Genomic DNA, 54,480 nt, shown 5'->3' on the forward strand with positions numbered 1-54,480 from the left:
ACGCGCCGCTTCGGCCGACTGGAGAACCTCGACGGGCCGCTGCTGCTGCTGGCGAGCGACGCCGGCCGGCACATGACGGGATCGGTGCTGGCGGTCGACGGCGGGCATCTGGTGAGCTCGCTGTGAGCCGCGACAAGGAACCCTCCATGGCCAATGACAAGGACGATGTGGATGCGACGCAGGCTTCCGAGCCGCTCTATGGCTGGTGGCTCAACCTGATACCGACCCTGTTCGGCGCCGGCTCGCCCATGCCATCGCCGCCCGCCGACGAAACGGGCCCGCTGCCGTTTCCGCTGCCCCAGGTATCGCAGGCGCTGGCCATGATGCAGCAGTTGATGGGACCGATGTTCCAAGGCTATTTCCAGTCCCTGCTCGCGCACCCGAAGCCCGAAGAGGCCTTTATCGCCTTCCAGGCGCTGATGCAGGGTCAACTGCAGAAGCTCGCCGAAGGGTTGTCCAGCACCAGCCAGGCGCTGTCGTCGGGCGGCACGTCGGCGGCTGGCTGGAACTTGATGGGCCAGCCCATGGCGATGTTCGGGCAGGCGCTGCAACCGCTGTCGCTCAACCTCGAACGCGCCTATGGCGGCCTGGCCGACGCCTTCGGGCTCGCGCCCTCGCGCGAGCTGCAAGCCGCCGGGCGCGCCATGGCGACGGCGGCGCTCGCCAAGAAGCAGGCGCAGGCGGAGTACCTGAGCCTGATCGTCGCGGCGCTGGCCAAGGGCAGCGAGGGATTGATGTCGCGCCTCGCCGACATGGGCCAGAAGGGAGAAACCGTCGACTCGTTGCTGGGCCTGGTGCGGCTTTGGAGTCGCTCGGCCGACGAGGCCATGCACGCCGCCATGCAGTCGCCGAAGGCGCTGGAGGCGGCCGCCAAGCTGGTGCGCGCTTCGACGCAATCGCGCCAACAACAGCAACGCATCGTGGCGATTGCGAGCGAGGCGCTCAACGTGCCGACACGCGCCGAGGTCGACGACGCGTACCGCGAGATCCAGGAGCTCAAGCGCGAGATGCGGCGCCTGCGCAAGTCCATCGGCGCTGCGTCGGCGGATTCAATGCCGGAACCGTCCCCGTCGGCCCGGATCGCGGCTTCGTCCTCGCGTGCCGCCAAGCGCGCCCCCGCCGCAAAGCGCAAGACAAGCTCGAAGGCCACCGCATCATGAACGAACCCTCTGCAGCCCTGCCGATCCGCATCACCCCCGAGGCGCTGCTGCGCGAGATGCAGCAGGTGAGCGAGAAGCTCACGCGCGGCAGCCAGCGCCTCTCGGCCTACACCGAAGAGCAGTTGGCCATTGCCACCACGCCGAAGGACGAAGTGTGGCGGCAGGACATGGTGCGCCTCTACCGCTATCGACCCACCGTGGAGAAGCCCGCGCGCGTGCCGGTGCTGCTGGCCTACGCGCTGGTCGGGCGCTACCAGATGATCGACCTGGAGCCCGACCGCTCGTTCGTGCGCAAGCTGCTGGCCGAAGGGCTGGACGTGTTTGTCGTCGACTGGGGTTTGCCCACGCGCGCCCAGCGCTGGCTCACGATCGACGACTACGTCTCGGGTTATCTCGACGACTGCGTCGACCTGATCCGCGAGCGGCACGGCGTCGACAAGATCAACCTGCTCGGCGTCTGCCAGGGCGGCGTGTTCGCCACCTGCTATGCGGCGCTGTTCCCGCAGAAGATCAGGAACCTCGTGCTCACGGTGACGCCGCTCGATTTTCATGGCGACCTCGATCATCCAGAGGCGGGCGCCGGCTACATGAACCTGTGGGCCCGGTCGATGACGCCCGAGGACATCGACATGATGGTCGACACGATGGGCACCGCGCCCGGCGCGATGGTCGGCTTCTCGTTCCTGATGATGAACCCCGTGGGCAACGTCACCAAGTACACGACGGAGTTGGTGGACATGCTCGACGACGAATCGAAGATGCTCGGCTTCCTGCGCATGGAGCGCTGGATCGCCGATCGGCCCGGCCATCCAGGCGAGGTCATGCGCCAATGGTTCAAGGACCTCTACCAGGCCAACAAGCTGGTGAAGAGCGAACTGATGCTCGGCAACCGCCGCGTCGATCTCGACCAGATCCGCATGCCGGTGCTGAACGTGTATGCGACGGGGGACGTGATCATCCCGGTCTCCTGCTCGCAGGGCATGGAGGACCGGTTCGGCACCGACGACTACAGCGAGCTGTCGGTGCCCGGCGGACACATCGGCACCTTCGTCGGCGGCAAGGCGCAGAAGGTGCTTGCGCCGTCGATCGCCAAGTGGCTGAGGGAGCGCAATTAGATGAACCCGCCCAGCGGCAGCCATGTGCCGACCGAAAGAAGCCAGGACATCGCCGGGCGCGTGGAGGCGTTCGTCCGCGAGGTCGTGATTCCGTACGAGCGCGACCCGCGCCGCACGCGCCACGGGCCGGACGAAGCGCTCGTGCGCGAGCTGCGGGCCAAGGCGCGCGCAGCCGGCGTTCTCACGCCGCACATCCTGGCCGATGGCGGCCACCTGTCCCAACTCGAAACGGCGCTGGTGCTCCAGCGCAGCGGGCTCTCGCCACTGGGCCCGGTTGCGGTGAACACCGCGGCACCCGACGAGGGCAACATGTACCTGCTCGGCAAGATCGGCACGCCGGGCCAGAAGGAGCGCTTCCTCGCGCCGCTGGTGCGCGGCGAGGCGCGGTCCGCCTTCTTCATGACCGAGCCTGCGGAGGAAGGCGGCGCGGGCTCCGATCCGTCGATGCTGCAGACCGTGGCGAAGCGCCAGGGCGGCGGATGGCGCATCGACGGGCGCAAGGCCTTCATCACCGGTGCCGAGGGCGCCTCGGTCGGCATCGTCATGGCGCGCACCGGCAGCACCGAGACAACGCGCGCGACGATGTTCCTGTTCGACCTGCCGCATCCCGCGATCCGCATCGAACGGGTGCTGGACACCATCGACAGCTCGATGCCGGGCGGCCACGCGATCGTCGGCATCGAGGGCCTCGAAGTCGGCGACGACCAGGTGCTCGGCGAGGTGGATGAAGGCTTCCGCTATGCGCAGATCCGGCTCTCGCCGGCGCGCCTGTCGCACTGCATGCGCTGGCATGGCGCGGCCACCCGCGCCCAGGAGATCGCCACCGCCTACGCCACGCGGCGCAAGGCCTTCGGCAAGTTGCTGATCGACCACGAGGGCGTGGGCTTCATGCTGGCCGACAACCTCATCGACCTGAAGCAGGCAGAACTCATGATCGACTGGTGCGCCACCGTGCTCGACACCGGCTCCCTGGGCACGACCGAAAGCTCGATGACCAAGGTCGCGGTCGCCGACGCGCTCTTCAGGGTGGCCGACCGCTGCGTGCAGGTCATGGGCGGCGGCGGCGTGACGCAGGACACGATCGTCGAGCAGGTGTTTCGCGAAGTCCGCGCCTTCCGCATCTACGACGGGCCGACCGAGGTCCACAAGTGGTCCCTGGCCAAGAAGATCAAGCGTGACGCCCTCGGCGGGGGCAAGGCGTGAGCGGCGGCGACTGGGACGACGAGCGCCTCGGCGACTGGATGAAGGCCCACGTGCCCGGCTTTGCCGGACCGATCCAGGCCGAGCGCTTTGCCGGCGGGCAGTCGAATCCGACTTACCAGCTCAAGACGCCCGGGCGCTCCTACGTCCTGCGCCGCAAGCCATCGGGGGTGCTGCTCAAGGGTGCCCACGCGGTCGAGCGCGAGGCGCGCGTCATCGGCGCGCTGCGCAAGGTCGGGTTTCCGGTGCCGGAGCTCCACGGCCTGTGCATGGACGACGCGGTCATCGGCAGCTGGTTCTACGTGATGGAGATGGTGGAGGGGCGGATCTTCTGGGACTCCGCCTTTTCGGTGCTGCCCACCGCCGAGCGCGGCGCCTGCTTCGACGCGATGAACGCGACGCTCGCGCGCTTGCACCAGGTCGACTTTCGGGCGATCGGACTGGAAGACTACGGCCGCGTCGGCGGCTACGTGGCACGCCAGGTTCGCCGCTGGTCCACGCAGTACGTCGAGGACGAGGCCGCGGGTCGCAATGCCCATATGGACCGGCTCGTGGAATGGCTTGCGCAGAATGTGCCTGCGGACGATGAGACGTCGATCGTGCATGGCGACTACCGCGTCGACAACCTCATCTACCACCCGAACGAGCCGAAGGTTGTCGCGGTGCTGGACTGGGAGTTGTCCACGCTGGGCCATCCGCTGGCCGACTTCGCCTATCACGCGATGATGTTCCGGATGCCGCCAGAGATCATTGGCGGCATCCGGGGGGTGGACCTCGCCGCCGCCGGCTTGCCGGACGAAGCGGCCTACGTCGCGGCCTACTGCCGGCGCACCGGCCGGGCGGGCTTGCCCGCGCTGGACTACTACGTGGCGTTCAATATGTTCCGCTTCGCCGCGATCCTGCACGGCATCCGCGGGCGCCTCATCCGCGGGACGGCGGCCAGTGCCGAGGCGGCGGACCTGTCATCGCATTTCGAGCAGGTGGCCGAACTTGCCTGGCAGCAGGCCACGAAGACTGTGCCGGTGGTGTGACCGGGGGTGCGGTTCGGGCGGATCAGCGCCGACCCAGCATTGCATCCATTTCTTGCGAATAGATCACTGCGTTGCCAACAACGATTGCCAGAAGGCCGATGCAGGTCAGAGCGGTAAACATGGGGATTCCTTGGAGAAGCAAGCAAGGCTGATTATAGGGTTACTACCTATAGCCAACTGCACCAAGGGGCCACTCGCAGGCCAGCCTGCACTAGGCTTGCAGGAGCGTGCCGGGGACCGTATCGGAGTTCCAGCCGAATCGAGCGGCCGACGCCTGTCCAAGCCAAGGACTGCCTGCCCGCTGGTGTCCGACGAGGGCTGTCATGCCGGCATCCATCGCCGAACTGCGAGTTGGCAACGGGCCGCGCGAGTAATCGACGACGGAGTGATCCTCGCCACGCTCGCCCAGGTAGACGATCGTCCAGTAGAAGTGCCCTGCGCTGGGCTGGTCCACGATCAATTGCAGTTCCTTGGTCATCGCGACCGCTCCTGGGTAATGCGAAGGTAGGCATTGAACTCTCCAACAAGGGGAATGAGAAGTGACAAATTCACAGTCGGGCCAAACGTCACATTCTTTGACACTTGCGGGGCCGATCGGCCGGCACAAAAGCTGCGAGACGTTCCACCTTCGGCGTGGCAGACTCCGCCGACTGCGGCACCCCGACAGCGCCGGGGCTTCTTCCCAAGCATGAAAGCGACCCACCACCCATGGCCATTGCTCGATTCATCTTCGCGGCGCTTGGCGCTGCGTTCAGCCTGATTTCGGTCGCGCCGTCCTCGGCGCAGGACAGCTACCCCAGCCGTCCGGTCAAGGTCGTTGTCGCGCTGCCGGCCGGCGGCAGCGTGGACATGGTGGCACGGCTGGTCAGCCAGCAATTGGCGGCCGACCTGGGCCAGCCCTTCGTGGTCGACAACAAGGCCGGCGCTTCCGGCCAGATCGGCACGCCGCTGGTCTCGCGCGCGGCGCCGGACGGCTACACCATCATGGTGTCGCCCGCATCCTTCCTGACCACCAACAGGAGCATCTTCAAGACGCTGCCGTACAACCCGGAGACCGACTTCGCCCCTGTGACCAAGCTGGTCAACCAGGCCATGGTGCTGGTGGTGCGCGACAAGGCACGATTCGGGACCGCGGCCGACGTGCTGGCCGCGGCGAAGGCCAACCCCGGCAAGCTGACGTACGCTTCCTCGGGTGACGGGAGCCCGCAGCACCTGGCGGGACTCATGTTCGAGAGCCGCACCGGCGCCCGGCTGATGCACATCCCGTACAAGGGTGGCGCGCCGGCGATCACCGATCTGATGGGCGGCGTCGTGGACATGGTGTTCGCGCCGCTCCCGGAGGCTCTGCCGCATATCAAGGCGGGCAAGCTCCATCCGGTCGGCGTATTGAGCGAAAAGCGATCGGCTTCAGCGCCGGACATCCCGACGCTGAGCGAAGGCGGCGTCAACAACGTGGTGCTGTCGGCATGGATCGGGCTGCTGGCACCGGCCAAGACGCCCCAGCCGATCCTGGACCGGCTCGACAAGTCCGCGAAGGCGCTGCTTCGGGGCGACGCCAAGGCCAAGCTGCTGGAGGTGGGCATGGAGCCGGCGGCCGATGAAGCCAAACCTCTCGGACAGGTCATCGCGGAGGAGACCCGTCTCCATGCCGACTTGGTGAAAGCCGCCGGCCTGGTGCCGCAATAGGTCGGCAGAACGGCGCCCCGACATTTGGAACGCACTGCAAGGGCGGGTATCCGGAAGCAAGTTCGGCAACAACCACCTTGAGCCTCGATCTGGTCGGACTGCGCTCGCATAATGTCCTCGCCCAAACGTTGGGTCGACGAGGCGTTTTCATTCAATCTCCGTCAAGGAGGCCGCAATGAGCAAGTTTCTCGCAGTCACGATGGCCGGTCTGCTCGCGTCAGGCGCGTACGCCCAGAATCCTCCGGGCGCGTCGTCGCAGGAGCAGGTCATCACCAACACCAAGCCCCAGGATCGTGCCCAGGCAAAGGACAACGCACGGACGCAGGGGAAGGTCAAGCCGGTCGGCGGCGATGAGGTGACGTCGCCCCTGAACGACGATATCGGCTCGGGCAAAGCGGCGGCGGCGGGCCAGGCGGGCGTCAAGGCTCGCGAAGCCCGCGATCCGGGCAAGAACCCGGGCCAATACCCCACTCCACCCAACACGCCCGGCATGCCGGCGTCCAAGTAGGGCCAGAACATGGCCCGGCGCAGCGGTGCATTTGCATCCAGCGCATGGGTCACGCACTGAATATGCATTGGACTCGGTCCGCGTCCCTTGGAACAATCGCGGCAGCTCAGCGGCAATGCGGTGCATTGCCTTCGAGGCCGCGTCCCACCCTCGCCTGATGGTGCGACAGCCCAGGCTGTGCGGCTGACCCGTGCGCCAGCACCGCCATCAGGAGATTGGAAATGAACGCAGTCACGCTGCGGCCCGCCCGTGCACCCTCAGCCTTGTTGATGCTCGCCGAGTTCCGCGCCCTGTGGGAAGCCGGCGCCACGCTCGCCGTGTGGCCCGTGCTGAAGCTCGCACCGCGCGGCGATGGCCATCCGGTGCTGGTGCTGCCCGGCCTGACCTCCGGCGATTCGTCGACGCTCCTGTTGCGCCGCTATCTGAAGGGCCGCGGCTATGACGTGCACGGCTGGGGCCAGGGTCGCAACTTCGGTCCGCGCGCCGGCGTGGAGGAATCCATGGTCAGGAAGCTGGAGGAACTGCACGCGAAGGAAGGCCGAAAGGTGAGCCTGGTCGGCAAGAGCCTGGGCGGCGCGTATGCGCGCTTTCTGGCCCATCGCCATCCCAAGCTCGTACGCGGCGTCGTGACGCTCGGCAGCCCCTTCAAAGGCAGCCCGCGCTCGACCCGTGCTTGGCGCGTCTACGAAGGCTTGAGCGGCCGGAGCGCCGAGGATGAGCCGCGCCTGAAGCTTGTCGCTCGCACGCCGCGGGTGCCGACCACGTCGATCTTCAGCCGCAGCGACGGCATCGTAGCCTGGCGATGCAGCGTGGAGAGCACCGGGCGACGCTCGGAAAATATCGAAGTGCTCGGCAGCCACCTGGGCCTCGACACCCACCCTGCCGTGCTCTATGCGCTGGCCGACCGGCTCGCACAGCCCGAGGGCGAGTGGAAGCCGTTCAAGCGGGGCATGCTCGGGCCGCTGCTGTTTCCCAATCCGGCGCGCGGCATGCGCGCCGCCTGAGGATCGGGACAGCGCTTATTGCATCGGGACTTGGGTGGCGCGCTGGCCGAGCGAAGCATCGGCGAGCGACGGGTCGGCGTGGCCCAGGTAGAACTTGAACACCAGGCGCTGTACCAGATTGCCGTACGGCGGATAGAACAAGCCCATCGGGAACCAGGGCGCACGCTTGAAGGTGCCCTTGGCATGCGACAGCTCGCGAAAGCCTTCCTCGCCATGGTAGGAGCCCATTCCCGAGTTGCCGGTGCCGCCGAAAGGCAAGTCGTGGTTGAAGGCATGCCAGCCCCAGTCGTCGACGCACAGGCCGCCGGAATGCGTGAGCTTCGTCAGACGCTCCAGTTCCGCGCCCTTGCATCCGAACGCATAGAGCGCCAATGGCCGCGGCCTGGCTGCGATGTATTCGATGGCCTGGTCGAGCGTCTCGTAGCCCACCACCGGGAGGATCGGCCCGAACAGTTCCTCGTTGGCGATGCGCATGTCATCGCGCACGCCGGTGACGACGTGCAGCGGAATGCGCCGCCCCGCCCCGATGTCGCCGCAGGCGATCGCTTTGCCGCCCTTCGCGGTGGCGTCGACCAGCAGATCGCGGATGCGCTGAGCGTGCGGTTCGCAGGCCATGCTGGTGTAGTCGTGGTTGCCCTGCACCGTGGGGTACAGGCGCCGGAAGGATCGCTCCACCGCGCCGGCAAAGGCATCGAGCTGGTGGCGCGGCACCAATGCGTAATCGGGCGCAAGGCAGACCTGGCCACTGCTGAAGGCCTTGCCGTGCGCTACACGTTCGGCAGCCATTTCCACCGCGCTGTCGCTCGCCACGAGCGCCGGCGACTTGCCGCCGAGCTCCAGCGTCACCGGTGTCAGATGTTGCGCCGCCGCCCGCATGATGTGATGGCCCACCGCCGGCGAGCCGGTGAACACCAGATGGTTGAAGGGCAGATGCGAAAACGCCTGTGCCTCCGCGACCTCGCCGCCGAAGACCGCGACCTCCTCCTCGGCAAAGCACTCGGCCAGCATCTGCGCCAGCAGTTCGGTTGCGCGAGGAGACAGTTCCGACATCTTGATCATCACGCGATTACCCGCGGCCAGCGCGGCAACCAGCGGCCCCAGCGACAGGTACAGCGGAAAGTTCCACGGTGTGATCACGCCGACCACGCCCTTGGGCTGGTAGTTGACGAGCGCACTGTTGCTCAGGAAGAGCAGCTCGGTGGCGCGCCGCTGCGGCTCCATCCATTGACGCAGGCGGTGCAGCGCGTGGTTGATCTCGAGGATCGGCCCCAGCACCTCGATCAGCTTCGTCTCGGCCGGCGAACGGCCGCCGAAATCGGCGCTCACGGCTACGGCGATGCGATCCTGGTAGCGCTTGAGCAGGCCCTTCAATGCCTTCAGCTTGGCCTTGCGCTCGGACAGGGTGGGGTACGGTTTCGCCAGAAACGCCACGCGTTGCTGCTCGAAGGTGTCTTGCATGCGCTGAACGATGGTGTCCATGGATGCGCTCCTTAGGAAGGCGCCGCCATCGATTGCGCGTTGGCGGGCGTCGAGGACTGTCGCGGAAGGCCGCAGCGCTCGGCGATGAAGGCGCCGATCTCGTCGAGGGACTGCTTCGCCTGCGGCAGCATGCCGATCAACTGGAAGACGTGCGGCATACCGGGCCAGACCTTGACCCGGGCATCGACCCCGCAGGCGCGGGCGCGCTCGGCCGCGCGCAGCGAATCGTCGAGCAGCATCTCGCTGCCCGAAACGTGGAACAGCAGCGGCGGCAGTCCGGCCCAGTGTCCGAAGAGCGGCGAGACGGCAGGATCGTCCGCGGTTGCGCCGTCGAGGTAGGTCGACAGCACCAGCGTGAGCGCCTGCCGGTCGAACAGCACATCGCTGTCTTCGTTGCCATGCACCGAGGGGCTGCCGCCGGTGAGGTCGGTCACGGGCGACATCAGCGCCGCGCAGGCAGGCGATGGCCCGCCTTCATCGCGCAGGCGCATCAGCACGGCCAACGTGAGATTCCCACCGGCGGAATCACCGGCGACCGCCATGTTCTCGGACGGAAACCCCTGCCCGATCAGCCAGCGGCAGGCTGCGAAACAATCGTCCAGCCCTGCCGGAAAACGGTGCTCCGGTGCCAGTCGATAAGCCGGCACCAGCACGCGCATGCCGGTCTTCCGCGCCAGACTGGAGGCCATTTGCCGATAGCCGTTGGGCAAGTGCAGGCTGAATGCCCCGCCGTGCAGGTAGAGCAGCACGCCGCATCGCGCCGAGCCCTCCTCGCCGATCCATTCCGACGGCACGCCGTTGGCATCGACGTGGGCGACGCTGATCTTGCTGGCCACGAGCTTGAACCCGGCATCGGCCAGCCGCGACTTCTTGCGCAACTCGTCGATGGTGACGCCCTTGCTCCACAGGCGCTTGACACCTAAGCGAAGTGCCGCGTTGATGACCGGCATGGGGATCATGGATGCTGCGCCTGTGCCGCAGGGATGTGGCTCATCGCGTTCTCGGCGATGGCGGTGATCGTCAGCGAAGGGTTGACACCGGGGTTCGCTGGCATGGCGGCCCCGTCGCAGACGAGGAGGTTGCGATACCCGAAAACGCAGTTGTGCCGATCGACGACGCCGCTGCTCGCGTCCTTGCCGATGACTGCGCCACCGAGGATGTGCGCTGTCGACGGGATGTTGGCCAGGGCTTCGAGCACCATGCTCTGGGCGATGCCGCCCGTGTGCTGCGCGAGCCATTCCGCGGCCTCGTTGGCCACCGGGATGAAGGTCGGATTGGGTTTGTCCTTGTCCTGCTCGGTGCTGAGGCTGATGCCACCCCACCACCCGCGCCTGGCGCGAAAGGCGATGGCGTTGTCGAGGCTCTGCATGACCAGGAAGATGACGGTGCGCCGGCCCCAGCCGAACGGCCAGAGCACCTTGGCAAAGCGCAACGGGTGGCGCGCGATGCTGCCGAGCAGCCGCAGCGGACGGGTCAGGCGCGTGCCTTCGCCGGTGATCATGGTGAACTGGGTCGACATGAAGTCGCCCTTCGCGCCGTAAGTGACGAATTCGATATGCGTGTCCGGACGCGGGTGGATGCTGGCGCTGATGGCGACGTCCTTGCCCGGTTGGAGTCTCTCGTCAGGCAGGGTCACGGCCAGTATCGATTCGCTGTTGGTGCGCACGAGTTCGCCCAGCCGGTCGCTGATGGCCGGTAGGGAGCCCCCGAGCTTGCACTTGGCAAGCAACCGGTTGGTGCCCAGCGCACCGGCGGACACGACCACGCCGCGCGCGTTGAAACTGCGCCGCTGCTTGTTGAACCAGGCGCCAGGACGCTGCGTGGTCACGCGGTAGCCGTCACTGCCGTCGGCCGCGCCCAGCGGGCGGATGTCGACGACTTCGTGTTCCGGCAGGATCTGCGCGCCGGCCTTCTCGGCGAACCACAGGTAGTTCTTCACGAGTGTGTTCTTCGCGCCGACGCGACAGCCCACCATGCAGGCACCGCAGCGCGTGCAGCCGGTGCGATCCGGGCCCTTGCCGCCGAAGTACGGGTCGGGCACGCTGGTGCCAGGTTCGCCGAAGAAGATGCCCACCGGTGTGCGCCTGAATGTCTTCTCCACGCCGAAGTGCCGGGCCACGTCCATCAGCAACCTCTGCCCGTCGCTTTCGAAGGGAACGGTGTTCACGCCGAGCATCTGTTCGGCCGTGTCGTAGTGGGGTTCGAGCCTGGCCGCCCAGTCGTCCAGGCCTGCCCACTGCGGATTGACGAAGAACTCCGGTGCGCCGCGATACAAGGTGCAGGCATAGACGACGCTGCCGCCACCGACCGCCGAGCCGCTGGCAATGAACACGTCCTTGAAAGGCGTCAGGCGCAGGATGCCGCGCAGGCCCAGCGCCGGCGCCCAGAGAAAGTCCCGCAGGTTCCAGGTCGTAGCCGCGTAGTCCTCGTCGCGATAGCGCCGACCGCATTCGAGCACCCCGACCTTGTAGCCCTTCTCGGACAGTCGAAGCCCCGAGACACTGCCGCCGAAACCCGAACCCACGATCAGCCAGTCATAGTCAAAGCTCGTCATGTCACGCTGCGCAGTTCGCGACGCAGGATCTTGCCGACGGCCGATTTCGGCAACGCATCGACGAAGCGGACGATCCGCGGCACCTTGTAGGCGGTGAGCTGGTTGCGGCAGAACGCCACGACGTCGGCTTCGCTCAGCGTCGCGTCCGCCGCCTTGACGATGAACAGCTTGACCGCCTCGCCCGACTTCTCGTCGGGCACCCCGATGCAGGCGCATTCGATGACACCGGGGCAGCCGGTGGCCACCGCCTCGATCTCGTTCGGATAGACGTTGAAGCCCGAGACGATGATCATGTCTTTCTTGCGGTCGACGATTCGGAGGAAGCCCTTGGCGTCGAACACGCCGACGTCGCCGGTCCGGAAATAGCCGTCGGCGGTGAACGTCGCCGCCTGGGTCTCGGGCTTCTGCCAGTAGCCGCTCATCACTTGCGGGCCCTTGGCGCAGATCTCGCCGGCCTCGCCGATGCCGACTTCGCGGCCGTCCTCGTCCAGCAGCTGGATGTCCGTCGATGGCATCGGCAGGCCGGTGGTGCCGGTGAATTCCTGGATCGAGGCCGGGTTGAAGGTCAGGACCGGAGAAGTCTCCGACAGTCCGTAGCCCTCCCGGATGAACGTGCCGGTGAGCGCGCGCCACTTGTCGGACACCGCACCGATCACCGCCGCGCCACCGCCGCCCGCAAGGCGCAGGTTGGACCAGTCGACCTCCTTGCTCTTCGGGTGCGCGCACAGGCCTGCGTAGAGCGTGTTCACCCCCATGAACACGGTGGGGCGCGCCTTCTTCATCGTATCGATGAAGCTTTCGAAGTCGCGCGGATTGGGCACCAGCCAGTTGTCGGCGCCGACCGAGAAGTAGGTGATGAAGTTCACCATCAGCGCAAAGATGTGATACAGCGGAATGGCCGTGACGACGACCTCCTCGCCCGCGCGCACGTTGTCGGGCATGCAGGCCTTGAACTGCTCGGTGTTGGCGACCAGGTTGCGGTGCGACAGCGATGCGCCCTTGGACAAGCCGGTGGTGCCGCCGGTGTATTGCAGGAACAGCAGGTCGTCGCCGTTGAGCTCGACCGGCTCGAACGGCAGCTTGGAACCCTCTTCCAGCGCCTGGGCCAACGAGGTGGCAGAACCCAGGCGCGCATCCACCGGCGGGCTGGGAATCTGCACGCCGCTGCCGTCGCCCACACCGGTGGTGATCACGGTCTTCAACCGGGTCCGGTCCATCACTTCGGCGACCGTCCCCGACACGCCGCTGTAGACGATGATCGTTTCGGCCCCGGCATCGTTGAGCTGGTGTTCGAGTTCGCGCGCCGTGTACAGCGGATTGACATTCACCTGCACCGCCCCGGCGCGGATGATGCCGAGGAAGGCGATCGGGAACGCGAGCAGGTTCGGCGACATCACGGCGATGCGATCGCCCCGTCGAACGCCCAGCCTGGCCTGCAGGTAGGCCGCGAAATCGCGTGACAGCCCGTCGACCTGGGCATAGGTGAGCGTCTGGCCGGCGCAGCGGAAGGCCGGCTTGTCGGCGAATCGCTTCATCGCCTGCTCCATCATCTCCGTGACCGAGCGATAGGCGTCGGCGTTGATCTCCTTGGGGATTTCGCCATAGCTGGCGTGCCAGTGTCTTGTGGTCATGTCTTGCTCCAGGGTGTGAGGGCTGCGGGAGTCGCGAAAATCAGGGCGCGACAACGTTGAAGACGGGATCGAAGTCGACGACGTTCGCCACCAGGGCGGCGAAGCCCTTCGGGTCACCCTCGACCTTGATCAGACCGGCCTGCACCAGTTCGGGCACCTTCTTGCCTTGCAGCAACATCGCCAGAAACGCGGGCCGAGTCAGCGTCAACGTGACATCGGGGTTCTTCAGCACGCGCCCCTTGGTGTTGTTCAGCACCGAATTCGACAGCTCCAGCGCCCAGACTTCGTTCGTGTCGCTGAACACCATACTGATCGCGGCCTTCATGCCGTCGGTCTTCTCGTGATTCAGGCGCAGCGCGATGTAGTCGAACAGCAACTCGTTGGTCATTCCGCGCACCGTATCGGGCCCGCTCGAACTGGCCCCCGAGGTGCGTGGGCCGGCGCGCAGTTCCAGCGCGCCCATCAGGTAGGCATTGCGCCAGGTGGCCGACTCGGCCTGGTAGCCCAACTGTTCCAGCGCATCGGCTTGCAGCGCGCGTGCGTCGGCGTTGCTCGGATTGGCGAAGACCACGTGGTTCACCATCTCGGCGACCCAGCGGTAGTCGCCTTGGTCGAAGGCCTTCTTGCCATTGGCGATGACCGCGGCTTCACCCCCCATCGCGGCCACGTAGCGCCTGGCGGCATCGACCGGCGGGAGGCGGTTCAGCGTGGCCGGATTGGCGTCGTAGTAGCCCAGGTAGAAGTTGTAGACCCCGCGCAAGTTATGGCTGAGCGTGCCGTAGTAGCCGTGCGAACTGGCATCCTTGACCAGCTCCTTCGGGAAGAAGGGCTCGTTGCCGATCTCATCCATCACCATGCCCAGGTTCGCCAGGTGCAGCGCACGGTCGTGCAGGAAGCGGTAGGTGTCGCGCTGGTTCGCCAGATACTGGCGAATGTTCTGGTTGCCCCAGGTCGGCCAATGGTGGCTCGCGAACGCCACTTCGGCATCGGGATACAGGTCGAGCGTCTCGTTGATGTACTTGCTCCATGACAGCGCATCACGCACCTTCGCGCCGCGGATGGTGTAGACGTTGTGCATCAGCTTGGTGGCCACCTCCGACAGGCACAGCGCCTTCTTGTCGGGGAGATAGATCATGAATTCCGACGGCGCTTCCGAGTCCTGCGCCATCTGGAACTGGAAGCGCACGCCGTCGACGGTCATCTCCTCGCCGGTCTTCTTGATGAGATGTGTCGGCGGCACCAGCCCCGGCGCGCCGTTGCTCAGCGACAGCCCGAGGCCGGTTCCGACCGAGCCCTTGTCGTTGGCCGGCAGCGTGATGCCGTACATGTAGTTGGCGCGGCGCGACATGGCATTGCCGGCGAGCACGTTCTCGGCCACTGCGTTGTCCATGAAACCTTCAGGTGCGATGACCTTGACCTTGCCCGAGCGCACGTCGGCCTCGTCGAGCACGCCGCGCACGCCGCCGAAGTGATCGACATGGCTGTGGGTGTAGATCACAGCGACCACCGGCTTGGTGCTGCGCAGGTGCTCCATGGCCAGCTTCAGGCCGGCCCGGGCCATCTCCTCGGTGAACAGCGTGTCGATGACGATCCAGCCGCTGGCGCCTTCGACCAGCGTCATGTTGGCCATGTCGTAGCCGCGGATCTGGTAGATGCCGTCGGCCACCTTGAACAGGCCTTGCGCGGTGTTGAGCTTCTGCTCGCGCCACAGGCTGGGGTTGACCGTGGCGGGCGCATCGCCCTTGACGAAATCGTATCGCTGCGTGTTCCACACGAGCCGCCCGTCCGGCGCCTTGACCAGCGGGTCCTTCAGCTCCGCCAGCTTGCCTCGCGTGGCGTCTTCGAAGTCCTGCTTGTCGGCCATCGCCATCGCCTTGCGCACCGCTTCGTTGGCGCGCTCGGTAGCGGCGGTGGCGGGCTTGGAAATCGGAACTGCAGTGCTGGCTTGCTGAGCGAAGGCTGCTGCGCTGGTCAGCAGCAGTGCGACGCCGGCACATCCCATGGCGAATGGCTTCTTCATTGTTTCTTCTCCTGAAATCGATGGGGGTCGAGGTGAAGCGAAGTGGTCAGGCAGATGCCGAGCTCGTGCTGCGCTTGGCCGGTGTTGCTCGCTTTCTGGTCGCTGGAGTCTTCCCGGCGGCGGTCTTGCGCGGCGCCCTGACCGATGCCTTGGCCGATTTCTTCTGCGGCGCAGGCGCAGGTTCGGCGGCCGGCACGCTCTCGCCCAACGCGGCCCTCAATTCCACATACGCCTGCTCGGTGAAGCGCGCCAGCTCTTCGATGTGCGGCACGGCCTCGGGCATGGCCAGGAAACCGAGCTGCAGTCGCTCGCCCAGAGAGACCGCCGTGACATTGAGCTTGTGTCCGGCCGCCACCACCGATACCGGCAGCACAAGCTCCACCGCGGCACCCATCAGGTACGGCTGGCCTGCCAGGCCGAAGGGGTTCGACACCATTAGGTTCGACAGGCGTGGCGCCGCCTGGGCCGCGACCATCTCCATCAGCAGCGGCACCGCATGCACGATGGTGGTGTAGAGCATCACGGTGTCACTGCTGAGTGTCTTCAGTTGCTCCTTCAGCCGACCCGTCTCGGCGCGGATCGCGGCCAGTCGCTCGGCCACCGAGTCGCCGGCCTTGCCCAGCGGAAACTGCAGCACCGCGATCTGGTTGCCGCCCTTGGCGTCTTCGGCCAGTGCCACCGGCATGTCGGCCACCAGTGGCTCCTTGTACTTGCCGCCTCGCTTGCGCAGGTACTGCTGCATGGCCATGTCGAGCGCCGTCAGCAGCAGGTCGTTGACAGTGGCGCCGCGGGCCTTGCCCAGGCTCTTCATCTCGGTCAGCGGCAGCGTGCAGTACGCATAGCTACGCTTGGGCGAGAGCGCACCGTCGAAGGCAGAAGACACCTTCAGGTAGGGCAGCGACAACTCCTTGCCCAAGCTCAACGCCCGGAGTCCCTGCTGCGCGAGCATGCCGTACAAACCGGCTGCCGAGAGCAACGCGCCGGTGACCTGGCTCCCCGCGCCCAGGAGTTGCTGCACCATGTCGGCGCGTTCCCTGGTGGCGCTGCTCGATCGCGGCACGCCGTCCCAGAGGGCGCGGACGACCTTGTCTTTCGGGTCATGGGTGAGCCACAGCGTGACCGCCTTGACGAAGGTGCGTCCGTCGATGATGCCGTGGTGCGCCTTGCCATACAGCGCCACGCGGCCATCGACCAGTCCGTCGATGACATAAAACTGCCAAAGCAGGCCAGACCGGTCGAGCTGCGTCTCGTGGAGCGCGCAGACTTCCTTCAGCAACGCATCCATGGTCGCGTTCTTCAGCGTCAGCCGGTGCACATGCGCCCGGATGTCGGGGTCGGTCATTGGCTCGACCGAAGGCAGATGGGTCAAGGACTGTTTGAAACGGTAGTTGAAGGGCGGGCCGGGCGGCCGCTTCAGCAACTTGGCGTGCAGCTTGTCCGCGAAATTTCCCTTGAAGCTTTCCGGCGGGCGCAACAGGACCAGCGGGCCGATGTTGAACGGCCGGGCAGGCGTTTCGAGCAGGAACATGGCCAGGTCAATCGCCGAAAGTGCGGGCATCGTCGTCTCCTGTCTGTACTTCGACCGGTCGTCGCCGGTGCGCGAATCGAGCCGTTCGCTTCGATGCGGTTTGTGCAGGGAGATGGCGCGTCGAACGTCGGCCCACGCCCATGCGCGACCGTCGCTCCCGCATGGCAGGCAGCCTGAAGACTAGCCCCGCAGGACGACGCTGAAAATCGTGGCGCGCACGTGCCGAAGGACCGTGCGCCCACGCAAGCCTATAGGTGCTGCCACGTACTACCAGACTCCGCTTGACTTCCGAGCAGACGCGACGTATGCGGGTGCGCAGCCCGCCAGCCTATTGCCTTCTCGCGTTGTTGTTCGACAGAAAGTACGTCAGCGCCGCCACGACGAGCGCCAGCCCCGCGCCGAACGCAGCGATGTCGCTGGAGCCCTCCCAGGCGACGACCTCGCGCAGGAACAGAACCGACAGAACGGCAATGACGACGCTCACCAGGTTTCCCTTGAGGTCTTCGAGGTTGTGGACTTCGAGCCACTTCGGCAGCGGCAACTTGTCATCGATGAACAGCGCATAGAGGCCGATGCTGATGATGTAGACCGCAATCCCGATGAGGAAGACGTCCACGGCTTCGACGATGCCCACCGCGAAGATCTTGACCGCCTTCGCCGAAACCGATCCGGCACGGATCGCCTCCATGAACGTCGCACACAGGGCTATCGCCTCGTACAGGATCAGCGCCACCGAACCCAGGAACGTCCCGATCACGGGAATGATCATGATGTACCGGCTCGAAGCCAGGATTCGTCGCATCATCAGCAGAGCTCCTTCAGTTGGACATGCTTTGTGGCCTCGAACACGCCGTTGGTCAAGCGGCACTCAGTGCCGGTGGCCGCTTGCGCGCGCGCGGCGGTAGTGTTCGCCGAGAACGTCGCGCCCCCAGTCGCCCTCGAAGTCGCGCCACACGTTGTGGATGTGATTGCCGCCCGAGTTGTCCCATTCGATCAGAAAGCGCGCGCCCTGGATGCGCCAGTAGTGAGGCTGTCCGCGATCGGTGCCACCCGCCCATCCGAAGTGGATGCCGTCCAGGCCGCCTGCACGCACGCGCTCCAGTCGCTGCTGCGCCAACGACGATTCGGCCACTGAGGCCAGCGACTCGATGATGCGCAGCAGCAAGGCCTGCTGCGCTGCGTCCAGAGCGCTGAAGGCCACACCCACAGGTGCCATGGGGTCCAGTTGGGCGGCATTGCGCGTGACGATGTCACCGAACGGACGGGCACTGAAGATGGCCTGCTGGCGCTGCGCCGGCGAGAGCGCGGCCAGCAGCGCAAAGGCGCGGTCCTCCTCCTCGCCCAACGCGCGCTGGCCCTTGCGCGGACCCTTGCCAGCGATGTCGCGGGGCACTTGAGCGGGATTGGCACCCAGGAACTGCGGCAGCGTGGACGCGACCTGGCCGTCGGCCAGCGTGAAGTGCAGCGAGAGATGGTGCCCCTCGATACGCCAGCCCCAGGGCGAAGCGGAGTCCGGCGTGCCGAACAACGCGATGGCGTAGTTCTCCGGATCGCGCGAGAGGCCGAAGGTTTCGATCTCGCGCAGCGCGATCTCCAGGGCGATGATGGCCTGTACCTTAACCAGTCCCGGTTCCGACAAGGCCGCGGCCAGCAACTGCTGCGCTGCCTGGCGCTGCGCACCCTCCATGGTCTTGAACGCGATGCCGGGCCGGCTGCGCGGCGTGTAGTTCCAATCGCCACGCGCCTCCAGCGTGAACGGCAGCAGCAGGTCTGGCCGCTGCGTCGGCGGCGTCGCCTCCAGCAGCGCCCGCGCCGCGGCCGTCATGGCCTGCGCTGCGCGACGGGTGTCGGCCGCGGCGGCGGCATGGGGCACCATGGCGAGCAAGGTCCAGCAGGTCATCCAGGTGGAGAGAGTGCGCAGCAGCATGGTTGGCGCAAGAATGCCTGAGTTGAGGGCTGGGGACCAGAGTGCGGGTGTACATTGGCCGCCCGACGCACAACCAACGCGACTCATGGCACGACCGAACGAGTGGGTAAAGAAGGTCCTGGCACTGCTGCAGGCCGGCAACACCGCGGCGGCGATTGCTCAGATCAAGGTGGCACCGAGCGCGAAGGACGTGCGCGCGCTGCAGTCCGCGCTGGAGGCCGGCAACCTGTCGGCACGATGGCGCGACGTCAACGAGGCGCTCCAGAACAGTTTCGACGCGCTCTCCGCGCCGCGCCTGCACCGATCGCCTTAGCGGCGTTGGCGGCGAGCCCACGCATCGCCATCCCGCTCAAGTGTCGGACTCAGCCGGCCGGCGGCGACGCAGGCTCGCTCCAGAGCTTGCCACCGGTCGCCCAGTCGTGCTTCGCGATGTCGTAGAACAGGATGTCGACAGCTTCGGGCGAACCGCCCAGTGTGCGTACGGTGGCCTCGGTCAAGGCCTGCGCGAGGGCGCGCTTCTGCTCGATCTTGCGACCCTCGAACAATTCGACGCGGATGGTGGGCATGTGAGTTCTCCAGTTGAAGCTTCGATCAGTCAATCCCGATAGCCGGGCGCGGTCCGGTCGAGCCGCCGCACCAGGGCCGGCCATTCCATGTCGCCATCCCATTCGCTGCCGTCGCCGACCCATTCACCATAGGTGCGTGCAGCGAGTTCGTCGCTGACCACACGCACCTCGCCGCCAGTGGCCCCCATCGCGCGCAGTTGCGCTTGCGCTGCGCGCTCGAGCAGGTGCATCAGCATCCAGGCTTCGGCCACGGTGCGACCGACGACCAGCGTGCCGTGGTTATCGAGGATCAAGCCGTCGAGCGCACCGAGGTCCGCGACGAGTCGAAGTTGCTCATCGACACCGAGCGCCAGCCCTTCGTAGGCGTGGCGGCCGAGCCGCCGGTGCAGGCGCATCGCGTATTGCGAGGTCGGCTGTAGGCCGTTCGGCAGCATCGACAACGCCACGCCCCAGGGTGTGTGCAGGTGGATCACGCACTCGACCTCGGGTCGCGCGGCATGCACCGCGCCGTGGATCGCGAAGCCGCTCGGGTTCACCCGGGCGCCGGAACCATCGACCACCTCGCCGCGCACGTTGACCTTGACCAGGCTCGACGCAGTGATCTCGTCGAAGGTCGCACCGAACGGGTTCAGCAGGTAATGGCCCGGCTCACCGGGAACGCTGGCCGACAGATGGGTGTAGACGGTGTCATCCCAGCCGTTCTGCGCGGCCATGCGGTAGGCCGCGGCGAGGTCGACGCGAACCTCGCGCTCGGTGCGTGCCGGGCGCGGGTCGGTTTGGAGGTGCTGGTTCATGCGATGAGCGGGAGGCGATGACTTTCAAACGTGCACTGCTGCAAGAGCGCCAATGACCAGGCCAATGCCTGCAACCGCGAGCATCCCCCACTCCAGCCACCTTTTCCTTGTCAGCAACGCCATGGCAGCCAAGGCGATGGAGACCTGCAGCGCAGTTGTCGCTTGCGCCCAGCGATGATGCTGGTTCATCTGTGCCTCCGATTTCTGGTCCCAATCGTTGGCCTCGGCCTCGAGCTTTTGCGCAACGAGCAGGATTTCGGCTTTCTCCTGCTCGTATCGGGAAACCTTGGTCTGCCAGACTTGCTTGCGGTCGTCGGGCGACGTGTCCCTGGCGAACTCCGCAAGGGACTGTTTCGTGCTCTTCGACTGAAAGTAGTTCCATTGGTTGGAGGCCTCGGTTTTCTTCATGCCCGCGTTGTTCTTGTAGAGCCCCGCGTTGGCTTGCGTGAGCCCGCCCATGTACGCAAAGAGCGCCCCCACCGTGGCAATGACGGCAGTGCACACCGCGATCTGGCTGGTCATGTTCTTGCGGCCAGTTGGGGAAGTCGATTCGGAGTCGCCGTGGGTACCAGCGTGCTCGAGTTCGTGGTCGTGCGGGCCATGCACGTGAAAGCCGCCTGCTGACATGGATTTCCTTGTTGTCGTGGGGGACGCAAGTATGCCGATGCGGATACGGCCAGCAAAGCTGGAAACCCTCGGCCGTCGAGGCCGAGCAGCGCTGCAGGCGCAATTCGCAGGTGGATGATTCAGCGGGGTCTCGCCGCCTGCCCGGCCTGGAACGGGAACACCACCGCCCAATCCCGCTTCATGTCGACGACAGTCCAGCCCTTGGTGCGTGCAATGTCGAGCGTCGATGCACTGAGCTTGCCGACGCTGGAGTTGCTGTCGTAAGCCCATTCGCGCGCAGCGTCGGTATGGTGGACGATGCCCATGAAGCGCGCGCCTGTGCCGGCAGCCGTCCACTGCAGCATCTGCAGGTCACCGTCGGAATTGCCGAACGCGAAGATGGGCCGGCGACCGATGTGGGTGTTGATGGCCACCGGCTTGCCGGGTCCGTCATCGATGAAGTTCAGTTCGGCCAGCCGCATGATGACCGGAGCGCTGCCGCGCATTTCGTACTGCGTCTTCCCGCTGCTGCCCACGACCTGCTCCGGCGGCACGCCGTACACCTTCTCCGTCCACGGCCGCATGAAGGCCATGCCGCCACCCGAGACGATGAAAGTCTTGAAGCCGTTGGCCCGCAGATAGGTCAGCAGTTCGATCATCGGCTGATACACCATCGACGTGTAGGGCTGGTTGAATCTCGGATGCTTCGCCGTGGCCAGCCAGTCGAGCACCAGTGCGTCGAACTCCGCCGTCGACATACCGGTGCTGGTGGCCCCCACCAATGCAAGGATCGATTTTTCGCCCCCGGCCATCGCGCCTCTGACGTCACCCTTCAGCACCGAGGCGAACGGCTCTTGCGTCCTCCATTCGGGATGCTGGGGCGCGAGCACCTTGACGCGATCGAGGATGAAGAAGGCCTGCGAATACAACGGCTGCTCGGCCCACAACGTGCCGTCGTTGTCGAAGGTCGCGATGCGCTCGGGAACCGGCACGAAGTCCGGCGAACCCGGCGTCGTGACCTTGGCCACGAAGCCGATGATGGACTGCTTCGTGCTGCCCTCGTTCCAGGAAGGAAGCGGATCGGGCTTGACCGATGCGCAGCCGGTCAGCAATAGGAACAGCGCATACAGCGCCAAGCACCACGCGGATTGAAATCGTCGGACTGGCACAGAGGTTCTCACGGCCTTCCCTCCTTGTTCAAATGCCTGGAGACTAGAAGAACTTGCGGACACCGGCTATCCGGGCGCGCACGGATGCGTGCGGTCTCGCCCAGACCCGGATTCAACGGCCACTCGTTCAGCTTGAAGCCGGCACCAGGACCGTCGGTATCGCGGATGCGGCGAGCGAGGGATGGTCGCGACTGAAGTGAAGGCCGCGGCTCTCCTGGCGCGACTGCGCCGACTGCACGATCAGCGCCGCGACTTGCACGAGGTTGCGCAGTTCGAGCAGGTCCGGCGTGATGCGGAACTGTCCGTAGAACTCGTCGATCTCGCTGCGCAGCAGCGCGATGCGATGCGCCGCGCGCTCCAGGCGCTTGTCGGTACGCACGATGCCCACGTAGTCCCACATGAAGCGCCGCAACTCGTCCCAGTTGTGCGAGAGGACGACGATCTCGTCGGCGTCGGTGACGCGGCTGTGGTCCCACGGCGGCAGGTCGGCCAACCGGCGTGCCGGTGCGGCGCCGATGGCTTCTGCTGCGGCGCGTGCGAACACCATGCACTCGACCAGCGAGTTGCTTGCCAGGCGATTGGCGCCATGGAGACCGGTGCAGGCGGTCTCGCCGATGGCGTAGAGGCCTGCAATGTCGGTGCGGCCGCTCAGGTCGGTAACGACTCCGCCGCAGGTGTAGTGCGCGGCGGGCACCACCGGTATGGGTCCGCGCGTGATGTCGATGCCGAGTTCGGCGCAGCGCGCCAGGATGTTCGGAAAGTGCTCCTGGAGAAACGCAGGAGGCTGGTGCGAGATGTCGAGGTACACGCAGTCCAGCCCATGCTTCTTCATCTCGAAATCGATGGCGCGCGCCACCACGTCGCGTGGCGCCAGCTCGGCACGCTCGTCGTGGCCGGGCATGAAGCGGGTGCCGCCCGCCGATGCGGGCAGCTTGAGCAGACCCCCCTCTCCGCGCACGGCTTCGCTGATCAGGAAGGACTTGGCGAAGGGGTGATAGAGGCAGGTCGGGTGGAACTGGATGAACTCCATGTTCGAGACGCGGCAGCCTGCGCGCCATGCCGCCGCGATGCCATCGCCCGTGGCCGTGTCGGGGTTGGTCGTGTAGAGGTAGACCTTGCCCGCGCCGCCGGTCGCCAGGATGGTGTGGGGAGCTCGGAAGGCCACCACCTGGTCGGTCGCGATGTCCAACGCATGCAGGCCCTGGCATCCGTTGTCGGGCAAGCCCAGCTTCGAGCCGGTGATCAGGTCGACCAGCGCATGGCCTTCGAACAGCGTGATGTTCGGCGTGCGCCGCACCGCATCGATGAGACACCGCTGCACGGCCGCCCCGGTCGCATCGGTCACGTGCGCCACGCGACGCTGGCTGTGTCCGCCTTCGCGCGTCAGGTGCAGGGAGCCGTCCTCTTCCGAGAACGGTACGCCGAGCGCGCGCAACCAGGCGATGGCCTCCGGCGCACGCTCCACCACGAAGCGCGTGGCCGCCAGATCGCAGAGGCCGGCGCCGGCGACCAGCGTGTCGTCGACATGCGCCTGGATGGAGTCGCCTTCACTCAGCACTGCGGCGATGCCGCCCTGCGCCCATTGGCTCGCGCCATCGCTCAGCGCTCGCTTGGTGAGGACGGCAACGCGGTGTGTGCCGGCCAGATGCAATGCGGCGCTGAGACCGGCCAGGCCGCTGCCGACGATGAGAACATCGAAATCGTAGGAAGTCATTGGAGAAGGGAGAGCGATGGTCAGCGAAAGCGGTTTCAGCCTCGGTCTCCGTGCCAACGAATTCGAGGAACTCGAACCCCGCGTTGGAGCGTGTGGAGACAGCCATCATGGAAGGAGCGGCGGACTGTAGCATCGTGCAAACGAACGACGCCGTTTTCACGAACACGCGCGAAATTGCCACTGAGGAGCCAATCAGATGACGCTGATCCCATCCGGAGCCGGGCTGTGGAGGTGCATGACCCTCGCGGCCCTCGTGTCGTTGGGGCCGATCACTGCGCTTGCCCAATGGCGAACGTCCACGACGCAGGAGCAAGCGCTGGATGCGGCGGCCTTTCAGGAAATCGAACAGGCCATTGGAGAGAGTTTTCCGGACGTGCAGAGCGTCTTCGTCGCCTTGCGCGGCCGCGTGGCCTTCCAGTACTACCGCGACGGCGCGCCCGATGCCTTGCGGGATGTCCAGTCTGTCGCCAAGAGCGCCGCGTCGGCATTGGTCGGGGTTGCGTTGCAACAGGGACGCATCTCGAGCCTGGATCAGCCGGTGGTGGAGTTAGTGCCTGAACTGGCGCCGTTGAACGCCGATCCGCGGTCGCGGAACATCACGTTGCGTCACCTGCTGACGATGACCGCGGGCTTCCGGGTCGACGACCCATCCGGAACGGCTGCCGCCGGCAGAGCCAGAGACGGCTGGGCGCGGCCCATGACGAGCGCTCCCGGACAGACATTCGCGTACGACAACGCAGCCGTGGTCATCCTGGTGGAAGTCCTCCGGAAGGTGACCGGAATGCCGCTGGCCGACTTCGCGCGGGAGCAACTGGTCGCGCCCCTCGGAATGACCGAGCCGTCGTACCAGCGTGGCTTGAGCATGCGCACCGAAGACATGGCGAAGCTCGGACAGTTGTTCCTCCAGAACGGACTCTGGGGCGGCAGCCAAGTGCTTGCGCCCTCCTTCGTCGCCGAAGCGACCACCGCCCGGAATGCCGGCGGTCCGCCGGGGTCGCTGCCCTACGGCTTCATGTGGTGGGTCGTGCCGTCCAAGGCGCAACGACAAACATTCATGGCCAGCGGATTCGCCGGCCAGTATGTCTGGGTCTACCCGGGCCTCGACATGGTGGTTGCAACCAACTCCACTGTTTCCGCGGAGGCGCACCGCCGAGGTCAGGCCCTGCAACTGATTCGAACCAGGCTCTTCGCAGCTGCGCTGAAACGCTCCTCCGCGAGCGACCGTTGACGCTTAAGCATCGCCTAAGTTTCGCGGCAGACACTGCTTCTGGCAGCCCGCTCTTCTCCTCCTCCACCCTCCCTTGGGCTGCTATTGACCCGCTTCGGCGGGTCTTTTTCATTGCACTCGGCACCGGCCCTCAGAGGTCGGGATCTTGCGTATGCTCGACCGCTTTCAGCTGCCTATGAACATGGCTTCCTATTCGATCATTCCGCCAGGGGCGGGCGGCGTGCGGGACTACGCATCGATTCTCAGGGCCCGCTCCATGCACCGCTGATCGAGTTGGGGGAGGCTACGGAAACCTCGGGCCTGAGTGGCGACCTGCTGTTGGTGCACTTCAGTGGCTACGGGTTCCAGGCCCGAGGCGTTCCGGTCTGGCTGGTTCGTAGGCTTCGGCAGCTGCGGCCGCGCTTCAACCAAGTCGGCGTGGTTTTTCATGAACTCTTCGCGTCTGGTCCGCCGTGGAGTTCTGCGTTCTGGCTCTCGGGCGCGCAGAAGCGCATCGCACGCGAACTCATGGCGCTGGCCGACTTCTGGGTGACCAACCGCGAGGAGTCCGCGCACTGGCTGTCCAGGATGCCGGTCCGGTGCCGCACAAAGTGCTGCCGGTGTTCTCGAATGTCGGAGAACTCGACACAGTCGACGGGCGACGCCAGGACACTCTCGTCGTGTTTGGCAGCACCGAGGTACGCAGCAAGGTGTACGCGTGGGCCAACGGTCAGGTCTTTGATTATGCGAAGCGCAGCCAGCTGCAGATCCATGACATCGGGCCAACCATCGGGGATGTTTCACTGCAAGCGCGGCTCAGCGAAGAGGGGGTGGCCGTGCGAGGAAAGCTCTCCGCAGACGAGGTGAGCGCGGCGGCCGCAAGGCTCGGTGCAGTGGCTTACCCCGTCGAATTCGTGGCCGAGAGCGGTGTGTTCGCCGCCTACTGTGCCCATGGTATTTGCCCGATCCTCCTTTCGTCGAGCTACGCCACCCATGACGGACTGGTGGCGAACAAACACTTCCTTGCCGGATTCAATGCGCTCGCGGGCGACAGTCGTGCCAGGGTCGTCGGAAGCAACGCTCGCGCCTGCAATTTTCGCGATTGGCATGGGTATTTTTTTGTTGCGGCAATCGGCCGCGCTGGCGAGGCCGAGGGGAACAGAGAACCAGTGTCCAAGTCTCTTTTCCAAGACCCGCTCGCGCGCACCTCCGAACGCGCCGGCGCCGCTCAGCCTGACGTTCACCGCCGGCCGAACGGCCTGGGGCGCAGGCGCCGCCCTTCACGCGTCCGCCGCGGCCTCGAAAATGTCCCGCAGCCACTGCGTGAAGACGCGCACGCGCGATGACAACTGCCGGTTCTGCGAGTACAGCACCGACACCGGCATCGGCGGTGGCGCGAACGCCGGCAGCAGCACCTTCAGACGGCCGTCCGCCAACTCGCTCGCCACGCGGTAGCGCGGCACCTGCACCAGCCCGAGCCCTGCGACGGCCGCGCCCGTGTACAGGTCGGCGCCCGTCACCGAGACGATGCCCCCGAGCTGCACGGTCGCGATGTGCCCGTCGACCGTGAACTCGAGCCGCACCGGTTTGCCCGTGGCGCTGGAGATGTAGTTGATGGCCCGGTGCGCACCGAGCGCGTCCACGCTCTCGGGCTCGCCGCGCTGCGCCAGGTAGGCCGGGCTCGCGACCGTGACCTGGGGCAGCAGCGCCACGCGCCGGCCAACCATCGAGGAATCGTGCAGCGTGCCCGCGCGCAGCACGCAATCGACGCCCTCGCGCACGAGGTCGACCAGGCGGTCGTCTTCGCCAATATGCAACGCCAGCTCCGGGTAGCGTGCGAGAAATCCGGGCAGCGCCGGCACCACGAAGTGCCGGGCCAGCGTCCCTTGCAGGTTCACGCGCAGCTGGCCCTTGGGCGCCGCGTTCCTGAACGAGGCTTCGGCCTCCTCCACGTCCGCCAGCAGCCGCACGCAGCGGCGGTAGTGGGCCTCGCCGTCCTGCGTGAGGCGCACGGTGCGGGTAGTCCGCTCCAGCAGTCGTGTGCCGATGCGCTCTTCCATGCGCTGGATGAGCGTGGTGATGGTGGCGCGCGGAATCTGCAGGTCTTCCGCGGCCTGGGTGAAGCTCTGGCGCTCGGCGATACGCACGAAGGCCTGCATTTCCTGGAAGCGGTCCATGGTGCGACGGCCGATCTATTGTTTAAGTAAATGGAATGGTCTTGCCCATTGTCTGCTGATTATCTTTCGATGTGAATGGTCGACCATTCGATCCACCCATCCACCACACGCAGGAATCGCACCATGAACAGCTCTCAACACAACCAGGTCGCCATCGTCACCGGCGCGTCGCGCGGCATCGGCGCCGCCGTCGCCCAGCGGCTTGCCAGGGACGGCTTTGCCGTCGCCATCAACTACGCCTCGGGCTCCACGCAGGCCGACGCGCTGGTCGCGGAACTCACGGCCGCCGGCGCCAGGGCCATCGCAGTGCAGGCCGACGTCGCGAAGGCCGAGGAGGTGCACCGCATGTTCGACGCCGTCGAGAAGCAACTCGGCCCGGTCGACGTGCTGGTCAACAACGCCGGCGTGCTGAAGACCGTGCCGCTGGCCGAGCACACCGACGCGCTCTACGACCACAGCTTCGACATCAACGTGCGCGGCACCTTCAACACGCTGCGCGAAGCCGCCACCCGGCTCAACGAAGGCGGGCGCATCGTCAACTTCTCGAGCACCACGCTCGCGCTGAACATGCCCGGCTACGCGATCTACAACGCGACCAAGGCGGCGGTCGAGGCCTTCACGCACGTGTTCGCCAAGGAGCTGCGCGGCCGCAACATCACGGTCAACGCCGTAGCACCGGGCCCGATCGCGACCTCGCTTTTCCTCGACGGCAAGACCGACGAACAGATCCAGACCTTCGCGAAGATGCCGCCGCTGCAGCGGCTCGGCCAGCCCGAGGACATCGCCTCCGTCGTGTCCTTCCTCGCCGGCCCGGATGCGGGCTGGGTCAACGGCCAGATCCTGCGCGCCAACGGCGGTGTCGCCTGAGTTCCCCCCTCGCATTCATCCAAGGAGTTCCATCATGCAATCCGTCATCCTCGTCACCGGCGCTGGTACCGGCATCGGCAAGCTCACTGCCCAGTCCCTCGCCGAAGCGGGCCACATCGTCTATGCATCCATGCGCGACATCGCCGGGCGCAACAACGGCCGCGCCGCCGAGTTGCGCGCACTGGCCTCGGCCAAGGGGCTTCAGCTGCATCCGCTCGAACTCGATGTGCTCTCGCAGACGTCAGCCGATGCGGCTGCGGCAACCATCGTTCGCGAGCAGGGCCATCTCGACGTGGTGATGCAGAACGCGGGCCACCTCGTGGTCGGGCCGACCGAGGCGTTCACCCCCGAGGAGATCACAAAGGTCTTCGACACCAATGTGCTCGGCGCTCAGCGCGTGAACCGCGCAGTGCTGCCGTACCTCCGCAAGCAGGAGTCGGGGCTGATGCTGTGGATCAGCAGCACGACCACCAAGGGCGGCTTTCCGCCGTTCATGGGCCCTTACGGCGCGGCCAAGGCGGCGATGGATTCGCTGGCCGTGACACTCGCCTATGAAATCGCGCGCTTCGGCATCGAGACTTCGATCGTCGTACCGGGTGCGTTCACCCGCGGCACCGACCACTTCCCGAGCGCGGGCAAGCCGGCCGATGTGGCCACCGCCGTTGCCTACAGCCGCTACGACGGCGTGATGGACCAGATCGGCGAACGCCTCTCGGCGCTCACGCCCGACAACGCCGACCCCCAGGCCGTGGCTGACGAGATCGTCCGCATCGTGGGCCTGCCGGCCGGCACGCGGCCGATGCGCTCGCTGGTCGACTTCGTGGGCGACGGCGCGACCGAGGTGTTCGAGGTGTCGGAGCGCGTGCGTATCGAATTCGCGAAGCGCATCGGCATGGGGGATCTGCTCGAAGCCAGGGTCCGGCGCTGAAGCCGGGCGCGGTCAGTCCAGGAAGCGGACCCGGCCCGACTCGAGGTCGTAGACCGCCCCGATCAGCTTCATTTTTCCTTCTTCGAGACGCGCCTGGGCCTCCGGCGTGTCGAGGAGCGTCTGCACCGTATGGCGCACGTTGGCCTCGACCGCCGCGTGCAGCAACGCCTCGTGCGGCTGTGAAGCATCGAGATCGTCGAGAGCCGGCACGATGTTCTCGAGCAGGGTCTCGATCCGGCTGCGTTGCGCAACGCCATGAAACTTCGAGGCGATCGCGGCATCCACCGCCCCGCATCCCTCATGGCCCATGACGACGAAAAGCGGCGTGTGCAGGTGCAGGCCCGCGTACTGCAGCGTGCCGAGGATCGTGGGCCCGAGCACGTTGCCCGCCACGCGGATGACGAAGAGTTCCCCGAAGGACGCGTCGAACACGAGTTCGGGCGGCACGCGGCTGTCGCTGCAGCCCAGGATGGTGGTGTGGGGCTGCTGCCCCTTCGCGAGTTCCGCGAGGACTTCCTTCTGCACGGTCGGGAAACGCGCGAGGCCATTGACGAAACGCTCGTTGCCCTCTTTGAGGCGCTGGAGCGACTGCTCCGCGGTGAAAGGGTGTGGATGACCGGCTGCCACGATGCGAGTCTCCCGTAGTTGCTCCGGGATGCTACGCAATGACGCAGCCGGGGCCAAGAACAATCCGCGACTTCTGGAACCGCCGGGCTTCGTCAATCAGCCTGCGGTATCGACAACGGCGTGACTTCGACCTGCGCAAGGCCGTCTTCTCGCGAGATGCCGATCTCGCGTGCCGTGGCGGGCGAGAGGTCGACGATGCGGCCCTTCACGTACGGCCCACGATCCTGAATGGTGACCACCGCACTGCGCCCCGTCTCCAGGTTGGTCACCCTGGCAGTAGTCCCGAGGGGCAGCGTCTTGCTGGCAGCGTTGTCGTCCCGAGGATCCATGCGGGTGCCGTCTGCCATCTTTCGGCCCGTGAATTCGGCAGCATAGAACGACGCCTTTCCGACCTGCTTCTTGCCGCTGCGGTCGAGCACGGGCTTCGCTGCCGAAGAGGGTCTAGGAGTCGGAGTCGTCACGGTCGATTGCGGCGCGTCGGAGCCTTGTGAAGGCAGATCCCGCGGCGAAGGGGCGACGGCACACCCGGAGAGCACGCATGCGATGGCCGTGAGCGCCGCGAGGCATCGGGAAGACGATAGGGGCGACATGGCAGCGAGCCTCGCGGCGATCAGCCATGCCGCTTGAAGTACTGCACCTCGCGCTCGTGGTGCTCGGCCTGCGCGCGGCTGTCGAAGGTGCCAAGGTTGCCCCGTCGACCGGTCTTGGGATCGACCTTGCACGAATACAGGCGGTAATGGCCCGATGCCAGCTTTCGGATCATGGCAGCTTCCCTTTGCGAACGACGATGTGCTGAAGGGAGCTTGTCCTTTCGCGCGCGCGTCACGTGTCGGACGCCTCCGATTTGCGTGGCGGAACGGCCTGACTTTCGACGCTTGGCGTGCTGCCGGTGTTTAGCTGATGAGCCGGTCGGCACGCACCAGCAGCGACTGCGGCAGCTTGAGCCCGATCGCGTTGGCGGTCTTCAGGTTCAGCACCAGCTCGAAGGTGGTGGGCCGCTCGATCGGCAGGTCCGCTGGCTTGGCGCCCTTGGCGATGCGGTCCACATACGGCGAGCCGCGCATACGAATCCACGAGGCGCGGCCCGTAGGTGCCGAGCGCGCCGCTGTCCGCGAAGATCGACCAGCCCGACATGACCGGCATCTTGCGTGCGATGGCGAAATCGAGGATCTGCCGCCGGTTGGCCACTGCGAAGCTGTCGCTGAAGATCGACAAAGCGCGCGCCGGCGAAGCGGACATGGCCTCAAGGGAGGACGCCAGTTCGTCGCGCGTTCGCGCGGGAAAGTATTGCGTGCGCAGGCCCAACTGCCTGGCCGCGCCGTCGGTGTACTCGCGCTCGATGTGCGAGCCGCGGTGTTCGGGGTTCGCCACGATGGCCACGTCGCGCACCGACGGATCCATCTCGCGCAAGATCTCCAGCAACTTGCCGTTCATCTCGGCGGCCAGCAGCGTCAGGCCGGTGATGTTCGAGTCGGGGCGCGCGAGACCCTTGGCGAAGCCGGCCGAGACAGGGTCGCCGCTGAAGACGTAGGCCACCGGCACGGCCACCGGAAGGCCATCCGAGCCGCAGCACCTTGTCGGCCGCGTAGATCCGCGAACTGTTCTTCTGCATCAACGCCAGGGCGCACGCAGTGCCCAGTACCGTGCGTCGTTTCATGGCGGGGAGCGTGCGCCTTTGGCGATGGCCGCGCAAGGTGCGGCACATCCGGAACCGTGAGCCGACCCGTGCTCGAAGATCAGGTGGCGCATTTGCGCTGCGATGAATGCGCCGAGCGCCTGCGCCCCGTCCGGTCCTGCGTTCGGCGATTTGCCGAATGTGACCCTGGCGACCAGATCGCGGTAGCGTGGTAGCGCCACCTGCAACGCTGCAGCGAGCTTCTCCTTGTTGCGCGCCGTGCGGCGCAACAGCGTGAGCGGATGCCTCTGTGCCTCCGGCGAAATGACATGGCTCACCAGCGCGGGCACGAACTGCGTTCGGGGAGCCAGCCGGGCGAACAAGGTATAGCTGCTGGACCAGTTCTGCAGTGAGGCCGCCGCCCGCTGCGGACCAAAGGTGGCGGGGTCGGGCTCGATCTCCCCCGCCGGGAAGGTCAGCAGGGCGCCGCCTTCGTGCAAATGCCTCACGGCATTTCGTATGACGGCCATGCGCCCGCCTTCTTCATCAGGCAGAAAGATCAGTTGCCGCGCGACGCTGGGCAAGGCGCGAAGGAACGGGCGATCCGAGGCGAGCACCCGAAGGTCGGGACGGGACGCGAGACTGGTGAAGAGTGCGACCGTGTCAGTCATTCCGGGATGGTTTGCCAGAATGATCACGGGGCCTTGAGGCGGAACGTATTCCAGGCCCGAGGTGACGATGCCAGCGGTCATCCGGCCCATGAGCCACGCGCTGCCTTCCGCAAGGCCATGCTCGCCGACGCGGGCGTCGAACTCGTGCGCAGTCCGGGCGAAGCGGCGGGCTGCGGGCCGGAACAAGTGGCGCAAAGGCGTGCCATGGAGGCGCAGCAGGCCCATCGAATCCAGCAGGTCGACGATGTTGAGCTCGGTGAGTGTCTCTACCAATGGTGACGCGGTGGCGGTCATTTGCCGGCTGGGAGTTGGATCTGCACTGGCTGGGCAGGCATCCATTCTTTCAGATTGGTGCGCTGGAGCCGATCCTTTTCCTGCCGCGTCGAGCGCTCTGGGCACACTTTTTTATGACACCTTGCCTTCAGCTTATGTGGCAACCGCCGATACACGTTGGCATGGACAAGCCACATTCAAGCCCGTCGCCAGGCGTGCTGACGCAGATCCCCCGAGAAAGCGTCCTCCAGGACGATGGAGAGCACATGCTCGTGTCCACCAGAAGCGTGGAAGGATCGAAGAGAGATGGCCTCCTGCTGCGCCGATGTGCCTTCTCGCTTGCCGCGCCACTGGGCTGCGAGTTCCTGGGCCAGTATAGGCAGCTTTCGGATGGCCTCTGGCATGCGACCATGCGCAGCATGGCCCGCAGCGACGGCTCTTTCGGCCCTCCCCATGTAGGCATTTATGCGACGGAACTCGACGCGCTGGTCAACCTCTGGACGAACCGTCGACGCTTCGACCTGGGCATTCGGGTCTGAGGTCTGTGGGACTTCGCTAGGGCACGTTGGCCGTGCTGATCGCAAAGGGTCGGCCCGGCATCGCCATGCTGCCGCCAAACTCGAAAGGTGCATCGCCCGCGGCTCCCATGCCACAACCACGCGGCGGCTGGCAGGCCCAGGCGGGGCCCCGGTCGGCGAACACCACCTTGCCGTAGCGATAGTTCAAGACCGCCTTCGCCCCGTAGTCCGCGATGCTCAGCACATGGCCCGCGGTCGCGAAGTTGTCGGCATCCTCGACGGCGATCGGGTCCGTGAAGCGCGAATTCTGGAGCGTGCGAACGACACGGCCGCTGTTTCCATCGGCCGCGAAGCGCACCCACTGGATCTTGCGCTCGCCGCGCGATGCCACCAGCACGTGGCGATTGAGCGGGTCGACGCTGTCGTCGTCGGGCGCGCTCTTCGAGGTCGCGAGCGAGGTCGGATTGCGGCCGATGGCCACCGTGCCGAGTTGCACGATGCCGTTCGGCGACGCCGCCACGGCGCTTTCGGGTGCACCCGCATACCCGCCGAGCCCGAAGATTCGCAACGTTCCGTCTTCGGTAGCGATCCAGGCGCGCTGCACCTCTCCGAACAGCGTGGTGCGCACGGCGGTCGGCCGTGCGCCGAGCGAGACGGTCTTCACGAGATCGGGCGCGTGGTGCGGCCAGTAGGCGAAGGCATAGGGCCACTGGTCGTCACGCATGCCGAAGCGGCCCACCGTCGAATCGAACTCGCCCTGCGTCCCCTCGAAGTAAGTGCGGCGCATCGATGCGAACAGAGGCCGCAGATCGATGAAGGCCGCCTTGCGCTCCGACTTGGAGACGACGACCGCGATGCCGCCCTTTGCGACCCTTCCGTCGTTGTCGCCACGGCCACGAAAGCTCGCGCGGTTGAACGGGTCCGCCAGCGGCGTCTCGAGCCCCATGAAGTTGCCGTTGCCGAGCATGGTGCGAAACGGGTCGAGGCCGGTCGTCACCGCAATGTCGGTCGGCGCTGCCAAACCTGGCAGATCGACGTAGCCGAGCACCTTCATGAAGGCGATGTTGCCCATGTTGGGCAGGCCCGGGTACACGCCCATCCACTCATGCCACCAGTCGTACCAGGCGTGAGGCTTCTGGCGGTCGTTGGGGTTGCAGCCGTCGCACAGGCCGGCCAGCGCGATGACGGCCACCTGGCCCCGATGCGTCTTCGTATCCCACACCGTGACGAAGGCGAACTCGCTGTGCCGCTCATCGCAAGCGCGGTCGGCACCTTGTTCGCGCCGAGCTTCACGGTGGCACGGTTCGTTGCCGTGTTGGTCCCCGCAGTGGCAATCAACCCGTTCTGAAAGGCGACGAGGCTGCTGGCGCAGAAGCCCGCGCGCCCGCCGCAGCGCCCGATCGCCACGGGCCCGCCGGCAATCAATCCCTGCGCCTTGTAGTCGATCGCGTTGACGGAGTCGACGCCCCCGCCGGGCACGCCAGTGCGCGTCCAGCTCAGTTGCGGCCGCTGGGCGAAGGTGTTGTATTCGTAGCCCGAGATCTGGATGTCGGCCACTCCGATGCGCGCAGCGGAATCGTCCGGCACGAACAGCACATTGGCCTGGTTGGTCGAGTAGCTGCCGGCCGCCGCCTGGTCGTTGGTCTGGTCCCCTGGATTGCGCGGCCCGCCGACCTGCCAGCGCGAATCGCCGCCACGCGCGACCACGTCGGGCCGGTGGTACCAGGTCGGCTCGCCCCTGGCGGCTGTGCCGGCGGGTGGGCCGAAGCGGTAGGCGATGCCGGCCTCGCGGCCCATCTGGCCCGCGACCGCGACCTAGGCTGCAGGCACGATGGCGCCGGAGGCGTCGACGATGTCACCCGGCAGCGCGGGCCCGACCGCCAGAGCAGACAGCGGAGACAGGACCAGGGCCGCCGCGGCGAGGATGGCGGGAGGGTTGGGCATTCGAAGCTAGGCATCCAGCGGCACGCCGCCCCCGAAATGGGCGACCCATTGGTCCCACAGCTCCTGATGAACCGCGGCGAACGGGTGCTGCCAGGCGCCCAGCATCTGGAACTGGAGGCTCTGCGCCTGCAGCAGGCCCTCGACCCATGCGGCCTGCCAATCCAGCAGCGGCTGAAGGCCTCCAAAGGCGGTGGGAAACGGACTTGCAATGCTCATGTCTTTCCTTATGCGGATGTGGGAACCAAGCCTAGCGGACGCCCGCAGGTGTTTCAAGCCGGACCACGACCCGCTGCACCTTGCCGCTGCGGCCGCAACGCCCCGTCTCGCCGCTGAGGCAGCGGATGTGGATGCCGTCCGCGCCCTGCCTCACGAGAAATGCCGAGAGCACCGTCCGCGCCCTCTGGAGGCTCGAGTCGGCCGCCTTGCCCTGCAACCCTGTGCGCAGCAGCAGATTGCAAGGGCCTTGCTGCTCGAGCTGGAAATCAAACAGACCGGCATCGTCTTCGAGCACCGTGCTTACTGCGAGCGGCGGGATTCGAACCACCCGCGCATCCGATCGACCCAGCGCGAGCATGTCGTCATCGCGGCCCTGAACGTCAATCACCGGGTGATGGGAGCCGCACGCGCAAGGTGCAGCGCGCCGCGTGACGCGGTCGCCGAGGTCGTAGCGGATCAGCGGCTGCACATGGTTGGCGAGATTGGTCAACAAGGTGGTCGCACCGGCCTCGCCGGCCGGCACTTCGCGACCCCGATCGTCGACCGATTCGAGGATCGCCCAGTCGCTGTTCAAGTGCAGGCTGCCGAAACGGCATTCGCCGGCGAGCGCGAGGAATTCCGAGGCACCGTAGCTGTTGGTCACGCGGCAGTGCAAAGCTTGCTGCAGATGTTCGCGCGTCGCCGCCGTGAGGTTTTCACCGCCAGTCCACACCTCTCGCGGCAAGGTCTTGAGCCGTCCGGCCAGCCGCTCCTGCGCCAGCAGCACAGCCACGCTGGGATAGGTCGCCACGATGGTCGGCGCCAGCGCGTCGAGCTCTGCCACCCAGTCGCAGGCGGGCTGCAGGAACGAAATGCTGCACAGGCCGCCCGTCAGCGCGGGATTCAGGCGCCGCAGCCGCTCGATCGACACCATGCTGGCAAAGTGGCCGCCGGTCGCGCCGACGAAGGCGACGCGCTCGCCGAGGGACCACGGATTGGCCATGCGCTGAAGCGTGGGCCCACGCCAGAACTCGAGCGCGTCATACACCGCCATCGCCCTGCCATCCTGCACGAACAATCCAGGCTCACCGCCGCTGCCCGAACTCTCCCACACCACGTAGCGGCCCAGGAAAGGGTCGGCGATGCAAGAAGGGTCGGATGCAAAGCGGCGCAGTGCATCGAGCCAAAGCGCAGGGTCGGTGACCCAGTCCTCGAACTGGCACATCAAGTCGGCCTTGTGGGCGATCGGCAGCTCTTCCAGGCGAAGACACGCGGGATCGCGGCCTGCCAACAGCTTGCGATAGAGCGTCGATCCGCGAACTGCCGAGTTCAGCAGGCTGGCCAGGCGTTGCGACCGACGGCCGGCAAGCGCTTCTTCGCGCGCATGAGAGGCCACAGCCACGTCGGCGGAGACGAGGCTCGTGAGCCAGGGATCGAAGGGGGGCAGCATGGGGCGACGGCGAGACCGGCCGCCATGGTGGACGCACTCGCCGGCAACGCCAAGATGATTCGCGCACGACGTGAGGACGGTAGGGACTTGGCACGCGAGTCACCCTGCCCGCTTGTATTGAATTGTTCCCGGGTAAAATGAAGACCGTTATGGCCGACACTCAACTCACTCAGGATGGTCTGCGCTACGTCAAGAAGGCGTCAGGCTCCATCATCACCACGCCGCGCGCCGAATCCATGATGTCATGCTTCAAGTGCGGGAAGTTCGTACTTCGCACGAACATGACCTCGAAGCGCTTCCTCGGCAAGAACCACCTTGTCTGCGCACCCAAGTGTGGATAGGCGCGGCTCCCGTGCGAGCGGGACTTCATCCGGCATGAGCTCGGCTCCGGTCCTGGACGCCTTCTCGCGGATCCTCGAGACGCGGGGTCTTGCGGAGGGACTTGCGTTCCTGAATGACCGCGTGCCCCACCGCTACACCGCGGTCTACCGGTACGCCGGTCTCATCCTGAAGAACGTGTGTCTCCACGACGCTCTGGGAAAGAGGCTGCCGCCCTTCCTGTCAGCGCTGCCGCTGAACAAGAGCCTCGCGCAATTTGTCCGGCCCGGGTCGCCTTTCCGTACGGACGACTCTACCCGCGACCCGCGACTGGCGGGACACGCTTACGACGGGATTCTGTTTTCGTACCACGGCACCGCGCTCGTGGCGCCAGGCGGTCATTCGTGGGGCGTCCTGTGCCACTTCGACTTCACGCCGGTTCCGCTGTCGGATCCCGATTTCGAGTTCCTCGAGGCGGTGGCGCCGATGGTTGCCGACTTTGCCGTAGACCCCCATCGGTAATCGCTCAGGGGAGCGGGACTTCGCAGGCGCTAACTGCAGTCGCGAGGGCCGATCAGCTCGTTGGGTACCTGCTTGTACAGCTGAACGACGCCGGAGTCGAAAGCGTCGACCCAGCTTGTCTGGTAGTCGTTGGAAACCGAAACTTCCTCCCAATCGCCGGCAGAGGAGCGTTCGATCAATACCCAGTAGTACGAGACCGGACCATGTTCCCGGACTGTCACGGCCAGTTCGCGAAGGGGTTGGAGAGACATGGGCGTCACTCGAAAGTGACGGTCGCTGCCATCAACACACCGTTGACGACCTGCGTGCCGTGGATGTTCACGCGCACGCCGTTGCCCAGGTTCGCCGCCGTGCCGTTGGCGAATACGACGCCGCGCCCACCAGCGTTCACCGGTTGCCCCTTCACGCGGAAGTCCGAAGGCGATGTGAATGCGCCGACATTGCCGATCAGGTCGAACGAAGCGGCTCCACCGGTCCCCGGCACATGACGGATCTTGAGCTTGCTGGCCCGGAGCACGCCGCCGGACACGACACCCCCCACCTCGACCTTCACGCCATTGCCGATCGCGCTCGTCGGACCGCCAGTGATCTGCGCGGCGCTCGCATCGACCGGGTAGCCGAGCACGCGCAGCGAGCCCAGTCCCGCGAAGCCCGTGACGATGCCCGCGAACTGGGCTGTCGTGGCATCGGCGGTGGGCAACGGATACCACCACTGCACGAGCGTCGCGACGAGACCGCCAGGTGAGGCGGCGTCCGCGCGAACGCGCACGATGGTTCCGTTTGCAAGCGGTCGGCCGTCGAGGCTCCCGCTCGGAACCGCGCGGGCGTAGTCGACCACGAGGCCGCCGAGCGTGAAGGTGCGTTGCACCGCGTCCAGGTTCTGCACCGTGCCGGTGAGAATCGGTGCCGACGGGTTTCGTTGCTCAACGCGTGTTGCGCGCAGGACCCCGGGCGCGGCCGGCAGGCCCCAGACCTGCAAGGTGTGTCCCGCCGGAATCGCGGCGAGGCCCGCCGCGTCCGCCCAGACGGTGGCTTCGTCGGTCGTCACCGTCGTCCCAAGGATGACGAAGTTGCCTTGCGCCAGATCCACCGATGTCAGCGGGCCGCGAATGTCGGCAGCGGATTCGACCCGGCGTGCGATGCCCTGGGTGAAGTCCGCGTTGATCGGGCCGACGACCTTCACGCTCATGCCCAACTGGAGCCCCGTGGGAGCGTCCTCGACATTTCCGACGGCGGTCTTCGTGTCGTAGCGCAGGCCGTTGACGATGATGCTGCCCGCGCCATCGACCGAGCCGACGCCGCTGGCATCGGCCGTGCTCACGCCGGTGCCGCCGGACCCCACGCCGGAGCCGTCATCGCCGCTCGATGCGGTGGTGGAGCTTCCGTCGTCCGATGCAATTCCGCCAATGCCGTTGCCGGCCCCGCTCGGGCTCGTGTCACCGCCCGGGGCGACATCACCCGCAAAGCCAAGAGCCGGTCCGCCAGCCCCCAGCGCCGATGCGCCCACGAACGCCGCGCCGCCACCACCCCCTCCGCCGCCTCCGCACGACAGCAGGAGGGCCACCATCAGCGACAGGAAGCCATTGCGCAGCAGGATGTTCGTCATTTTTTACTCTCCGAGGAATTTCGAGTGACGGGCTGCGCGGCGTTCACCTCGGCCTTGGCATCTTCGTAGTACGTGTAGATGCCGACCCGGATGCGCCCCGAATCCCCCTTGTCCGCCGCCTCGTAGGCGCGCCTCATTTCGCGTGTCATTTCATGGTGGAGCTCACCCCAACGTTCGCGTGCGAGCCGGTGAATGCGCTCGCACTCCTCGAGCGAGATGCCGGCCGCGAACACCGACCGCTCGAGCAGCGGCGGCTTGGCCCCGACGGTGTTCGAGACGCCCGCCAGCAGATGATCCCGCGCGTTGTCACCCAGGAACGAGAGCATTCCCTTCAGATCGCTCGCCGGCACGAAGCCCGCCACGGCCAGTTCCGTCATGCCATCGCGTTCGATCGCCATGTTCAGGCGCACCAGCTCATCCAGAATGGCGCGGTGGTGCACGTTGCCCCGGCTCGCACGCCGCGCGACAGCCTCGAAGGAAGGCGTCGACTCTTCATCGGACACGATCGGCAGCGAGCGGTGGGCCGGGTTGTCGGCAAACATCTGCAGCCACAACGTCAGGGTTCTCGCCTCGGCCGACATCTCGGTTTGCGGCAACGAAACCGTTTGTTCGCGGACCCTGCTGGTCACGGCCTTGCGGTTCAATCCGGTCGTCACCGACAACTGGCTGATGTTGGGCTCGGTACCTTGCTCGAGCCATGCGCGGCGGGCCTCATCGAGCAGGACGTCGCGGAGCACTTCTTCCAGTTGCGCGTGCTTGATGCCAAAAGCCAGTGCGAGTCTCACCAGCGGCCGCAGCACCCGCTCGCAAGCGCCGAGCACCCACGCGAGCTGGCCTTCCCTCGCCTGAGCGATTGGCAGCCGCGGCACGCGCGGTTCCCGACCATGCCTGGCGCTTTTCGAACCCGTGTGTTTGGTGGCCATGGAATTGATTGCCCTTGGTCGATAGCGACACGACATTACGGCCGGTTACCAACTGGACAAAGACAAGCGCTCCTGTCTTACAAATCGCTGGCGGTCACTATAAGACAAGAGCACTATGGATGTGAATTTTTCACATACAGATTTCACATGCACCTAACTGTCTCGGGAGAGCGCGATGCCACGACCTTTCATTCGCAACAGAGATCCGTCGCGCCGGGGAACGAGACAGCCGGTTCTCGATTTGCGATACCGCTTTGGGACGCCGCGAGAGTCATTGGCTCCCCACGCGATGAGCGCGCGCAAGGCATGGGTTGCTGCAGCGAATGCGAGAGAGGCCGTCCAGGCACGCATCGTTTGCGCGTTCCGGCGTGACGTCGAAGGCAGCGGTCCGGGCCCGTCGGAATTCGACCTTCAGCTCTTTGCAAGACTCGCAGTGACCGAACGGCGATTGAAGCGCTGCTTCGGCCGAGCCAAGGTGCAACCGCCTTGCCGGGGCGTGTCGCCTTCAACGGATCGCACAGCAGACCCACGTCAAGGAGAGTCATCATGAGCACTGCCGCCATTTCCCTTTCCGAAACCGCGCGCACGCCGACACCCGTTGCGTTTGGCAGTCTGGTCGACTTGGCAAGGATGCAAATGGGGAGTCCTTCGGTCGAGATCTGCGATGCATGCAACACCATCAACATGGGCTCTGCGCATCACTGCAAGTGTTGCTCGCACAAGCTGCCGGCGCACTATGCGGCCAAGGAAGGCACGAGCACTCTGCGGCAGAAGGTGTTTCCGTGGCATGCCCTCGGGATGCCGGAGCGGGCGTCGGTCATGGACTTCGCGGCCTTCTCGGTGGTGATCAACGTGCTGGTGGTCATCACCGCATCCATACCGATTCCGTGACTTGCGGCCTGGCCGACATCGCCATGACGAAGTTCTGCGAGTCCTGCCACACGGCAAACAGAGACCGCGCGAGGTACTGCCGGGGATGCGCGGGCAAGTTCTCCGGAATTCGTACGGCAGCGAATGTCTCCGCGGGGTCCTTGCCTGAGGGACGGCCGACAAGAGTCGCGAGGGTTCCCAGGCTTGCGCAGCCTGTGTCGATATCGATACCCATATCGATGCCGATGCCCGCACCCGCACGGTTGCCGGCGGCGGCGACGAGCGATCTCTTCGTCGTACCGCGCACCACCGAAAAGCGCCAGCTCGCCAGGCAGTTGGTTCTGCCCGGCGGCCTCGACGTCCCGGTCGTGCTGTTGCTGATGGTCGTTGTCCTGTCGATCGCTTCGTTCGTCTTCTGGTACTGGAACCGTACCGTCGAGCGCAGCCTGGCGCCATCCACCGGCGCGGCGCAGATCCATTGGCAACAGTCCGAGTCGCCGGCTGTGTCGCTTCCGGAGCCGGCGATGGATTCGGGTCCGGCGGCCGAGCCGGTTGCGTCGGTTGCGGTCGCTCCGATGGCCCAACCGCACGCCGAATCCGCACCCTCGCAGCAGGAGGCTCCGCCGGAAACGCAGGCCGTCGCGACAGCGCCCGCGCAGGCGCCGGTCGCGGCGTCAGGAGAACAAGCCTCCGAAGCACGACAGCCTGCCGATGCATTGCAAGCTGCGGAGCCACGAAGCTCGGACGCCCAGGATTCTCAGGTTCCGACAAGGCAAGTGCGGCAGGCACCACAGCCGGCTCGCGCCGGCGCGCTGCAGCGCGAAAGGAGCGTGGCGAGGACCACTACCGCGCTGCGCACGGTCACAGGAGGCCGCCAAATTGCAGCCGAGCCCGTCGTCGCTGCTATCGAGCGCCCGGTCCGAATCGAACAGCCTCGCATCGACAGCCCCTCATCGGCGAAGCCTCTGATTTCACCGATTCAAAACCGCACGGCTCGAACGGCTCGAACGGCAGGTGGCACGACACCTTGCGATCGGTACAACCCCTTTGGCGAAGCCATCTGTGTGAGCGTCCCCGTGCTGGGGGCTCAAGCGGCGAATTCTTCTGCCGCAGCGGTCTCTAGCGCATCGTCGAGTCAAGCGACGAACGTGACATCGGCATCCAAAGGTACGGGGCCGATTGGCAATTTCGCCAGCGCCATCGGCGCGGATCCAGGCGGCAGCGGCCCCGGCGCTGGCGCGGGCAATGGATCCGGCGGTGGGGCCGCGGGCAGTAGCGGCGCCGGAGCCGCCGGTGGCGCAGGTGGTGGCGCAGGTGGTGGCGCAGGTGGCGGTGCAGGTGGCGGCGCAGGTGGCGGTGCAGGTGGCGGCGCAGGTGGCGGTGCAGGCGGTGGCGCAGGTGGCGGTGCAGGCGGTGGCGCAGGTGGTGGTGCAGGCGGCGGCGCAGGTGCAGGTGGCGGCGCAGGTGGCGGTGCAGGCGGTGGCGCAGGTGGCGGCGCAGGTGGCGGTGCCGGCGGTGGCGCAGGTGGCGGCGCAGGCGGCGGTGCAGGCGGTGGTGCAGGCGGTGGTGCAGGCGGTGGTGCAGGCGGTGGCGGTGGTGGTCCCGGTGGCGGTGGTGGTCCCGGTGGCGGTGGTGGCCCCGGTGGCGGTGGTGGCCCCGGTGGCGGTGGTGGCCCCGGTGGCGGTGGTGGTCCCGGTGGCGGCGGTGGTCCCGGTGGCGGCGGTGGCCCCGGTGGCGGCGGTGGCCCCGGTGGCGGCGGTGGCCCCGGTGGCGGCGGTGGCCCCGGTGGCGGCGGTGGCCCCGGTGGCGGCGGTGGTCCCGGTGGTGGTGGTCCCGGTGGTGGTGGTCCCGGTGGCGGCGGTGGCCCCGGCCGTTGATGAGCGCGAGCACCATGTTTGAACTATTCGGGAAGAAGAGAAAGGCGAACTTCCCTTTGCCAGGAATCGACCATCCGGCAATGGGTCACCTCAGTGGCGCTTCCGGAGTTCTACAGGGAAGAATCGAATCCGAGCACGGTGTCATCGTCGTATCGATCAACCCGGACGGCCAGCCCATCGAGGCGTCGCTCTCCCTCGCCGAAAAAGTCATGAAAAACATATCGGCTCTGAACGACAGGGGGCGAGGCCTTGTCGCAGCAGACGCGCTGGATGCCTACAACTCCGACTGGCGCTTCGGCGAGCGCATCAACGACGGCGGCATCATGGAAATGTTCGAGAAGCCCCCGAGATCGAAAGCCGAGTTCTGCGCTTCACTCATGCTGTCCATGGTGCAGGTCACCGGCAGCGAACGTGTCACCTTGAGCTTCGCATGTGAAGAGATGTCCTGGAAGCACAACTTCAGCGTCACGTCATTGGACGGAGTCGACTTCAACAATGTTCGGATCGACCTGCACGTGTGATGCAACCGGAAACGCCCCCGCAACCGTACTGCCTCACAGGCTGTCAGAGAGCGATCAAACGCTCGGTTGACATTGTGGGAGCGTTGGCCTTCTTCGTTTTCCTCGGACCGCTTTACCTGATTGTTGCCACGGCCGTGCTCGTCGGAACGGGTGGTCCGGTCCACTACGGGCAGACGCGCCTGGGTCACGGCGGCCGCACCTTTCGCTGCTACAAGTTCCGTTCGATGATGAAGGGGGCGGACGAAGTCCTCGAGCGCCATTTGAAGCACGACCCGGCCGCTCGAACCCGATGGGAACAGTTCCAGAAGCTGGAGAACGATCCCCGCATCACGCGCGTCGGGAGGGTGATCAGAAGGCTCAGCCTCGACGAACTGCCACAGTTCTACAATGTGTTGAAGGGCGACATGAGCCTGGTCGGTCCTCGTCCTTGCATGGTTCGCCAGCGCAGTCTGTACGGTCGCAGATGGACCCACTACTGCCACATGCGACCCGGCATCACCGGCCTGTGGCAGGTGAGCGGCCGCAATCGCCTCCCCTACGCTGCGCGCGTCGCCCTTGACGCCCGATATGCGACGGAGTGGTCCCTGCGACTTGACGCAAGGATTCTCGCGCGCACCTTCTGGGTCGTTCTGAGCGGCGATGGGTCTTCCTGATCGACTCATCCAGCACGGCGGTCGATAGCGTCTCTCACTGCATCCTGGCCAAACATTCTTCTCAGGCAGCAGGTGGACGAATAGGGAGGCATCATCAGGACGGTCCTCTCTATCGGCCCAACCAGCTAGACGGCTAGGCCCGGGCGGCCTGCGGCAGGCTGGGCATCGGGCCCACATAGCGCCCGCGTGGGCGGATCACTTGCGTCACGCCCAGTTGCTCCAGGCTGTGGGCCAGGAGCCCGACGCTGCGCGCCGTGGCGAACAGGCCAAAGGCCGCATCGGCGGGAAGTCGATGGTGCGCAACCAGCGCGGCCAGGGCCACGTCGATGTTGGGCTGCAAGCCGGTCAGCGTCGTCACCTTCTGGATGAAGCGCGCGATCACCTCCGGGGGTTCGAAGAGTTCCAGCAACGCGGCCGCGCGCGGATCGCCATCTGGATAGAGGTGGTGCCCGAACCCTGCCAAGGGCAGCCCCGTCGACAGGTAGTGGGCCACCACCGCGTCCTCGCCCAGTCGCTCCACTTCGCTGAACAGCGCCTGGACGCGGCCTGAAGCATCGCCGTGCAAGGGGCCCGAGAGCGTGGTCAAGCCAGCCAGAAGGGATGCCGGCAACGAGGCACCGGTCGAGGCCGCGATGCGTGCGACGAAGGCTGAACTCGTCAGTTCGTGGTCGACCAGCAGCACCATGGCCGTTCGCAGCAGATCAGCCACGCGGGGCGATTGTTTCCACCCTTTCGCAAAGCGCAGATGCAGCGGCTCGTGCCCCGGTCGAGCGCCGAATGCATTGCCGAGTTCTCCCACCAGACCCTGGCTCTCGTTGTGCAGCACCCGGGTCAGGCGCCCACGGGTGGAAAGGCCGGCGGCCGCCAGCCCGGCCAAGGCCGTGAAAGCAGCGTCTCGCCCCGGCTTGCCCGAACGCATCGGCGTGGAGCACGAAAAGTCGACGGATTGCTCGGCGCCCCACAGCAGTCGGGCCACATCCTCCACTGCGGCCGATCGAGCCAGAGTGACGGCGTCCTGCCCCCGGTAATACGGGCGCCCCCGAAAGAACGCACAGAGCGCCGTCGGGATGCTGGGCTCCGAGCCGAACAGCGTGTTGGCGGCCAGGGTCTCGTGCTTGCGGCCGGCCTGCTTGCGTTTGGCCAGGCCGGCAACGTCCTCGGCACGGTACAGGCTGCGTCGCGCATGGGCCGAATCGGGCATGACTTCGAGCTTGCCGCGGCTCACGTAGGCGTAAATCGTCTGGGGCTGCACCCCGAGGAGGCGGCACGCCTCTTCCATCGATATCCAGGAAGCCATGGTCTGACGCAGGAAGTTTGTTTATATTGATTTTAAGCGTCAATCTTGCTTTGTATGTCAATCATTTACTACCATGCGTCGCATGAAGCCAAATGTCCTGCAACTCAATCCCATCCTGATCCCGGCGATTAACGACAAGCTCGCATCGCTCTACACGGTCCACAAGCACTTCGAGGTCACCGACCCGGAGGCCTGGCTGCGTGAACATGGCGAATCCATCGACGCCGTGATCACCGGCGGGCACACCGGCATTTCGCGGGCGATGCTGGAGCAGTTGCCCGGCCTCAAGGTCGTGGCCGTCAACGGCGTTGGCACCGACGCGGTGGATCTGGCCTACTGTCGCGACCGCGGCCTGCCCGTCACCGCGACCCTGGGCGCGCTGACCGAAGACGTGGCCGACCTGGCCATCGGATTGCTGATCGCCGCTTGCCGGAACCTCTGTGCCGGCGACCGTTTCGTGCGAGACGGCCAGTGGGAACTCCGCCCCCAGCCCGGCGCCATTCCGCTCGCCCGCCGGTTCAGCGGCATGCGCGTCGGCATCGTCGGAATGGGGCGGGTGGGTCGCGCCGTCGCGGTGCGGGCGGCGGCCTTTGGCTGCCCGATCAGCTACACCGATCTGCGCCCCATGGACGACATTGCGCACCGGTTCGTGCCAGACCTGGTGGACCTCGCGCGGGACTCTGACGCGCTCGTGCTGTGCGCGGCGGCGGACAAGGCCGAAGGCATCGTCAACGCGGCGGTGCTCGACGCGCTCGGCCCGCGCGGCTTCCTGGTCAACGTCGCTCGTGGTCGTCTGGTCAATGAGCCTGACCTGACGGACGCGCTCGCTGGCGGCCGCATTGCCGGTGCGGGCCTGGACGTGTTCGTCGACGAACCCCGCGTTCCCCCGATGCTGCGCCAGTCCGACAGCGTGACCCTCCAGGCCCACCGCGCCAGCGCCACATGGGAGACCCGCACCGCCATGGCCGAGATGGTGCTCGACAGCGTCGCCCAAGCTCTGGCAGGCGAACGCCCGGCGATGAGCCTGACCACTTGAGGCGGCAGCGCTCGGCATCCATGACGGAGTTCGTATTTCCTGCGCCTGCGCCGACCACCGTGCCGGTGGCCGGCAGCACGGCGGTTTTTCCCGTCGGGCGCGTGTACTGCATCGGCCGCAACTACCGATGGAGCCGGGACGAGCAGACAACGCCGCTTGTTGAAATGCCCGCCTGGTTCATGAAGCCCGCCAACGCGGTCGTGCCGGCGTGCGGCGTTCTGCCCTATCCCCCGTCCACCAGCGACTTCTGCCACGAGATCGAACTGGTCGTGGCCATCGGTCGCGGCGGCCGGGACATCGACCCGGCGCACGTGGAACAGCATCACATCTGGGGCTATGCCGCAGGACTGGACCTCACGCGGCGCGACCTGCAGACGCAAGCGAAGCATGCGGGTGGCCCGTGGGAGGCCGCCAAGGCCTTCGACCACTCGGCACCCTGCACGCCCATCGTGCCAGCCGAGGTTTGCGGCCATCCGAGACAAGGGGCCGTGTGGCTGGCCGTCAACGGCATCGAGCGCCAGCGCGCCGACGTGTCCGACCTCATGTGGCCGGTGCCCGAACTGGTGGCGATGCTGTCGAGGTCGGTGACGCTCGCGCCCGGCGACCTGATCTTCACCGGCACACCCGCAGGGGTGGGCCCGTTGCAACCCTGCGATGTCGTCAGCGGCGGCGTGGCGGGCATCGGCCAGTTCTCCATGACCGTGGAGCGCGCCCTTTCGACATCACCCCCAACAGGAGACTCTCTTTGAACACAAGCACCCCCAGGAAGATCGCCCTGGTCACCGGCGCTGGCAGCGGCATCGGCCGCGCAGTGGCCCTCGGCTTGCTGAACGACGGCTGGGCCGTCGTGCTGGCCGGCCGCCGTGCCGAGCCCTTGCAGGCCCTGGCGACCGAAGCCGAGGCGCGGGGCCAGACCGCCATGGCCGTGCCCACCGACGTGACCCAGCCCGACAGCGTGCAGGCCCTGTTCGACACCATCGATCGCAGCTTCGGCCGGCTGGACCTGCTGTTCAACAACGCCGGGGTGAACGCCCCCGCGATCCCGATCGACGAGCTGCCGCTGGAGAAATGGTTCAGCGTGCTGAACACCAACGTGACCGGCGTGTTCCTGTGCGCGCGCGCGGCCTTCGGCCTGATGCGCCGCCAATTGCCGCAAGGCGGACGCATCATCAACAACGGATCGATCTCGGCACACACGCCGCGTCCCTTCACCGCGCCCTACACCGCCAGCAAGCACGCGGTGACGGGCCTGACCAAGGCGCTGGCCCTGGACGGCCGTGCATTCAACGTCGTGGTCAGCCAGATCGACATCGGCAATGCGCTGACCGAGTTGTCCGAGCGCATGACACGCGGCGTGCTGCAGGCCAACGGCACCATCGCGCCCGAACCCATGATGGACGCGAGCCACGTCGCCGATGCGGTGCGCCACATCGCCGCGATGCCGCTCAGCGCCAACGTGCTGAACATGACCGTCATGGCCAGCGCCATGCCCTTCGTCGGGCGCGGCTAGCGCGGCCAGAGAACCCACCGACCGATCCACCCGCCAGAGGAGACTTCCATGAAATTCAAATCCCTGTTCCTTGCCGTCTCGGCATCGCTCGCCATCGTGCCGACCCTGGCATCGGCCCAGGCCGCTTACCCGACCCGCGCCATCAAGATCATCGTGCCCGCCCCGCCAGGCGGCGCCATCGACACCATCGCCCGCGTCGTGGGCGACAAGCTGGCCTTGTCGATGGGGCAGCCGGTAGTCGTCGACAACAAGCCCGGCGCCTCCAACAACCTCGGCACGGACGTGCTCGCCAAGTCGGCGCCGGACGGCTACACGATCGGCATCGTGGGCGGCAGCCACAACATCAACAAGTTCCTGTTCAAGAACCTGGGCTGGGACCCGGAGAAAAGCTTCGAGCCCATCGTCTACACCCACGAGGTTCCGCTGGTGTTCGCCATCTACCCGCAGATTCCCGCCAAGACCCTGCCCGAGTTCGTGGCCTGGATGAAGGCCAACCCGGACCAGGCCAAGGTCGCCACCTCCGGTCGCGGCAGCGCGCAGGAAATGGCGGCCGAGATGTTCCGCATGGCGAGCGGCACGCAGATGCTGCTGGTGCCCTACAAGGGCTCCGCCGCCGCCCACCCCGATCTGCTGGCCGGGCGTACCGCGCTGTACATCGACACGATCAGCGCCATCCAGTCGCAGGTGAAGGCCGGCAACGCGCGCGCCATTGCGGTGTCGAGCCGCAAGCGGTCGATGTCCCTGCCGGACGTGCCGACCGCGGAGGAACAGGGCCTCAAGGGCTACGACGCGAGCACGAATGGCGGCTTCCTGGCGCCAGCCGGCACGCCCAAGGCGATCGTCGCCAAGCTCAATGCCGAGATCAACGCGGCGCTGAAGATGCCCGACGTGCGGGCCAAGCTGGAGGCCGCCGGCATCGAGATCCAGGGCGGCACGCCGCAGGAGTACGCCGCGCTGATCAAGTCCGACCTCGCCAAGTGGGGCAAGGTCGTCAAGGAGGCGGGGATCGCGGCGGAGTGAGTCTGGCTACGGTCGTCCCTGGTCCGGCCTGCTGTAGTCGCAGACGCCCTGCGGGAAGATCTGCTTGAGCTTTGCGACGGACGCGGGGTCGGGCGCCCACGGCGCATAGGTGCCGTCCTGCAACGCCGTGTCCACGCTCTTCAGTGCGCACTTGTAGACCCCGCCTTCCAACGGCGCGCCTGCGACGATGCGCGAGGTGCTGAACAGCGGGAACGCGAGTGTGCAGGCGCCCTTCGGCTTGTTGTCGAGAATGCCGTCCCAGACGGTGGACCCCGAAGCGATCAGCTTGCCTTCGACGTCGAAGCAACTGTCCACCGCATCGGCCGGCCGGTTCCTGGCAATGCCCAGGAACGGATGAGCACGGATGTTCGCCATCCACTGCGCCATGACGTCGACCACGACAAGGTTCTTATCGGCCTTCGGCACCACTCCGGGCATCGTGTCGGTGAACCAGATCACCAGGTGATCACTGGTTCCCATCCGCTTCAGCACGCGCTGGCGTATCGCAAAGGACTGGTGCGCGTTGTGCATGTTGACCTCTCGCTCGAGGTACTGGCGGCTGTCGATGGTGGGCAGCGGCATGTGGCCGCTGAACACGAGCCCGGAGGTGTAGGCCGCCCGCATGGCTTCCAGGTTGCCCTGGGTGCGCGGCGCCGGCAGGTCCTCGGCCGGGGCGAGCGTCATGTTGCGCCGACTCCAGGGGTCGAACAGCGCGGGGTCCGCGACAACCATGGGCAGCGTGACCAATGGATTCAGCGGATAGCCCTCCTGCACCATGTCCCTCGGTTGCTTCCAACCGCCCACCTTGAAGTTGAGGTCGAGGAACTCCGCCGGCGTGATGCTGCCTTCCTTCATCGACATCAAGCCGTACTGGACACCGATGTTGTCCCACGTGTGGCGCGCGAAGCCATCGGCGTCGAGCCGATAGATGTTGCGCGCGTCATCGAAGTGCGTCCACTGGATGGCGGGGGGGATTGGGCCGACGATGTCGCTCTGCGGTACGTAGTTGTCCGAGTTGGCTGCGCGGCCGAACCACGGGTTCATCACCAGCGGGAAGGCGCGCCGCCAGCCGTTCACGCACTCGGTCGAACCGGTGGTCATGCTCGGACCGCCGAGGCCCAGCAACGGCTTGATCGCTGACATCGGGTCGGTCACCAGGGGCTCGCCGTTCATGCCCACCAGCAGCGTGCGGTTCTTGACGTTCTGCCACCGCACGTTGTTCCGGTCGGTCACGTCCATGTAATGCTCGAGCAACTCGCAATCGCCCACGCTGGTCACCTGCGACACCATGTCGGGGTAGGACTGCACAGGCAGCGCGGCGTCCAGGATACCGGGATGGTTCTGCGCCAGGATGTACTGCGCGACGGCACCGCCCGAGGCGCCAAGGCCCACGGTGTACGCGGGCACGCCGTAGCGCTCGATGAAGCGCTCCTTGGTCATCATCGCGGTCTCGCCGGCCAGCTGCAGGTTGTAGTGGGTGTTCGTGACGTTGCCGCTCGAGTGCGCGATGGCGTAGCCCCGCTTCAGGATTTCAGGCTCGAGCGAACCGCTCTGCACGGATCCTTGCGAATGGCCGACCCCGACGCCGCCCCCGAAGTAGTAGCCGAGGCGGCCGTTCCACAGGCTCGTGTTCGGGTGGGCCGGATCGTCCCCCCGTGGCACCAACATCGCGAAGCTGTAGAGGAAGCGATTGATGGTGCCGACTTCGCGGCGAACGATGAAGTCCACCGTGGTCCCGTCGGCCAGCGTGATCTGGGTCATGTCGGCCGGTCCCGTGTCGCCAGGCGGCAGCAATTTCCAGGTGTCGCCGCTCGCCCGGTACAGATAGGTCACGAAGCTGTCGATCGAGCAGTCGCGGCTGTAGCCGGCAATGGTGCCCCCTGCACCGAGCACGGTGTAGCCGGCCGGGGTGTCCGAGTCGATCTTCGGCTGCAGTCCGAATTGGTTCGTCGTGCAGACGAAGGGGTGCTGGTGGGGGCCGGAAAACATCGGGCCCTTGATCGGGTGGTTGGTGAGCCGGATCGAATCCGCGACGATGAGACCGTGCGCGAGACGGACCTCGAGCCTGTTGTCCCCGTCAATGAAGCCGCTGACGACGCCCTCCAGCCGCAACCCGCGCGAGACCAGCGCCTGCGAAGTCTTCCGGCCGTTGATCCAGATCTCCAGGTTGTGGTGCAAGCCGGGCGGCGCCCACACCTCGATGCGCGCATCGCCTCCCGATACCCACTGCGGTGCACTCGACACGATCCGGATGGTCACCGGCAGCAGCTTGTCGTCGCGAACGTCCCCGGACTTCGCGTCCAGCGCTTGCGCGGTCGTATCGGCAGGCACCGGGGTTGATGAGGGTTTCATGGACGACGCCAACCCGGACGAATCGCCGCTTCCACCGCCGCAGGATGCGACAGACAACGCAACGAGCAACGACCACGCAAAGCGTCGACGGCTCGATTCAACCCGCGTGCTGTTCATAAGCTTCTCCACGCCGGATGTGCATCCCTGCACTCCCAGTGTGTGCCGTGCCTTCGAAATTTCAAGGCCCATCGCGGTCGCCAAGGCCGGGGCAGGCATTGCACTCATTTACACATCCAACGGCGCCGCCGGTGCGTAGAAGTCTCGGGTACTCATTCAAGCACCCGGTCGCCCACGTCAATTTCCAGCCAGACAACCAGTTGAGGTGATGCCCATGAGACTCTCGAACCCATCCATCCAGTTTGGCGTGCTTGCCACCTGTGCAATTGCCGCCTCCAGCGCATTGGCGTCCAGTCACCGCGAGGCGCCCTCGATCACCGGCATGCCGAAGGTCGATGCCACCGACTTCTACATGTTCCGCAGCTACGAGGCCGGCCGCGAGGGCTTCGTGACCCTGATCGCCAACTACCAGCCCGACCAGAGCCCGTACGGAGGGCCGAACTACTTCGCGATGGATCCGAACGCGCTCTACGAGATCCACCTCGACACCGACGGCGACGCGGTGGAGAACATCACGTTCCGCTTCAAGTTCACCCACACGCTGCGCGACATCCAACTGCCCATCGCCGACAAGAAGGTGTCCATTCCACTGGTGCAGGCCGGCGCCATCTCGGCGCCGAACCAGCCGACCAGCAACCTGCGCGAGACCTACACGCTCGACATCGTGCGTGGCGACCGCCGCACGGGCCGGGTCGATCCGGTCTCGATGGCCGGCGGCGGCATGGTGTTCGACAAGCCGACGGACAACATCGGCGACAAGACGTTCGGCGGCCCGACCGGCTATGCCAGCTATGCGAACCAGCACCTCTATGCGGTCAACATCCCCGGCTGCGCCACGCCCGGCCGTGTGTTCGTCGGGCAGCGCAAGGACTCGTTCACCGTTGCGCTGGGCCAGGTGTTCGATCTGATCAACCTCAATCCGCTCGGCTCCACCAGCGCCAATCCTGACGCGCTCGCCAACCGAAACGTGACCACGATGGCGCTGGAGGTTCCGATCTCCTGCGTCACCACCGCGGCCAGCCCCATCATCGGCGGGTGGACCACCGCCAGCGTGCGTCAGGGCCGGCTCATTGCCAGCCCGCCGAAGAGCGGCCATGGCACGACAACGCTGAACGGCGGCCCGTGGGCGCAGGTCTCGCGCCTGGGCATGCCGCTGGTCAACGAGGTCGTGGTCGGGCTGAAGGACAAGGACAAGTTCAACAGCTCCAAGCCGAAGGACGATGGCCAGTTCGCCGACTACGTCACCAATCCGACCCTGCCTGCCCTGATCCAGACCTTGTTCCCGAGCGCCACCGCGCCCACCAACTTCCCGCGGACCGACCTGGTGGCTGCCTTCCTCACCGGCGTCGAAGGCGTCAACAAGCCTGCCAATGTCAAGCCGTCGGAAATGCTGCGGCTCAACACCTCGGTGATGCCGACGCCCAAGGCCAGGCAGAGCAATCTGGGAGTGCTGGCCGGTGACACCGCGGGCTTCCCCAACGGCCGCCGGCCCGGCGACGATGTGGTGGACGCCGAGCTGCGCGTCGCGATGGGGGCGCTGTGCGTGGCCACCGGTGCGCTCGATACGTTGAAGGTCGGGTGCAAGCCGGGCGATGCGCCCGCGGGCGGTGCGGCCTTGACCGACGGCGCGCTGCAGAGCCCCGCGCAGTTCCCGGACGTGTTTCCCTACCTGAACACGCCCCTCCCGGGCTCGCAATAAGGAGCACGACATGAAGCGCATGATCATTCGAATCGGCCTTCCGCTGGTGGCGGCGTTCGTCGTCGCCGCCTGCGGCGGTGGTGGTGGGGGCGGCGGCTACTTTCCGCCCATCGGCGGCATGACGCCGCCTGCGGACCCCGACACTCTCGATGCGTTTCTGGCCTATGTGAAGTCGCTCGTCGCGACCGCGCTGGACACGGCGGAACCCGCCGATGTGACGGCTTTCGATCCGCCGACGACCACGGACACCCGGGAACCCATCGCCACGCAGTGATGCGCACACTCCATGGCCCAACGGCCGGCCTCGTGCGATGCGGCCTGCTGGCAGCGGCAGCGCTGCTTTTGGCGGCCGGTGTGCCGCTCGGCGCCACACCGCGCGTGCCGGCCAGCGACGACACGATCGTCGAGACCCTGCCCGCCATCGCGAGCTGGTCGCTCGGGGAACGACGGCTGCGGCAGGCGTTGGCACAACGCCCGACTGACGAAGCCACCGCGATCGCTGCCGCCCAGTCCTACCTGGAACTGGCGCGAACGCAGGGCGATGCGCGCTACGCCGGCTACGCCATGGGCGCGCTGCAGGCGTGGGACGCGACAGCGGCGGCGCAGACGCCGCCTGCCGTGCTGGTGATGCGGGCCACGGTCGCGCAGTTCCTGCATGACTTCGATGCGGCCGAAACCACGTTGAAGTCGGCGCTGGCCCAGCAGCCCCGCAACGCGCAGGCCTGGATCACGCTGGCCACGATCCTGCGCGTGCGGGGTCGCTATGCCGAGTCGGACGCCGCGTGCCGGGCGCTGGGCCAAGCCGGCTCCGCGCTCTATGGCCTGGCCTGCCTGGCCGAGAACGCCGGCTTGCGTGGTGACCATCCGTCAGCACGCGACACCCTGCGCGGCTTGCTGGCCGATCCGATGGTGCAGGGCGCGCAGCAGGCGGGCACGCGCCAATGGCTGCTTACGAGCCTCGCTGAAATCGAGGAACTCGCGGGTCGCCCAACCGCGGCCGAAGCCTTCTACAGACAGGCGCTGCAGGCCGAGCGCTCGGGCTATCTCCTCATCGCGTACAGCGACTTCCTGCTGCGCGAGAAGCGACCTGCCGAAGTACCTGCGCTGCTCATCAAGGAGCCTCGCAGCGATGCGGTGCTGCTGCGGTTGGCGATCGCCGCACGTCGGGCAGCCGGCATGGGCATCGCTCGCCAGGATTCCGAGGAGTTGCGCGCCCGCTTCGACGCGGCCGCGCTGCGGCCGGGATATGCCGAAGCGCATGCACGCGAAGGTGCCTTGTTCGCACTCGACGTCGAGGGTGACGCCAAGCGAGCGCTCGACCTCGCCCGCGCCAACGTCCGCCTGCAGCGCGAGCCGATCGACCTGTTGCTGCTCGCACGCGCCGCCGCCGCGGCCAACGACGAAGAAGCGCGCAGCGAGCTCAGGGCGTTGATGCAACGCACGGGGTTGCGCGATGCGCGTATCGACGCCGTTCTTTGACATGACGACCGGACACGCGCGGTGGATGCGCTGGATGAGCGCATGCGTGATGGTCTTGCTGTTCACACTGTTGGCGGCCGGACCGCGCATGGCGCATGCGCACAAGGCCAGCGACGCCTACCTGCAGATGCAGGCCGCCGGCGATGCGATGGACCTGCGCTGGGACATCGCGTTGCGCGACCTCGATGCAGTGCTCGATCTCGACCGCAACGGCGACCGCCAACTGAGCTGGGGCGAAATCCATGGCCGCATGGACGAGATCCGCGCCTATGCGCTAGCGCGCCTCCGGCTGCAGCAGGGGCGCTGCGCCTTCACTCAGGCTGCGCCGCCGGCGGTGGACGATCGCATCGACGGTGCCTACCTCGTCTTCCAACTCCAGGCCCGGTGCGATGCCGCGACGGCGCTGTCGATCGACTACCAGTTGTTCCGCGAGGTCGACCCCACGCACCGCGGCCTGCTGCGCATCACGACGCAGGCCGGCAACGATCCGCTGGTGCGTTCGCTGGACCCATCCGG

At 66.4% G+C, this 54,480-nt stretch carries 59 protein-coding genes and 1 pseudogene (2 of these 60 running past the window's edge); 29 read left to right on the forward strand and 31 right to left on the reverse strand.

The features are described 5' to 3' along the window. The 5 genes in view from QTI04_RS26300 to QTI04_RS26320 are tightly spaced (at most 20 nt apart) and all read left to right on the forward strand, a layout consistent with a single transcriptional unit that may run on beyond the window. Positions 1-126 carry the end of an SDR family NAD(P)-dependent oxidoreductase gene (locus QTI04_RS26300; RefSeq protein WP_286618095.1) on the forward strand. Its footprint begins 657 nt before the window's first position, so 126 of the gene's 783 nt are visible here — the last part of the coding sequence; the start codon falls outside the window, past its left edge; it ends in the stop codon at positions 124-126. A 20-nt stretch (positions 127-146) separates the two neighbouring features. Further along, positions 147-1,160 (forward strand): poly(R)-hydroxyalkanoic acid synthase subunit PhaE, encoded by a 1,014-nt coding sequence (locus QTI04_RS26305; RefSeq protein ID WP_286618096.1) that lies wholly within the window; start codon positions 147-149, stop codon positions 1,158-1,160. Beyond that, positions 1,157-2,275, forward strand: a complete 1,119-nt coding sequence (gene phaC / locus QTI04_RS26310) for a class III poly(R)-hydroxyalkanoic acid synthase subunit PhaC (RefSeq protein ID WP_286618098.1) — start codon at positions 1,157-1,159, stop codon at positions 2,273-2,275. The genes QTI04_RS26305 and phaC overlap by 4 nt, the downstream gene beginning before the upstream one ends. Further along, positions 2,276-3,478: an acyl-CoA dehydrogenase family protein gene (locus QTI04_RS26315; RefSeq protein ID WP_286618100.1), complete on the forward strand. Its 1,203-nt coding sequence runs from the start codon at positions 2,276-2,278 to the stop codon at positions 3,476-3,478. Further along, entirely contained in the window at positions 3,475-4,506 is a 1,032-nt protein-coding gene (locus tag QTI04_RS26320; RefSeq protein ID WP_286600653.1) for a phosphotransferase family protein, read from the forward strand. The genes QTI04_RS26315 and QTI04_RS26320 overlap by 4 nt, the downstream gene beginning before the upstream one ends. A gap of 211 nt (positions 4,507-4,717) precedes the next feature. Here the strand turns inward: QTI04_RS26320 and QTI04_RS26325 are convergent, their stop codons facing one another. Next, positions 4,718-4,984 (reverse strand): hypothetical protein, encoded by a 267-nt coding sequence (locus tag QTI04_RS26325; protein ID WP_286600651.1) that lies wholly within the window; start codon positions 4,982-4,984, stop codon positions 4,718-4,720. Positions 4,985-5,214: 230 nt separating this feature from the next. Here QTI04_RS26325 and QTI04_RS26330 point away from each other — a divergent pair, with 230 nt between their 5' ends. The 3 genes from QTI04_RS26330 (at position 5,215) to QTI04_RS26340 (ending at position 7,704) form a co-directional block, all read left to right on the forward strand. Further along, the gene (locus QTI04_RS26330) at positions 5,215-6,192 is read left to right on the forward strand and encodes a tripartite tricarboxylate transporter substrate binding protein (RefSeq protein ID WP_286618102.1); all 978 of its coding nucleotides are present in this window, start codon (positions 5,215-5,217) and stop codon (positions 6,190-6,192) included. Between the two features lie 175 nt (positions 6,193-6,367). Beyond that, positions 6,368-6,700, forward strand: coding sequence for a cell envelope biogenesis protein TolA (locus QTI04_RS26335; RefSeq protein ID WP_286600649.1), 333 nt, complete (start codon positions 6,368-6,370; stop codon positions 6,698-6,700). A 221-nt stretch (positions 6,701-6,921) separates the two neighbouring features. After that, a complete protein-coding gene (locus QTI04_RS26340) occupies positions 6,922-7,704 on the forward strand; it encodes an alpha/beta fold hydrolase (RefSeq protein WP_286600647.1) in 783 nt (260 codons plus the stop codon). A gap of 15 nt (positions 7,705-7,719) precedes the next feature. Here QTI04_RS26340 and QTI04_RS26345 read toward each other — a convergent pair whose 3' ends face one another. From QTI04_RS26345 to QTI04_RS26380, 8 genes are all read right to left on the reverse strand, one after another. Then, positions 7,720-9,183, reverse strand: a complete 1,464-nt coding sequence (locus tag QTI04_RS26345; RefSeq protein ID WP_286618103.1) for a coniferyl aldehyde dehydrogenase — start codon at positions 9,181-9,183, stop codon at positions 7,720-7,722. 11 nt (positions 9,184-9,194) lie between these two features. Further along, positions 9,195-10,142, reverse strand: coding sequence for an alpha/beta hydrolase (locus tag QTI04_RS26350; RefSeq protein ID WP_286618105.1), 948 nt, complete (start codon positions 10,140-10,142; stop codon positions 9,195-9,197). Next, positions 10,139-11,737: a GMC oxidoreductase gene (locus QTI04_RS26355; protein WP_286618106.1), complete on the reverse strand. Its 1,599-nt coding sequence runs from the start codon at positions 11,735-11,737 to the stop codon at positions 10,139-10,141. The genes QTI04_RS26350 and QTI04_RS26355 overlap by 4 nt, the downstream gene beginning before the upstream one ends. Next, positions 11,734-13,368, reverse strand: a complete 1,635-nt coding sequence (locus QTI04_RS26360; protein ID WP_286618107.1) for an AMP-binding protein — start codon at positions 13,366-13,368, stop codon at positions 11,734-11,736. The genes QTI04_RS26355 and QTI04_RS26360 overlap by 4 nt, the downstream gene beginning before the upstream one ends. Positions 13,369-13,408: 40 nt before the next feature. Beyond that, positions 13,409-15,388, reverse strand: coding sequence for an alkyl/aryl-sulfatase (locus QTI04_RS26365; RefSeq protein WP_286618108.1), 1,980 nt, complete (start codon positions 15,386-15,388; stop codon positions 13,409-13,411). 46 nt (positions 15,389-15,434) lie between these two features. Next, positions 15,435-16,946: a wax ester/triacylglycerol synthase domain-containing protein gene (locus tag QTI04_RS26370; RefSeq protein ID WP_286618109.1), complete on the reverse strand. Its 1,512-nt coding sequence runs from the start codon at positions 16,944-16,946 to the stop codon at positions 15,435-15,437. 298 nt (positions 16,947-17,244) lie between these two features. Beyond that, positions 17,245-17,721 (reverse strand): YqhA family protein, encoded by a 477-nt coding sequence (locus tag QTI04_RS26375; protein WP_286600640.1) that lies wholly within the window; start codon positions 17,719-17,721, stop codon positions 17,245-17,247. Between the two features lie 63 nt (positions 17,722-17,784). After that, positions 17,785-18,843: a DUF3500 domain-containing protein gene (locus QTI04_RS26380; RefSeq protein WP_286618110.1), complete on the reverse strand. Its 1,059-nt coding sequence runs from the start codon at positions 18,841-18,843 to the stop codon at positions 17,785-17,787. An 85-nt stretch (positions 18,844-18,928) separates the two neighbouring features. On the opposite strand from QTI04_RS26380, the gene QTI04_RS26385 reads away from it, so the two are divergent. After that, on the forward strand, positions 18,929-19,156 hold the full coding sequence (locus tag QTI04_RS26385) for a hypothetical protein (RefSeq protein WP_286618111.1): 228 nt from the start codon (positions 18,929-18,931) through the stop codon (positions 19,154-19,156). Positions 19,157-19,205: 49 nt separating this feature from the next. Here the strand turns inward: QTI04_RS26385 and QTI04_RS26390 are convergent, their stop codons facing one another. The 5 genes from QTI04_RS26390 to nadB form a co-directional block, all read right to left on the reverse strand. Continuing rightward, positions 19,206-19,409 carry a 4-oxalocrotonate tautomerase gene (locus QTI04_RS26390; RefSeq protein ID WP_286618113.1) on the reverse strand — a complete coding sequence of 68 codons (204 nt, stop codon included), beginning with the start codon at positions 19,407-19,409 and terminating at the stop codon, positions 19,206-19,208. 29 nt (positions 19,410-19,438) lie between these two features. After that, complete coding sequence (locus tag QTI04_RS26395; protein WP_286618114.1) at positions 19,439-20,203, reverse strand: class II aldolase/adducin family protein; 765 nt, start codon at positions 20,201-20,203, stop codon at positions 19,439-19,441. 24 nt (positions 20,204-20,227) lie between these two features. Further along, a complete protein-coding gene (locus QTI04_RS26400) occupies positions 20,228-20,830 on the reverse strand; it encodes a DUF4337 domain-containing protein (protein ID WP_286618116.1) in 603 nt (200 codons plus the stop codon). Between the two features lie 119 nt (positions 20,831-20,949). Further along, a complete protein-coding gene (locus QTI04_RS26405; protein WP_286618118.1) occupies positions 20,950-21,990 on the reverse strand; it encodes an HAD family phosphatase in 1,041 nt (346 codons plus the stop codon). A gap of 115 nt (positions 21,991-22,105) precedes the next feature. Then, entirely contained in the window at positions 22,106-23,692 is a 1,587-nt protein-coding gene (nadB, locus tag QTI04_RS26410; RefSeq protein WP_286618120.1) for an L-aspartate oxidase, read from the reverse strand. A gap of 235 nt (positions 23,693-23,927) precedes the next feature. On the opposite strand from nadB, the gene QTI04_RS26415 reads away from it, so the two are divergent. Then, positions 23,928-24,920, forward strand: a complete 993-nt coding sequence (locus QTI04_RS26415) for a serine hydrolase (protein WP_286618122.1) — start codon at positions 23,928-23,930, stop codon at positions 24,918-24,920. Between the two features lie 578 nt (positions 24,921-25,498). After that, complete coding sequence (locus QTI04_RS26420; protein WP_286618124.1) at positions 25,499-26,245, forward strand: hypothetical protein; 747 nt, start codon at positions 25,499-25,501, stop codon at positions 26,243-26,245. Here the strand turns inward: QTI04_RS26420 and QTI04_RS26425 are convergent. Next, a complete protein-coding gene (locus QTI04_RS26425; RefSeq protein ID WP_286618125.1) occupies positions 26,180-27,076 on the reverse strand; it encodes a LysR family transcriptional regulator in 897 nt (298 codons plus the stop codon). The two genes, QTI04_RS26420 and QTI04_RS26425, sit on opposite strands and share 66 nt — an antisense overlap. Before the next feature lie 123 nt (positions 27,077-27,199). Here QTI04_RS26425 and QTI04_RS26430 point away from each other — a divergent pair, with 123 nt between their 5' ends. Further along, entirely contained in the window at positions 27,200-27,943 is a 744-nt protein-coding gene (locus QTI04_RS26430; protein ID WP_286618126.1) for an SDR family oxidoreductase, read from the forward strand. Between the two features lie 34 nt (positions 27,944-27,977). Beyond that, positions 27,978-28,871: an SDR family oxidoreductase gene (locus QTI04_RS26435; RefSeq protein WP_286618128.1), complete on the forward strand. Its 894-nt coding sequence runs from the start codon at positions 27,978-27,980 to the stop codon at positions 28,869-28,871. 12 nt (positions 28,872-28,883) lie between these two features. Here QTI04_RS26435 and QTI04_RS26440 read toward each other — a convergent pair whose 3' ends face one another. The 6 genes and pseudogenes from QTI04_RS26440 to QTI04_RS26460 all read right to left on the reverse strand — a co-directional run bounded on the left by QTI04_RS26440 (position 28,884) and on the right by QTI04_RS26460 (position 32,078). Further along, positions 28,884-29,498 (reverse strand): carbonic anhydrase, encoded by a 615-nt coding sequence (locus QTI04_RS26440; RefSeq protein WP_286618129.1) that lies wholly within the window; start codon positions 29,496-29,498, stop codon positions 28,884-28,886. 92 nt (positions 29,499-29,590) lie between these two features. Continuing rightward, on the reverse strand, positions 29,591-29,959 hold the full coding sequence (locus QTI04_RS26445; RefSeq protein WP_286618131.1) for a septal ring lytic transglycosylase RlpA family protein: 369 nt from the start codon (positions 29,957-29,959) through the stop codon (positions 29,591-29,593). 149 nt (positions 29,960-30,108) lie between these two features. After that, complete coding sequence (locus tag QTI04_RS26450) at positions 30,109-30,261, reverse strand: hypothetical protein (RefSeq protein WP_286618132.1); 153 nt, start codon at positions 30,259-30,261, stop codon at positions 30,109-30,111. Positions 30,262-30,391: 130 nt separating this feature from the next. Further along, entirely contained in the window at positions 30,392-30,562 is a 171-nt protein-coding gene (locus tag QTI04_RS34345) for an ABC transporter substrate binding protein (RefSeq protein ID WP_369292804.1), read from the reverse strand. Positions 30,563-30,593: 31 nt separating this feature from the next. Continuing rightward, a pseudogene (locus QTI04_RS34350) lies at positions 30,594-31,046 on the reverse strand (ABC transporter substrate binding protein); the annotation flags it as partial. 105 nt (positions 31,047-31,151) lie between these two features. After that, positions 31,152-32,078, reverse strand: coding sequence for a 1-acyl-sn-glycerol-3-phosphate acyltransferase (locus QTI04_RS26460; RefSeq protein WP_286618134.1), 927 nt, complete (start codon positions 32,076-32,078; stop codon positions 31,152-31,154). A 245-nt stretch (positions 32,079-32,323) separates the two neighbouring features. Here QTI04_RS26460 and QTI04_RS26465 point away from each other — a divergent pair, with 245 nt between their 5' ends. Continuing rightward, a complete protein-coding gene (locus QTI04_RS26465) occupies positions 32,324-32,596 on the forward strand; it encodes a hypothetical protein (RefSeq protein ID WP_286618136.1) in 273 nt (90 codons plus the stop codon). A 16-nt stretch (positions 32,597-32,612) separates the two neighbouring features. Here QTI04_RS26465 and QTI04_RS26470 read toward each other — a convergent pair whose 3' ends face one another. From QTI04_RS26470 to QTI04_RS26485, 4 genes are all read right to left on the reverse strand, one after another. Beyond that, on the reverse strand, positions 32,613-33,767 hold the full coding sequence (locus QTI04_RS26470; RefSeq protein ID WP_286618137.1) for a hypothetical protein: 1,155 nt from the start codon (positions 33,765-33,767) through the stop codon (positions 32,613-32,615). A 623-nt stretch (positions 33,768-34,390) separates the two neighbouring features. Then, positions 34,391-34,519: a hypothetical protein gene (locus tag QTI04_RS26475; protein ID WP_286618138.1), complete on the reverse strand. Its 129-nt coding sequence runs from the start codon at positions 34,517-34,519 to the stop codon at positions 34,391-34,393. Between the two features lie 6 nt (positions 34,520-34,525). Then, positions 34,526-34,735, reverse strand: a complete 210-nt coding sequence (locus tag QTI04_RS26480) for a hypothetical protein (protein WP_286600607.1) — start codon at positions 34,733-34,735, stop codon at positions 34,526-34,528. 31 nt (positions 34,736-34,766) lie between these two features. Then, positions 34,767-36,164 (reverse strand): AMP-binding protein, encoded by a 1,398-nt coding sequence (locus QTI04_RS26485; RefSeq protein ID WP_286618139.1) that lies wholly within the window; start codon positions 36,162-36,164, stop codon positions 34,767-34,769. Between the two features lie 149 nt (positions 36,165-36,313). Here QTI04_RS26485 and QTI04_RS26490 point away from each other — a divergent pair, with 149 nt between their 5' ends. Further along, on the forward strand, positions 36,314-36,505 hold the full coding sequence (locus QTI04_RS26490) for a hypothetical protein (protein WP_286600604.1): 192 nt from the start codon (positions 36,314-36,316) through the stop codon (positions 36,503-36,505). Positions 36,506-36,539: 34 nt separating this feature from the next. Further along, complete coding sequence (locus QTI04_RS26495) at positions 36,540-37,004, forward strand: GAF domain-containing protein (RefSeq protein ID WP_286600603.1); 465 nt, start codon at positions 36,540-36,542, stop codon at positions 37,002-37,004. A 29-nt stretch (positions 37,005-37,033) separates the two neighbouring features. Here the strand turns inward: QTI04_RS26495 and QTI04_RS26500 are convergent, their stop codons facing one another. The 3 genes from QTI04_RS26500 to QTI04_RS26510 are packed head-to-tail and all read right to left on the reverse strand — an operon-like array spanning position 37,034 to position 39,533. Further along, a complete protein-coding gene (locus QTI04_RS26500; protein ID WP_286618141.1) occupies positions 37,034-37,255 on the reverse strand; it encodes a hypothetical protein in 222 nt (73 codons plus the stop codon). 5 nt (positions 37,256-37,260) lie between these two features. Continuing rightward, positions 37,261-38,610 carry a DUF5666 domain-containing protein gene (locus QTI04_RS26505; protein WP_286618142.1) on the reverse strand — a complete coding sequence of 450 codons (1,350 nt, stop codon included), beginning with the start codon at positions 38,608-38,610 and terminating at the stop codon, positions 37,261-37,263. Further along, positions 38,607-39,533 (reverse strand): DUF6502 family protein, encoded by a 927-nt coding sequence (locus tag QTI04_RS26510; RefSeq protein WP_286618144.1) that lies wholly within the window; start codon positions 39,531-39,533, stop codon positions 38,607-38,609. Before QTI04_RS26510 ends, QTI04_RS26505 begins: the two co-directional genes overlap by 4 nt. Before the next feature lie 546 nt (positions 39,534-40,079). On the opposite strand from QTI04_RS26510, the gene QTI04_RS26515 reads away from it, so the two are divergent. Continuing rightward, positions 40,080-40,424, forward strand: a complete 345-nt coding sequence (locus QTI04_RS26515) for a hypothetical protein (protein ID WP_286618146.1) — start codon at positions 40,080-40,082, stop codon at positions 40,422-40,424. Here QTI04_RS26515 and QTI04_RS26520 read toward each other — a convergent pair. Beyond that, positions 40,399-40,863 carry a hypothetical protein gene (locus QTI04_RS26520; protein ID WP_286600597.1) on the reverse strand — a complete coding sequence of 155 codons (465 nt, stop codon included), beginning with the start codon at positions 40,861-40,863 and terminating at the stop codon, positions 40,399-40,401. The two genes, QTI04_RS26515 and QTI04_RS26520, sit on opposite strands and share 26 nt — an antisense overlap. A 785-nt stretch (positions 40,864-41,648) precedes the next feature. On the opposite strand from QTI04_RS26520, the gene QTI04_RS26525 reads away from it, so the two are divergent. Genes QTI04_RS26525 through QTI04_RS26535 form a run of 3 tightly spaced genes read left to right on the forward strand, consistent with a single transcriptional unit; the run spans position 41,649 to position 43,454 of the window. Next, entirely contained in the window at positions 41,649-42,302 is a 654-nt protein-coding gene (locus QTI04_RS26525; protein ID WP_286618147.1) for a hypothetical protein, read from the forward strand. Beyond that, positions 42,295-42,801, forward strand: a complete 507-nt coding sequence (locus tag QTI04_RS26530; protein WP_286618148.1) for a hypothetical protein — start codon at positions 42,295-42,297, stop codon at positions 42,799-42,801. Before QTI04_RS26525 ends, QTI04_RS26530 begins: the two co-directional genes overlap by 8 nt. Further along, positions 42,801-43,454 carry a sugar transferase gene (locus QTI04_RS26535; protein ID WP_286600590.1) on the forward strand — a complete coding sequence of 218 codons (654 nt, stop codon included), beginning with the start codon at positions 42,801-42,803 and terminating at the stop codon, positions 43,452-43,454. Before QTI04_RS26530 ends, QTI04_RS26535 begins: the two co-directional genes overlap by 1 nt. Positions 43,455-43,587: 133 nt before the next feature. On the opposite strand, the gene QTI04_RS26540 is transcribed toward QTI04_RS26535, so the two are convergent. Then, positions 43,588-44,751 (reverse strand): citrate synthase family protein, encoded by a 1,164-nt coding sequence (locus tag QTI04_RS26540; RefSeq protein WP_286618149.1) that lies wholly within the window; start codon positions 44,749-44,751, stop codon positions 43,588-43,590. Positions 44,752-44,833: 82 nt separating this feature from the next. Between QTI04_RS26540 and QTI04_RS26545 the strand changes: the two genes are divergently transcribed. The 4 genes from QTI04_RS26545 to QTI04_RS26560 are packed head-to-tail and all read left to right on the forward strand — an operon-like array spanning position 44,834 to position 48,317. Beyond that, a complete protein-coding gene (locus QTI04_RS26545; RefSeq protein ID WP_286618161.1) occupies positions 44,834-45,787 on the forward strand; it encodes a 2-hydroxyacid dehydrogenase in 954 nt (317 codons plus the stop codon). Between the two features lie 20 nt (positions 45,788-45,807). After that, positions 45,808-46,536 (forward strand): fumarylacetoacetate hydrolase family protein, encoded by a 729-nt coding sequence (locus tag QTI04_RS26550; RefSeq protein ID WP_286618150.1) that lies wholly within the window; start codon positions 45,808-45,810, stop codon positions 46,534-46,536. Then, positions 46,533-47,297 (forward strand): SDR family oxidoreductase, encoded by a 765-nt coding sequence (locus QTI04_RS26555; RefSeq protein ID WP_286618151.1) that lies wholly within the window; start codon positions 46,533-46,535, stop codon positions 47,295-47,297. The genes QTI04_RS26550 and QTI04_RS26555 overlap by 4 nt, the downstream gene beginning before the upstream one ends. A gap of 48 nt (positions 47,298-47,345) precedes the next feature. Beyond that, complete coding sequence (locus QTI04_RS26560) at positions 47,346-48,317, forward strand: tripartite tricarboxylate transporter substrate binding protein (RefSeq protein ID WP_286600583.1); 972 nt, start codon at positions 47,346-47,348, stop codon at positions 48,315-48,317. Positions 48,318-48,323: 6 nt separating this feature from the next. On the opposite strand, the gene QTI04_RS26565 is transcribed toward QTI04_RS26560, so the two are convergent. Next, on the reverse strand, positions 48,324-50,669 hold the full coding sequence (locus QTI04_RS26565; RefSeq protein ID WP_286618153.1) for a DUF6351 family protein: 2,346 nt from the start codon (positions 50,667-50,669) through the stop codon (positions 48,324-48,326). Here QTI04_RS26565 and QTI04_RS26570 point away from each other — a divergent pair. From QTI04_RS26570 to QTI04_RS26590, 5 genes are all read left to right on the forward strand, one after another. Next, the gene (locus tag QTI04_RS26570; protein ID WP_286600578.1) at positions 50,668-50,925 is read left to right on the forward strand and encodes a hypothetical protein; all 258 of its coding nucleotides are present in this window, start codon (positions 50,668-50,670) and stop codon (positions 50,923-50,925) included. The genes QTI04_RS26565 and QTI04_RS26570 overlap by 2 nt on opposite strands. A 75-nt stretch (positions 50,926-51,000) precedes the next feature. After that, positions 51,001-52,485 (forward strand): DUF4331 domain-containing protein, encoded by a 1,485-nt coding sequence (locus QTI04_RS26575; RefSeq protein WP_286618155.1) that lies wholly within the window; start codon positions 51,001-51,003, stop codon positions 52,483-52,485. Positions 52,486-52,495: 10 nt separating this feature from the next. Continuing rightward, entirely contained in the window at positions 52,496-52,759 is a 264-nt protein-coding gene (locus QTI04_RS26580) for a hypothetical protein (protein ID WP_286600575.1), read from the forward strand. Beyond that, the gene (locus QTI04_RS26585) at positions 52,759-53,964 is read left to right on the forward strand and encodes a hypothetical protein (RefSeq protein WP_286600574.1); all 1,206 of its coding nucleotides are present in this window, start codon (positions 52,759-52,761) and stop codon (positions 53,962-53,964) included. Before QTI04_RS26580 ends, QTI04_RS26585 begins: the two co-directional genes overlap by 1 nt. Positions 53,965-53,998: 34 nt before the next feature. Next, positions 53,999-54,480 carry the 5' portion of a HupE/UreJ family protein gene (locus tag QTI04_RS26590; RefSeq protein WP_286618156.1) on the forward strand. The gene runs 691 nt beyond the window's last position, so 482 of the gene's 1,173 nt are visible here — the first part of the coding sequence; its start codon is at positions 53,999-54,001; its stop codon lies off the right edge, out of view.

Source organism: Variovorax sp. J22R115, assembly GCF_030317005.1.
GTDB lineage: Bacteria > Pseudomonadota > Gammaproteobacteria > Burkholderiales > Burkholderiaceae_C > Variovorax.

Coding starts and splice junctions, on each gene's coding strand:
- QTI04_RS26305 (WP_286618096.1), top strand. CDS start 147: ATGGCCAATGACAAGGACGATGTGGATGCGACGCAGGCTTCCGAGCCG.
- phaC (WP_286618098.1), top strand. CDS start 1,157: ATGAACGAACCCTCTGCAGCCCTGCCGATCCGCATCACCCCCGAGGCG.
- QTI04_RS26315 (WP_286618100.1), top strand. CDS start 2,276: ATGAACCCGCCCAGCGGCAGCCATGTGCCGACCGAAAGAAGCCAGGAC.
- QTI04_RS26325 (WP_286600651.1), bottom strand. CDS start 4,984: ATGACCAAGGAACTGCAATTGATCGTGGACCAGCCCAGCGCAGGGCAC.
- QTI04_RS26330 (WP_286618102.1), top strand. CDS start 5,215: ATGGCCATTGCTCGATTCATCTTCGCGGCGCTTGGCGCTGCGTTCAGC.
- QTI04_RS26335 (WP_286600649.1), top strand. CDS start 6,368: ATGAGCAAGTTTCTCGCAGTCACGATGGCCGGTCTGCTCGCGTCAGGC.
- QTI04_RS26340 (WP_286600647.1), top strand. CDS start 6,922: ATGAACGCAGTCACGCTGCGGCCCGCCCGTGCACCCTCAGCCTTGTTG.
- QTI04_RS26345 (WP_286618103.1), bottom strand. CDS start 9,183: ATGGACACCATCGTTCAGCGCATGCAAGACACCTTCGAGCAGCAACGC.
- QTI04_RS26350 (WP_286618105.1), bottom strand. CDS start 10,142: ATGATCCCCATGCCGGTCATCAACGCGGCACTTCGCTTAGGTGTCAAG.
- QTI04_RS26355 (WP_286618106.1), bottom strand. CDS start 11,737: ATGACGAGCTTTGACTATGACTGGCTGATCGTGGGTTCGGGTTTCGGC.
- QTI04_RS26360 (WP_286618107.1), bottom strand. CDS start 13,368: ATGACCACAAGACACTGGCACGCCAGCTATGGCGAAATCCCCAAGGAG.
- QTI04_RS26365 (WP_286618108.1), bottom strand. CDS start 15,388: ATGAAGAAGCCATTCGCCATGGGATGTGCCGGCGTCGCACTGCTGCTG.
- QTI04_RS26370 (WP_286618109.1), bottom strand. CDS start 16,946: ATGCCCGCACTTTCGGCGATTGACCTGGCCATGTTCCTGCTCGAAACG.
- QTI04_RS26375 (WP_286600640.1), bottom strand. CDS start 17,721: ATGATGCGACGAATCCTGGCTTCGAGCCGGTACATCATGATCATTCCC.
- QTI04_RS26380 (WP_286618110.1), bottom strand. CDS start 18,843: ATGCTGCTGCGCACTCTCTCCACCTGGATGACCTGCTGGACCTTGCTC.
- QTI04_RS26385 (WP_286618111.1), top strand. CDS start 18,929: ATGGCACGACCGAACGAGTGGGTAAAGAAGGTCCTGGCACTGCTGCAG.
- QTI04_RS26390 (WP_286618113.1), bottom strand. CDS start 19,409: ATGCCCACCATCCGCGTCGAATTGTTCGAGGGTCGCAAGATCGAGCAG.
- QTI04_RS26395 (WP_286618114.1), bottom strand. CDS start 20,203: ATGAACCAGCACCTCCAAACCGACCCGCGCCCGGCACGCACCGAGCGC.
- QTI04_RS26400 (WP_286618116.1), bottom strand. CDS start 20,830: ATGTCAGCAGGCGGCTTTCACGTGCATGGCCCGCACGACCACGAACTC.
- nadB (WP_286618120.1), bottom strand. CDS start 23,692: ATGACTTCCTACGATTTCGATGTTCTCATCGTCGGCAGCGGCCTGGCC.
- QTI04_RS26415 (WP_286618122.1), top strand. CDS start 23,928: ATGACCCTCGCGGCCCTCGTGTCGTTGGGGCCGATCACTGCGCTTGCC.
- QTI04_RS26425 (WP_286618125.1), bottom strand. CDS start 27,076: ATGGACCGCTTCCAGGAAATGCAGGCCTTCGTGCGTATCGCCGAGCGC.
- QTI04_RS26430 (WP_286618126.1), top strand. CDS start 27,200: ATGAACAGCTCTCAACACAACCAGGTCGCCATCGTCACCGGCGCGTCG.
- QTI04_RS26435 (WP_286618128.1), top strand. CDS start 27,978: ATGCAATCCGTCATCCTCGTCACCGGCGCTGGTACCGGCATCGGCAAG.
- QTI04_RS26450 (WP_286618132.1), bottom strand. CDS start 30,261: ATGATCCGAAAGCTGGCATCGGGCCATTACCGCCTGTATTCGTGCAAG.
- QTI04_RS34345 (WP_369292804.1), bottom strand. CDS start 30,562: ATGCGCGGCTCGCCGTATGTGGACCGCATCGCCAAGGGCGCCAAGCCA.
- QTI04_RS26460 (WP_286618134.1), bottom strand. CDS start 32,078: ATGACCGCCACCGCGTCACCATTGGTAGAGACACTCACCGAGCTCAAC.
- QTI04_RS26465 (WP_286618136.1), top strand. CDS start 32,324: ATGCTCGTGTCCACCAGAAGCGTGGAAGGATCGAAGAGAGATGGCCTC.
- QTI04_RS26475 (WP_286618138.1), bottom strand. CDS start 34,519: ATGCCCAACCCTCCCGCCATCCTCGCCGCGGCGGCCCTGGTCCTGTCT.
- QTI04_RS26480 (WP_286600607.1), bottom strand. CDS start 34,735: ATGAGCATTGCAAGTCCGTTTCCCACCGCCTTTGGAGGCCTTCAGCCG.
- QTI04_RS26485 (WP_286618139.1), bottom strand. CDS start 36,164: ATGCTGCCCCCCTTCGATCCCTGGCTCACGAGCCTCGTCTCCGCCGAC.
- QTI04_RS26490 (WP_286600604.1), top strand. CDS start 36,314: ATGGCCGACACTCAACTCACTCAGGATGGTCTGCGCTACGTCAAGAAG.
- QTI04_RS26495 (WP_286600603.1), top strand. CDS start 36,540: ATGAGCTCGGCTCCGGTCCTGGACGCCTTCTCGCGGATCCTCGAGACG.
- QTI04_RS26500 (WP_286618141.1), bottom strand. CDS start 37,255: ATGTCTCTCCAACCCCTTCGCGAACTGGCCGTGACAGTCCGGGAACAT.
- QTI04_RS26505 (WP_286618142.1), bottom strand. CDS start 38,610: ATGACGAACATCCTGCTGCGCAATGGCTTCCTGTCGCTGATGGTGGCC.
- QTI04_RS26510 (WP_286618144.1), bottom strand. CDS start 39,533: ATGGCCACCAAACACACGGGTTCGAAAAGCGCCAGGCATGGTCGGGAA.
- QTI04_RS26515 (WP_286618146.1), top strand. CDS start 40,080: ATGAGCACTGCCGCCATTTCCCTTTCCGAAACCGCGCGCACGCCGACA.
- QTI04_RS26525 (WP_286618147.1), top strand. CDS start 41,649: ATGGATCCGGCGGTGGGGCCGCGGGCAGTAGCGGCGCCGGAGCCGCCG.
- QTI04_RS26530 (WP_286618148.1), top strand. CDS start 42,295: ATGTTTGAACTATTCGGGAAGAAGAGAAAGGCGAACTTCCCTTTGCCA.
- QTI04_RS26535 (WP_286600590.1), top strand. CDS start 42,801: ATGCAACCGGAAACGCCCCCGCAACCGTACTGCCTCACAGGCTGTCAG.
- QTI04_RS26540 (WP_286618149.1), bottom strand. CDS start 44,751: ATGGCTTCCTGGATATCGATGGAAGAGGCGTGCCGCCTCCTCGGGGTG.
- QTI04_RS26545 (WP_286618161.1), top strand. CDS start 44,834: ATGAAGCCAAATGTCCTGCAACTCAATCCCATCCTGATCCCGGCGATT.
- QTI04_RS26550 (WP_286618150.1), top strand. CDS start 45,808: ATGACGGAGTTCGTATTTCCTGCGCCTGCGCCGACCACCGTGCCGGTG.
- QTI04_RS26560 (WP_286600583.1), top strand. CDS start 47,346: ATGAAATTCAAATCCCTGTTCCTTGCCGTCTCGGCATCGCTCGCCATC.
- QTI04_RS26570 (WP_286600578.1), top strand. CDS start 50,668: ATGGACGACGCCAACCCGGACGAATCGCCGCTTCCACCGCCGCAGGAT.
- QTI04_RS26565 (WP_286618153.1), bottom strand. CDS start 50,669: ATGAAACCCTCATCAACCCCGGTGCCTGCCGATACGACCGCGCAAGCG.
- QTI04_RS26575 (WP_286618155.1), top strand. CDS start 51,001: ATGAGACTCTCGAACCCATCCATCCAGTTTGGCGTGCTTGCCACCTGT.
- QTI04_RS26580 (WP_286600575.1), top strand. CDS start 52,496: ATGAAGCGCATGATCATTCGAATCGGCCTTCCGCTGGTGGCGGCGTTC.
- QTI04_RS26585 (WP_286600574.1), top strand. CDS start 52,759: ATGCGCACACTCCATGGCCCAACGGCCGGCCTCGTGCGATGCGGCCTG.